This is a genomic window from Stenomitos rutilans (assembly GCF_059505485.1).
On record NZ_JCACKR010000044.1, the window covers coordinates 1 to 57671 of the forward strand.

At 49.7% G+C, this 57671-nt stretch carries 41 protein-coding genes (1 of these 41 running past the window's edge); 27 read left to right on the top strand and 14 right to left on the bottom strand.

Annotated features, from left to right (window positions below; translation table 11 throughout):
* Window positions 1–327 precede the first annotated feature (327 nt).
* From AC5JLP_RS07285 to AC5JLP_RS07300, 4 genes are all read left to right on the top strand, one after another.
* A complete protein-coding gene (locus tag AC5JLP_RS07285; protein ID WP_496067260.1) occupies window positions 328–1659 on the top strand; it encodes an ABC transporter substrate-binding protein in 1332 nt (443 codons plus the stop codon).
* A 148-nt stretch (window positions 1660–1807) separates the two neighbouring features.
* Window positions 1808–2713 carry a carbohydrate ABC transporter permease gene (locus tag AC5JLP_RS07290; RefSeq protein ID WP_496067261.1) on the top strand — a complete coding sequence of 302 codons (906 nt, stop codon included), beginning with the start codon at window positions 1808–1810 and terminating at the stop codon, window positions 2711–2713.
* A gap of 243 nt (window positions 2714–2956) precedes the next feature.
* Window positions 2957–3847, top strand: a complete 891-nt coding sequence (locus AC5JLP_RS07295; RefSeq protein WP_496067262.1) for a carbohydrate ABC transporter permease — start codon at window positions 2957–2959, stop codon at window positions 3845–3847.
* 346 nt (window positions 3848–4193) lie between these two features.
* Window positions 4194–5270 (top strand): ABC transporter ATP-binding protein, encoded by a 1077-nt coding sequence (locus tag AC5JLP_RS07300; protein ID WP_496067263.1) that lies wholly within the window; start codon window positions 4194–4196, stop codon window positions 5268–5270.
* 3 nt (window positions 5271–5273) lie between these two features.
* Here AC5JLP_RS07300 and AC5JLP_RS07305 read toward each other — a convergent pair whose 3' ends face one another.
* Together AC5JLP_RS07305 and AC5JLP_RS07310 are read right to left on the bottom strand one after the other, a co-directional pair.
* The gene (locus AC5JLP_RS07305; protein WP_496067264.1) at window positions 5274–5870 is read right to left on the bottom strand and encodes a DUF4126 domain-containing protein; all 597 of its coding nucleotides are present in this window, start codon (window positions 5868–5870) and stop codon (window positions 5274–5276) included.
* Between the two features lie 253 nt (window positions 5871–6123).
* Complete coding sequence (locus AC5JLP_RS07310; protein ID WP_496067265.1) at window positions 6124–7230, bottom strand: fatty acid desaturase family protein; 1107 nt, start codon at window positions 7228–7230, stop codon at window positions 6124–6126.
* Window positions 7231–7555: 325 nt separating this feature from the next.
* On the opposite strand from AC5JLP_RS07310, the gene AC5JLP_RS07315 reads away from it, so the two are divergent.
* Window positions 7556–8677, top strand: a complete 1122-nt coding sequence (locus AC5JLP_RS07315) for a class I SAM-dependent methyltransferase (protein ID WP_496067266.1) — start codon at window positions 7556–7558, stop codon at window positions 8675–8677.
* 167 nt (window positions 8678–8844) lie between these two features.
* Here AC5JLP_RS07315 and AC5JLP_RS07320 read toward each other — a convergent pair whose 3' ends face one another.
* A complete protein-coding gene (locus AC5JLP_RS07320) occupies window positions 8845–9075 on the bottom strand; it encodes a hypothetical protein (RefSeq protein ID WP_496067267.1) in 231 nt (76 codons plus the stop codon).
* A 221-nt stretch (window positions 9076–9296) separates the two neighbouring features.
* Window positions 9297–10487, bottom strand: a complete 1191-nt coding sequence (locus tag AC5JLP_RS07325) for an ABC transporter ATP-binding protein (RefSeq protein ID WP_496067333.1) — start codon at window positions 10485–10487, stop codon at window positions 9297–9299.
* Between the two features lie 370 nt (window positions 10488–10857).
* Between AC5JLP_RS07325 and AC5JLP_RS07330 the strand changes: the two genes are divergently transcribed.
* Window positions 10858–12996 carry a hypothetical protein gene (locus AC5JLP_RS07330; RefSeq protein ID WP_496067268.1) on the top strand — a complete coding sequence of 713 codons (2139 nt, stop codon included), beginning with the start codon at window positions 10858–10860 and terminating at the stop codon, window positions 12994–12996.
* Between the two features lie 70 nt (window positions 12997–13066).
* Here AC5JLP_RS07330 and AC5JLP_RS07335 read toward each other — a convergent pair whose 3' ends face one another.
* A complete protein-coding gene (locus AC5JLP_RS07335; protein WP_496067269.1) occupies window positions 13067–13432 on the bottom strand; it encodes a DUF7365 family protein in 366 nt (121 codons plus the stop codon).
* A 285-nt stretch (window positions 13433–13717) separates the two neighbouring features.
* On the opposite strand from AC5JLP_RS07335, the gene AC5JLP_RS07340 reads away from it, so the two are divergent.
* From AC5JLP_RS07340 to infB, 6 genes are all read left to right on the top strand, one after another.
* The gene (locus AC5JLP_RS07340; protein WP_496067270.1) at window positions 13718–16564 is read left to right on the top strand and encodes a zinc-dependent metalloprotease; all 2847 of its coding nucleotides are present in this window, start codon (window positions 13718–13720) and stop codon (window positions 16562–16564) included.
* Between the two features lie 197 nt (window positions 16565–16761).
* A complete protein-coding gene (sppA, locus tag AC5JLP_RS07345; RefSeq protein ID WP_496067271.1) occupies window positions 16762–18561 on the top strand; it encodes a signal peptide peptidase SppA in 1800 nt (599 codons plus the stop codon).
* Between the two features lie 226 nt (window positions 18562–18787).
* Window positions 18788–19249: a ribosome maturation factor RimP gene (rimP, locus tag AC5JLP_RS07350; RefSeq protein ID WP_496067272.1), complete on the top strand. Its 462-nt coding sequence runs from the start codon at window positions 18788–18790 to the stop codon at window positions 19247–19249.
* A gap of 193 nt (window positions 19250–19442) precedes the next feature.
* Window positions 19443–20813 carry a transcription termination factor NusA gene (gene nusA, locus AC5JLP_RS07355; RefSeq protein ID WP_496067273.1) on the top strand — a complete coding sequence of 457 codons (1371 nt, stop codon included), beginning with the start codon at window positions 19443–19445 and terminating at the stop codon, window positions 20811–20813.
* A gap of 10 nt (window positions 20814–20823) precedes the next feature.
* Window positions 20824–21129 (top strand): YlxR family protein, encoded by a 306-nt coding sequence (locus AC5JLP_RS07360; RefSeq protein ID WP_496067274.1) that lies wholly within the window; start codon window positions 20824–20826, stop codon window positions 21127–21129.
* Window positions 21130–21959: 830 nt separating this feature from the next.
* Window positions 21960–25073: a translation initiation factor IF-2 gene (gene infB, locus AC5JLP_RS07365; protein WP_496067275.1), complete on the top strand. Its 3114-nt coding sequence runs from the start codon at window positions 21960–21962 to the stop codon at window positions 25071–25073.
* Window positions 25074–25262: 189 nt separating this feature from the next.
* On the opposite strand, the gene AC5JLP_RS07370 is transcribed toward infB, so the two are convergent.
* From AC5JLP_RS07370 to sodB, 3 genes are all read right to left on the bottom strand, one after another.
* Window positions 25263–25601: a CPBP family glutamic-type intramembrane protease gene (locus AC5JLP_RS07370; RefSeq protein ID WP_496067276.1), complete on the bottom strand. Its 339-nt coding sequence runs from the start codon at window positions 25599–25601 to the stop codon at window positions 25263–25265.
* A gap of 31 nt (window positions 25602–25632) precedes the next feature.
* The gene (locus AC5JLP_RS07375; protein WP_496067277.1) at window positions 25633–25764 is read right to left on the bottom strand and encodes a hypothetical protein; all 132 of its coding nucleotides are present in this window, start codon (window positions 25762–25764) and stop codon (window positions 25633–25635) included.
* Between the two features lie 193 nt (window positions 25765–25957).
* A complete protein-coding gene (gene sodB, locus AC5JLP_RS07380) occupies window positions 25958–26566 on the bottom strand; it encodes a superoxide dismutase [Fe] (RefSeq protein ID WP_496067278.1) in 609 nt (202 codons plus the stop codon).
* Window positions 26567–26981: 415 nt separating this feature from the next.
* Here sodB and AC5JLP_RS07385 point away from each other — a divergent pair, with 415 nt between their 5' ends.
* The 4 genes from AC5JLP_RS07385 (at window position 26982) to ilvB (ending at window position 33494) form a co-directional block, all read left to right on the top strand.
* Window positions 26982–28289, top strand: a complete 1308-nt coding sequence (locus AC5JLP_RS07385) for a M16 family metallopeptidase (RefSeq protein ID WP_496067279.1) — start codon at window positions 26982–26984, stop codon at window positions 28287–28289.
* A gap of 136 nt (window positions 28290–28425) precedes the next feature.
* On the top strand, window positions 28426–29763 hold the full coding sequence (locus AC5JLP_RS07390) for a M16 family metallopeptidase (RefSeq protein ID WP_496067280.1): 1338 nt from the start codon (window positions 28426–28428) through the stop codon (window positions 29761–29763).
* A 350-nt stretch (window positions 29764–30113) separates the two neighbouring features.
* Complete coding sequence (locus AC5JLP_RS07395; RefSeq protein ID WP_496067281.1) at window positions 30114–31211, top strand: tetratricopeptide repeat protein; 1098 nt, start codon at window positions 30114–30116, stop codon at window positions 31209–31211.
* Window positions 31212–31658: 447 nt separating this feature from the next.
* On the top strand, window positions 31659–33494 hold the full coding sequence (gene ilvB / locus AC5JLP_RS07400) for a biosynthetic-type acetolactate synthase large subunit (RefSeq protein ID WP_496067282.1): 1836 nt from the start codon (window positions 31659–31661) through the stop codon (window positions 33492–33494).
* A gap of 141 nt (window positions 33495–33635) precedes the next feature.
* Here the strand turns inward: ilvB and AC5JLP_RS07405 are convergent, their stop codons facing one another.
* Complete coding sequence (locus AC5JLP_RS07405; RefSeq protein ID WP_496067283.1) at window positions 33636–34733, bottom strand: tetratricopeptide repeat protein; 1098 nt, start codon at window positions 34731–34733, stop codon at window positions 33636–33638.
* A 410-nt stretch (window positions 34734–35143) separates the two neighbouring features.
* On the opposite strand from AC5JLP_RS07405, the gene AC5JLP_RS07410 reads away from it, so the two are divergent.
* Window positions 35144–35842 (top strand): pirin family protein, encoded by a 699-nt coding sequence (locus tag AC5JLP_RS07410; protein WP_496067284.1) that lies wholly within the window; start codon window positions 35144–35146, stop codon window positions 35840–35842.
* A gap of 233 nt (window positions 35843–36075) precedes the next feature.
* On the opposite strand, the gene AC5JLP_RS07415 is transcribed toward AC5JLP_RS07410, so the two are convergent.
* Together AC5JLP_RS07415 and AC5JLP_RS07420 are read right to left on the bottom strand one after the other, a co-directional pair.
* The gene (locus AC5JLP_RS07415; protein WP_496067285.1) at window positions 36076–36717 is read right to left on the bottom strand and encodes an adenylate/guanylate cyclase domain-containing protein; all 642 of its coding nucleotides are present in this window, start codon (window positions 36715–36717) and stop codon (window positions 36076–36078) included.
* A 175-nt stretch (window positions 36718–36892) separates the two neighbouring features.
* Complete coding sequence (locus AC5JLP_RS07420) at window positions 36893–37561, bottom strand: nitroreductase family protein (protein ID WP_496067286.1); 669 nt, start codon at window positions 37559–37561, stop codon at window positions 36893–36895.
* Between the two features lie 211 nt (window positions 37562–37772).
* Here AC5JLP_RS07420 and AC5JLP_RS07425 point away from each other — a divergent pair, with 211 nt between their 5' ends.
* From AC5JLP_RS07425 to psb32, 9 genes are all read left to right on the top strand, one after another.
* On the top strand, window positions 37773–38564 hold the full coding sequence (locus tag AC5JLP_RS07425; RefSeq protein WP_496067287.1) for a YdcF family protein: 792 nt from the start codon (window positions 37773–37775) through the stop codon (window positions 38562–38564).
* Between the two features lie 879 nt (window positions 38565–39443).
* Complete coding sequence (locus tag AC5JLP_RS07430) at window positions 39444–40673, top strand: response regulator (RefSeq protein WP_496067288.1); 1230 nt, start codon at window positions 39444–39446, stop codon at window positions 40671–40673.
* Window positions 40674–40702: 29 nt separating this feature from the next.
* Window positions 40703–41059, top strand: a complete 357-nt coding sequence (locus AC5JLP_RS07435) for a response regulator (RefSeq protein WP_496067289.1) — start codon at window positions 40703–40705, stop codon at window positions 41057–41059.
* 21 nt (window positions 41060–41080) lie between these two features.
* Window positions 41081–41542: a chemotaxis protein CheW gene (locus tag AC5JLP_RS07440; RefSeq protein WP_496067290.1), complete on the top strand. Its 462-nt coding sequence runs from the start codon at window positions 41081–41083 to the stop codon at window positions 41540–41542.
* A 72-nt stretch (window positions 41543–41614) separates the two neighbouring features.
* Complete coding sequence (locus AC5JLP_RS07445) at window positions 41615–44476, top strand: HAMP domain-containing protein (protein WP_496067291.1); 2862 nt, start codon at window positions 41615–41617, stop codon at window positions 44474–44476.
* 108 nt (window positions 44477–44584) lie between these two features.
* Window positions 44585–47140 (top strand): methyl-accepting chemotaxis protein, encoded by a 2556-nt coding sequence (locus AC5JLP_RS07450; protein ID WP_496067292.1) that lies wholly within the window; start codon window positions 44585–44587, stop codon window positions 47138–47140.
* Window positions 47141–47294: 154 nt separating this feature from the next.
* Complete coding sequence (locus AC5JLP_RS07455) at window positions 47295–50735, top strand: response regulator (protein WP_496067293.1); 3441 nt, start codon at window positions 47295–47297, stop codon at window positions 50733–50735.
* A 328-nt stretch (window positions 50736–51063) separates the two neighbouring features.
* Window positions 51064–52356 (top strand): Glu/Leu/Phe/Val family dehydrogenase, encoded by a 1293-nt coding sequence (locus AC5JLP_RS07460; protein ID WP_496067294.1) that lies wholly within the window; start codon window positions 51064–51066, stop codon window positions 52354–52356.
* 204 nt (window positions 52357–52560) lie between these two features.
* Window positions 52561–53211: a photosystem II repair protein Psb32 gene (gene psb32 / locus AC5JLP_RS07465; RefSeq protein ID WP_496067295.1), complete on the top strand. Its 651-nt coding sequence runs from the start codon at window positions 52561–52563 to the stop codon at window positions 53209–53211.
* Between the two features lie 82 nt (window positions 53212–53293).
* On the opposite strand, the gene AC5JLP_RS07470 is transcribed toward psb32, so the two are convergent.
* The gene (locus AC5JLP_RS07470; RefSeq protein ID WP_496067296.1) at window positions 53294–53680 is read right to left on the bottom strand and encodes a DUF4346 domain-containing protein; all 387 of its coding nucleotides are present in this window, start codon (window positions 53678–53680) and stop codon (window positions 53294–53296) included.
* Between the two features lie 495 nt (window positions 53681–54175).
* Between AC5JLP_RS07470 and AC5JLP_RS07475 the strand changes: the two genes are divergently transcribed.
* Window positions 54176–54739: a hypothetical protein gene (locus AC5JLP_RS07475; RefSeq protein WP_496067297.1), complete on the top strand. Its 564-nt coding sequence runs from the start codon at window positions 54176–54178 to the stop codon at window positions 54737–54739.
* A gap of 703 nt (window positions 54740–55442) precedes the next feature.
* Here AC5JLP_RS07475 and AC5JLP_RS07480 read toward each other — a convergent pair.
* Both AC5JLP_RS07480 and AC5JLP_RS07485 read right to left on the bottom strand, forming a co-directional pair.
* Window positions 55443–57188 carry a GspE/PulE family protein gene (locus AC5JLP_RS07480; protein WP_496067298.1) on the bottom strand — a complete coding sequence of 582 codons (1746 nt, stop codon included), beginning with the start codon at window positions 57186–57188 and terminating at the stop codon, window positions 55443–55445.
* 316 nt (window positions 57189–57504) lie between these two features.
* Window positions 57505–57671 carry the final stretch of a PhoX family protein gene (locus tag AC5JLP_RS07485; protein WP_496067299.1) on the bottom strand. Its footprint extends 2218 nt past the window's final position, so only the last 167 of its 2385 coding nucleotides appear in the window; its start codon lies off the right edge, out of view; its stop codon occupies window positions 57505–57507.

Below are 57671 nucleotides of genomic sequence, written 5' to 3' on the forward strand. Positions count from 1 at the left end.
ACTATCCTAGAGTCACCACATTTCACTCTTTTTGTCAATGCGTAAGTTCTAAATTCTTGGGATAGACCTTACAATGGTCGATCGTTTGTATTCTTAAAGGAATAGCTTTATAAGCTTTGTAATAGATAAGTTTTTTAAGCTTGACCGTTTAACAAGATTCAGTCTGGGCAGACGGTACCTATTATTCCCAAACGCTTAATGATGGGAGCCTGATTGAGACTCTTTACAAAAATCTTTGTTGACGAGTCCAGGTGCTTTAAATCATTTAATGATTGCAACAATAGAAAAAATTTCGCTGCGTTACCGTCTCAAGTTGGGCTTTTTTCAATGAACTTTGTGCGATCGCTGAAACAGTTCCTCACTCGACGTTGGCACCAATCACGACGCTTCAGGATTGGCAGTTGGATTGCGTTAACGGTGCTAAGTGCCTTGTTGGTTGCCGTTCCCGTTGTGCTGTCGCAACAGCCAGTCACGCTACGACTGCTGATGTTAGCCCCTGACATTCCGCCCTACAAAGTGTTGGTTAAAGCCTTTGAAGCGCAGAATCCAGGCATTCGCATTCAACTGGATGAAGGGCCGAACTCCGCGAACACCAACGAAGACCTGTACACCACCTCTTTTCTGTTGGGCAATTCTCCCTATGACCTCATCAATATGGATGTGGTGTGGACACCCAAATTTGCGGCAGCAGGCTGGTTGTTAGATCTCACCGATCAGGTTTCGCCACAGGATCTCGCTGGTTTTTCACCACAAGCGGTAGAAAGTGGACGCTATGAAGGTCGGCTGTATCGGATGCCCGTGCGATCGGATGCGGGTGTCCTTTACTATCGCAAAGACTTGATTGAGAATGCCGGATTGCAACCGCCCAAAACGCTAGATGACCTCATGAGCATCTCGAAGACGCTGCAAGACAAGAAGGCCGCTCGTTGGGGCTACCTCTGGCAGGGTCGCCAGTATGAAGGCTTGATCACCATGTATGCGGAAGTGCTGAAAGGCTTTGGCGGTTTCTGGATCGATCCCCAATCGTTAGATGTGGGTCTCGATCGCCCAGAAGCGGTACGCGCGGCTGAATTTTTGCGGCAGACGATCGCGCAAGGCACTTCACCCCCTGGTGTCACCACTTACGTTGAAGAAGATACGCGACGGCTCTTTCAAGCGGGCGACGCGGTTTTCCTTCGTAACTGGCCCTATGCCTGGGAACTGGTCAATAAAGCGGATTCACGGATTAAAGGTAAAGTGGGCATCATGCCGATGGTTCCCGCATCCGGTCAACCCGTGGGCGGTTCTTGCCTGGGTGGTTGGGGAGTGGGCATTGCGAAAACCACTCGACACCCCAAAGAGGCGCTGAAGGCCGTCAAATTCCTCACCAGCCAAGCGCCCCAGAAGGCATACATTCTAGAGTCAGGCTACGTTCCTAGCCGTCGTAACCTGTTTAACGATCCAGAGATCGTTGCCAAATATAGCCACTACCCCCAACTGCTCAAAGTCGTCGATCAGGCTGTTTTACGTCCGTCGATCGCTCAATATGCTCAGGCATCCGATATTCTCCAACGCTACCTCAGCGCAGCCTTAACCAATCAGCAAGCACCAGAGCAAGCTATGAAAGCCGCTGCTGGTGAGACACGACGGTTGTTAGAAGCAGGGAGGAAGAGGGGATAGGAGTTAGGAGTCTTGAGTTAAGAGTTTTGAGTTGAAGAATCGCATCTTAGAACGTTCCATCTCTCCGCGTCTCTGCGGTTGCCCCCTCTGCTTCCCCTGCCTTCTGCCCTTTGTCTTTCTATCCGTCATCCTTTAGCCTTCATTCCCTATGCAAGCGACAAACGGCAAAACCATTCAGTCACGAGAACAGTTGGTGGGATTGTACTTACTCCTACCCTCGATCGCCGTTCTTTTGTTAGTGTTTGCCTACCCGATCGCGCGATCGATCTGGTTGGGGTTATTTGCTCAAAACCTGGGAACCGAGCTAAAACCAGTCTTTGCAGGCTTGAGTAATTATGGGCGCATTATTGGTGATGGTCATTTTTGGCAAACGTTGGGAGTGACCACCCGGTTTACCGTCATCTCAGTTGTGCTGGAACTGATCTTAGGCATGGGCATTGCGCTGGTGTTAAATCAGCCGTTTCGTGGTCGTAACATCCTTCGCACCGTGGCAATCATTCCCTGGGCGTTGCCGACCGCGCTCATTGGTTTGGGCTGGACGTGGATTTTTAACGACCAGTACGGTATTACCAATGACATTTTGCGCCATTTGGGGCTGATTACCACAGGTGTTAACTGGTTAGGTGAGCCGCTTACCGCCACGATCGCCGTCATTTTTGCAGACGTTTGGAAGACGACACCCTTTATCAGTCTGTTGCTGCTGGCAGGACTGCAATCCATTCCCGGTGACCTTTACGAAGCCTATTCTCTAGAAGGGGCTACACCCTGGCAAAGCTTCTGGCGCATTACGGTGCCACTGCTGCTACCACAAATCATCATTGCCATGCTCTTTCGCTTTGCCCAGGCGTTTGGCATTTTTGACTTGATTCAAGTGATGACAGGTGGCGGCCCTGGTGGTTCGACCGAAGTAGTATCGCTCTATATTTACTCCAACGCGATGCGATATCTCGATTTTGGCTACGCATCGGCTCTCATCGTCGTCACGTTTTTATTACTTGTAATTGCAGTCATTATTGGTAGCAGTTTGATTCGACGATCGCGAACAGCTACATAGAAAGGTTTTGGCTGTATAGCCCGTTGGTCATTCAAGAAAAGTTGTTAGCTTTTAGCATGATGGGGCATGAGCTATAGCTCTGAAAAAAACGTCTTAACAACCAACCAACAGCTAATCCCATTTCCCTTTAATTGAGCTACAGATGATGCACTCCAATCAGCGATGCTACGCAAGTTCAGTCACTCAAAACTTAAAACTCAAAACTCAAAACTGATATAACAACTAACCACCCTCCAAAAAAAGATGGCAACTGCACTGGATTCCAATCGATCAATGAATGCTCCTGCTCCTCACAAACGGCAGTCAGTTTCGGTGGGCAAAATTTTGTTTTGGGTTGCGGTGGTCGCGATCGCCATTTTTTGTTTGGCTCCCATGCTCTGGCAGTTGCTCACATCCTTTAAAGTGAATGAAGACATCTCAGCAGTACCCAACGTCTATTTCCCCACTCGGTTAACGCTCAATCACTACATTGAATTGTTTAGCCGTCGCCCGTTTATGCGCTACATCTTAAACAGCGCGATCGTGTCATTAATTTCGACCGTTGCATGTTTGGCGATTGGTTCTCCAAGCGCCTATGCTCTCGCTCGCTTACGCCCTCTAGGTGGCAAGATCGTTCAGGCAACCGTTTTACTCATCACCCTATTTCCTGGCATTTTGCTGCTTCAGGGATTACTTGAAATCGTGCAGTTTTTCCATTTGGGTAACAATTATCTGGCGCTGATCGTTCCCTACACCGCGATCAATTTGCCCCTCACCATTCTGGTCATGCAAAGCTTTTTTGAACAGTTACCTAAAGACCTGGAAGATGCTGCCAAAGTAGATGGTTATTCCATTTGGCAAATGTTGATTCAAATTGTCATGCCGCTCACCCTGCCAGCCCTCGTCACCACTGGCATTCTCACCTTCATCTTTGCCTGGAACGAGTACATTTTTGCCCTTACCTTCCTCACCGAAGAAAGCATGAAAACGATTCCAGTTGCCTCTGCTCAAATCGGCGGTTCCTCTGTTTTTGAGATTCCCTACGGCCCGATCGCCGCTGCTACGGTCATTGGCACCATTCCCCTCGTAGTTCTCGTTCTCTTTTTCCAGCGTCAGATTGTGCAAGGCTTAACGGCTGGAGCAGTCAAAGGGTAGTAAAAGTTCTGAGTTTTGAGTTAAAAGTTTTGAGTTTTAGATTCATGAATTTAAAGTGCAAAGCAGTATTAGAGGATGTTTTAAAAGTGGCGATTGTCTTAGGTAGAGGCAAAGCATTCGGCAAACAAGCGATCGAAAATAGCGGCAAATCGTCGCCCGAATGCTTTGCCCCTACAGATCAACGGTATCAACCGAGGCTTTTCAAACAACCTCTTAGCTCAAAACGAAGCGCCCTTGAAACTCTTTTATTCACCTTTTGACTGAAAACTCAGAACTTTCCTCTTCGTCTTTTAACTCAAAACTCAAAACTCAAAACTTTCCCATTCATCCTTTATCCTTTCCTCCCATGTCCAGACTTGAACTAAAAAACCTTAACAAAACATTCACCCCAAAAGTGATTCCCGTTAAAGACATTAGCCTTTCGGTTGAGGATGGCGATGTGTTGAGTTTGTTGGGGCCATCCGGTTGCGGAAAATCGACGATCTTACGCATGATTGCGGGTTTAGAGCAGCCGACGCGAGGGCAGGTGTTGATTGGCGATCGCGATGTCACCTTTAAGCGACCGGGCGATCGCAATATTGCTATGGTGTTCCAGAGCTACGCCCTCTACCCACACCTCAACGTGCGCGAAAACTTGCGTGCCGGGTTGAAACTCAAGAAAGTGCCCGCTGACGAAATTGAAAAACGGATCACAGAAGTATCCGGCATTCTAGGGCTGGATGATTTGATGCAGCGCAAACCAGGGCAGCTTTCGGGTGGGCAACGACAACGGGTTGCGGTAGGACGGGCACTGGTGAGGCGATCGGATGTGTTTTTGTTGGATGAACCCCTTAGCAACCTGGATGCCCTGCTGCGGGAGCACGTCCGTGCTGACCTGAAGCAGATTTTCTCAGCACAAAAAGCACCTGTGGTTTACGTCACTCACGACCAAACGGAAGCGATGACGCTCTCTACTAAAGTTGCCGTCCTCAACAATGGCTATTTGCAACAGTTAGATGCACCAGAGCGAATTTACGATCGACCCGCTAATCAGTTTGTGGCTGGCTTTGTGGGTAGCCCACAAATGAATCTGCTGACGCTTCCCTGCCAGGGCAACTACGCGCTATTAGGAGACTTCAAGATTCGACTTCCCGATTTACCAACAGTGCCGCCTCAAATCGTGCTTGGTCTGCGTCCAGAACACCTTCAACTCGCCGAAACAGAGGATGCTGCAACACTGAAAGGAACCGTTTTTCTGGTCGAAAATCTGGGGATGCATAATCTGGTCAGTATTAAAGTAGCCAACGCTCAGGGCGATCCCATTATCCTTCGGACGCTACTGCCACCGGAGCATTGGTCAAACCGAGAACTCGCGTTCACCATTCCGCCTGATGAAATTCATTGGTTTGATGTGCAGTCGGGCGATTCAATGGTGCAACGGTAAACGCTAATCTGGATCTTGCTTATAGCGTCTGGGATGTTTGCGATCGCCACCTTCTGTCTGCTCCAAAAACCAGCGTCGCCACTCTTTAGAGCTGCGAATCGCTAACCACAGCAGCAGCAGCGCAATCAACCCACCCTGCCGTGGTGCATCCAGCGCAAACAGCACCAGCACAAAACAGAGGGCATCTTGCGCGAAGACCACCCAGAGAGGAATCTGCTGCACGCGGTACGACCAACCCACCTGTACGAGTTGCAGCACAAACGCAACGAGACCGCCAATCACGCCCAACAACCAAACGAGCCAGGTTGGAATACCTGCGGCTTGTGCAACTGCCATGCCCATGATCGCGCCAACCAGGGGACTAAAGAGGAGTTGAACAAGGTGAAGCGATCGTCGCCCCAGCCGATTCTTAGAGGCAAAGATTTCTACTAGAGACCAGCTCACCAGTACACCCAACACAACTGGTGGTGAGAGTCTGGATAGGAGTGGTACACGCGACCACAAACTGCCGCCATACAGTAGGCCGATCAACAGCAGCGGAAGCGCAACTCGCATCCCCCCCGCTGCGGAGGCAGAAAGCGCAGCCAGGATTTCGATCATAGAAATGGTTACACCAGATTTCGCATCCTTTGCTGCCAGGATTCTGTGAACCAAATTCACACCAGCAGTGGAATCTTACCATTCCTAGTTTGACGCAATTTTAAAGCGGTTGCGAATCTAAGAGAATGTCTGAGCAGTGGCGATCGCCCTGCGTAGGGGCATGGCATGCTGCAAACAAGCCTATAAACCTCGAAACAGCGTTGCCCACAGCTTGCTTTCCGTAGAGTATGCCGCACCCTTACAACATTTAGGTTTAAGTCAGGGCTTTTGAGACAGCTTCTAAAGGGCACGTCATTGATGTTTTGCCAGACCAGGTTGTGAAGGTTGTTTCATCTTGATAATGACGAGGCGTTTGTAGAAGCAACCGCCAGGCTTCACTAGCATCAAGTATGTAATGACTTCGTGCCGGATAATGCTCTTTAATCAGCCTCTGCACATGAGGGTAATAGTCAGAATTAATGCCTGGGAAAATATGGTGTTCGGTGTGATACGAAAAGTTGAAATGCAATAGGTCAAATAGCTTTGGCATGCGAAGCGAAATGCTGTTCACCAACGGGTCATTCACTGCGGTCATGCGGTTTAGCATGTGATTGGTGTAAATGTAAAACATGACACCAGCATAACCAAAACTAATGGGTAAAAAGTAGCTTAGCACCAGCTTCAAAGGATGAAACTCTAGGCAACATAGAATGCTAAAGTGCAGACTGATAATGACGAGCAATTCGCCCACGATCGCAACCTTTTCTTTAGGGCTCACTGTAAAAGCAGCTGGGACATAATTCACTGCGTTGTGGTTAAAAAACAGCACAGAGGTTAGATTCCGAAAGGTATGAACGCCCCAGGCCATTCCCATTCCCAGCACCAATCCTAAAGGATGCACTTCTAATGAAGGCACGAATTGATCCTGAATCCACTTACCCCAGGTATTCGGCTGTTCATGCAAATAGTTACGATCGGGATCTGTAACTGAATTGGTGTGGTTGTGGTGTTCTCGATTGTGCACCACCTTCCATAAAGTTGGTGGCATCCATAGCATGGCTAGTCCGAGCAAGCTAACCACACGACGTAAATGTAGCGATCGGATGGCGCTACTATGCATCAGATCGTGAGTACTAAAAAGCAACACGACGACACTATTACCCATTAGCAACGCCAGGGGAAGAAACAGCGGCAATAGATACCACGTCCATCGATCCAGGTATGATGCGATCGCCCAACCCAGTACCAAAATCATAACATTGGTGATTAGAATGACGATTTTGCTTCTATCCGGCAAAAACGCTTCTTTTGGTAGCAATGGGCGTAGCTTTTTAGCGTATTCCGATTGATGAATTAACAGAGGACGTTCAAGAATATTCATGAATTTCTTTGAAGTTAGTATTGAAGAACGTCTTAACAGTCAGATGTTTTTTCTGTGGCTGACTCGCCCAATAGCATGATTCAAACGCATTACGTTACGTGCTTTTGCAGGATAACACCTAGACCACAGCAATCATGTGAGAGGCTTGCGCTTCGAGACCTTTCACTTCTCTCAACATGATAGCCCAGATAACCGCTCAGACAGCCTCTTAGAGTACAATCAATCTTCATTTAATGCCTAGAAAATGTCTCAAAGCTTCCTAGTTGAATTTTATTCTCGGTTGTAGTTTAATGGTGAGCTATAAGCCTAACTGGAGGTTTCAGCTATGACAACTCCTGCGCTACAAAACCTTGAACAATCTACCCCTTTAGATAAAGATGGCTATCAAAGCAGCAAAAGATTTCATCAGTCTCTGGGTTCCGTCATCAATGCTGTTCAGTTAGGGATGGCCGAATCTTACCTCAATGGGATAGAAGTGCCCGATTCGGTTCTGAAAGTGTTTTTTGATACTTGCATACCAATTGTTTATAAGAATTTTCCGTTCCTCCTGGTTCCCTACAATTGGCTGTTAAAAGAAAGTGAGCAAATTGCAAAGGGTTCAGAAGAGCTGATGAAAGTTCAATACAATTTACCTAGCGATTTATTCAGGCTCATGCTTGGAGAGACTGAAGTGATATACCCCAAGTACACGATGGCTTTGTGGCAGAATGGAGCGCTGAATCTTGAACAAGCGCAAACTCATATGCTTGATGATCTGATTCATAAGGCGGAAATTGAAGATGGTGATGAGATTTTAGATCTAGGATGTGGTTGGGGATCGGCAGCAAACTATATCCTTTCCAAATTTCCAAATGCTAAAGTCACTAGCCTGAACCTAAGCCATGAGCAGTGCAACTATATCCGTCAAAAAAGGCAAGAGGGCAAAGGTTACCTCGATCCAAGTCGGTTCACTCTCTACGAAGCAGACTTCAATGATGCTAGTTTCTCAACAAAGTTTGACAAAATTATTGCCATTGGACTTTTTGAGCATATTGGCAACCTAACTCAGTCATTTCAGAAGCTAGCTTCCTTTCTGAAAAATGATGGCAAGGTTTTAATCCACATTATTACAACCTCTCTATCTCAAAACATTACGGATCCTTTCATCGATAAATACATCTTTCCCAATATGCGGGTGTGGAGCTTTGATGCGATACCAGAGATTGATAGAAGCCTAAAAACTGTCAGTCGATGGTATTTGAATGGATCTAATTACTCAAAAACACTAACGAACTGGCTAGAGAATTTTGATCAAAATCAAGCACAACTCAAAAACTTAGATTATGGGATCGATTACACAAGGTTTCGCCGAATGTGGAGACTTTATTTGCTCTTGTGCATCGCCTACTTTGATGCTTGTAACGGTGAAATACTAGGAAATGGCCAATATCTCATGGTACATGCGTAACTCCCTGAAGAGCTGTACCTTCTTGGCGATAGTGCTTCCTACTTGAACCTCTGTTGATCCAGAGAAGGCGCTATATCGCCTTGATTTTCTCTTGTGGCCTTCATTGGAGCGATCGCAAATTTTGCCTGATCGCTTCTCAAATGATTAATCCCCTGATCGTCTTATCGTTATTTCGGTTGATCAGGAGACGGCTCTGGCTGCGCTTGTGGATCTAACTGTTCGCGCTCCAATCCTTTTTGATGCACATCGATCGCGGTTTGCTTTGCCTTATTGATAGGAGCGGCGATCGAGATTGGAGGGCTAGATTCAGCTTGCGGCTTTGCTTGAGGTGCTTTAGTGCAGCCAACGGCAGTACCCATTAAGGCCAGGATCAACGCCCACTGCATTCCTTTTACCATCACCATCGACCTCTAAGCACGCTACTGGCCTAGCGTACCCTAAAACTATCTCAGCACAACGCAAGCGACAGAGAAAATCCTGATAGAGGGCAGAGGGCAGAAGAAATGAGTGGAGAGTCGAGAGTGGTTTAACGGCTGATCGCTGACCGCTCTTCCAACTCAAAACTCAAAATTCACAACTTCCTCACCCATACCATCTTCACATCAAGTAAACACGATCGCTATCTGACCTCGTTTAGCACGATTGCTCGTTCGTCGTGGTCAAACAGATGGATCTTATCAGGTGCCATTGAGAGCCAGAGCGGTTCACCAAGGTGTACCGGGCGATCGGGTTCAATCCGCGCTTGCAGCAAGGGGGCATCTGGGCTAGCATCCACAAGACTAACGGCTAGATAGGTTTCGCTGCCAAGTGCTTCAACCAACTCCACTTGCACAGCCAAATTTTTGGGTGCAGCAGCGCTCACATTCAGATGCTCTGGACGAATGCCCAGCGTTAGCGTTTGCCCATCGTAGGGCTTAAGCGCAGTCGCCCAAACTTCAGGTAGAGTGAGGCGAAACTGAGAATGGGTCAGGAGCAGAGGCGCTTTGAACTGCACGGGCAGAAAATTCATCGGCGGCGAACCAATAAACTCGGCGACAAAGCGGTTGGCAGGATGGTTGTAAAGCTCCAACGGTGAGGCAATTTGCTGAATTTGCCCCGCATTCATGACGGCAATGCGATCGCCCATCGTCATGGCTTCCGTCTGGTCATGGGTGACATAAATGGTAGTTGTGCCCAACTGTCGTTGCAACTTCACGATTTGCGATCGGGTTTCTGCCCGCAGCTTGGCATCCAGGTTTGACAATGGCTCGTCCATTAAAAAGACTTGTGGATTGCGTGCCATCGCTCGACCCAACGCTACCCGTTGCTTTTGCCCACCCGACAATTGTCTCGGCAACCGATTGAGTAATGGCTCGATTTGGAGAATCTGCGCGACAGCACGTACCTGCTGATCGATTGCACGTTCCCGTGTCGATCGAAATCGCAACCCTTTCGGCAACTTGCGCGTCGTTTCAATCAGCAAATTTTCAGCCCAGATAGGAAGAGAGTTTTGAGTAGCGCGTTGCGCCGCTTCGCTAGAGAGTTTTGAGTTTTGAATTGGTGTTTGCTGGTGCTCTTCCCAACTCCCAACTCCCGACTCCCGACTCCCTAACTTTGTGCGTCTCAGCCCAAACGCCAAATTCTCGTACACCGTCATATGCGGGTACAGCGCGTAGTTTTGAAACACCATCGCAATATCGCGCTCTTTGGGTGGAAGGTCGTTGACAAGGCGATCGCCCACGTACACATTGCCTCCCGTTAACTCTTCCAAGCCTGCAATCAGGCGCAGCAGCGTACTTTTGCCGCAACCAGATGGCCCTACCAGCACCATAAATTCACCGTCTTTAATCGTGAGGTTAATGGCACGGAGCACACTGGTGGCGTGCGATCGGCGTGCCAAATCCTTCACGGCTACATCGCTTTTCCCCAGCGGCGCAACCAAAGGCTCTGCTGCTACTGTCGTCGGTGCTGGTTCACCCTTACGACCAGAAAAGCTTTTGTAAATGTTTTCAAGAACAACCTGTGCCACGACAGTCCCTATCTCTGTATTCGATTAGCTTAGCGCTGATCAGCTCATGAGCTTACTACGCTGCGGATTAAAGATACACCGTCTATAGCTCTCCGTCACGTCTGTTCTAAATCAGGTCATGCTGGGCACTTTAAACAGAGCTTTTTACCTATACCTACTCCTCCTCAAAGTCATGACAGTCTCTCAACCAAACCTTTTGGAACGTGCCAGAAAAGCTGATACAGAAGCCATTGCGGCTCTAATGAATCGCTCCCTTCAACCAAAAGGTATTACGGCTAAGGTGAGCCTCAAGGAGCACTGCTTGAACGTGATGCTAGAAGCATCTCAAGTGCCCCAGCAGCAACCCTTAGTTGAATTTGTTTGCAAAGGCATCACTGGTTTGAATGCTGAAGCCATCAAGCAATTGAAAATCTACGGTCGAGAGCAAGGGGACGATTTTCCAAGCTGGCAAGAGGAAATGGAACTTGCAGGACAAACTGCACCAAGTTTTGCTGAACTAGCTAAACAGCGGGACGTGAACGCCATTGGTGCGCTCGTTACTCAATGGCTAGAGCCTCAGCACCTGGAAGCCCAAAACGTAACGGCAAAAGTCAGTCTGAAGGATGACTGTTTACGGATTATGTTAGAAGCTGTTGGAGTGCCAAATCAACAAGCCATTGCGCCTTTGCTGCTCAAAAACGTAAAGAATTTAAGCATTCAAGGCTGCACAAAGCTAAAGCTCAGCGGACGAGAACCCGGTGATGATTTTCCGGATTGGCAACAAGATTTGGAACTTGACAATCAGGTCGTTAGTTTAACGTTGTCATCTGAATCTAACTCTGAAACACAAATTTCAGCGTTGGTTGCCTCAAAATTATCGAGTGAGATTCAAGCGCAACCAGGATGTTTAGAACTTGCGAGACAGGGTGATCTACAAGCCATTCATGATGTAGTGAATTATTTGCAACCTCAAGGTACTACGGCAACGATTGACTTGAAAAGCGACTGCCTGTTGATTACCTTGCTTGCTGATCAAACACCTGATCAGGCTCAAATGGTTGCCTATCTTCGTAAGATGTTTGACAAACTAAAGTTTAGTTTTGTCAAGCAAGTTAAAGTTCACGGACGACGTAGAGAGTCGCTCTTTCCTGCTTGGAGACAAGATCTGGATTTAAGCAAACCATTGATGGAAGAGCCTTCTTTCTGGGGTTCAATGTTTGGGACAATTGCAGGAGCCGTAGAAGCTGTTAGTGGTACAGCCACTTATGCGGGTGGAACTGTTGCAGGTACAGTAGCCGGAACGGCTGATTCCGTTAGCAGTGTAGCTACGTATGCAAGTGGAGCGATCGCGAATACGGCCGTTGGCTTTGCTGGGACTATTAGTCATACAGCGCTGCAAGCAACCGATGGCGTTGGCTATGTACTTGATATGGTCAGCAGTAGTCCGCATTTACAAGAGCTAACAAAAGTTTTGAAGATAGACTGGCTAGTTAAGATTGCTGATCAAGTAGATGTGGTAAAAGCTGAAACACAGGTCAGAAATTTACAGCGGAAGTATCCCAACGATAAACCAGATGCGATCGCACATCGTGTGATGTTAGAAAAATCGCTCTATGTCGGCGGTACAGGGTTTGCTAGCAGTTTACTACCAGGTTTTGCGACTGCTATGTTTGCCGTTGATTTAGCTGCTACAACAGCAATACAGGCAGAAATGGTATACCAAATCGCTTGCGCCTATGGATTGAACTTGCATGAACCAGCCAGGAAAGGCGAAGTAATGACGATCTTTGGTTTGGCGCTCGGTGGGGGTTCTGCACTGAAAGCGGGATTGGGGTTTGCGCGAAGTGTGCCTGGTGCTGGAGCGCTAATTGGTGCTAGCAGTAACGCAGCCATGCTTTATGCACTTGGCTATGCAGCCTGCCGATTTTACGAAGCGAAGTTGAATCCTCTAACATCTCAAACTGCGCTCCAAGCGTCTCAAGTCGAGAGTGAGAAATATCTGCAAGGCGCGATCGCTCAGGAAGTCATTATGGATCAAATCCTGGTTCACATCGTTCTCGCAGGCAATCCAGGCAAAACTTGGGAGCAGATGCTGCCAGCCTTGATGTCGTTTAACTTTAGTCCGGCTTCGCTGGAGGCGATCGCTGCTAATGCGAAAGCACCACCGTCTTTAGAGAGTTTGCTTGGTCAGATTAACAGCGATTTTGCAATACCATTGCTAGCTCAGTGTCAAAAAATTGCTCAACAAGATGGCGTGATTACGCCAGAAGAAGCTAAAGCAATTGCAACCATGACCAGTAAGCTGAACATCAACTTAACAGCTATTAAATAGCTCAAAACCTGGTGCGTAAAGCTCAGGTTAGAGTCATGATCACCTTTCACGAACAAATCACGCGATCGCGTTACGCCGTACGATCGGGAATCAACTTATCCACAATGCCAACCAAGCGATCGATGTTTCGCTCTTGCCGTTTGGATGTTTCAGATTGCTCCTGCACTAGCAGCTTAATCTCCGTCAACCCTTCTGTGAGGTGCCCAACTTGCTCAGCCAGATGATCGAGTGCTTGATTGTGCTGGTCTAGTTTCTGACTCTGCTGATCTAGCTTCTGATTCTGCTGAAGGTTTAACTGTTGCATTTCAGCGGTTGCATGCTGCATCCTAGCGGTTGCTTGCTGCATTTCAGCGGTTGCATGCTGCATTTCAGCGGTTGCTTGCAGCACAGCGGTGAGTAGCTGCTGGGTGCTGCCATTAGACTCTGCATTGCTCATAGCGCTTTTGCATCATCGCGATTTGAAGAAGAATGCCTTTAAGCTAGCGATTAGCTTACCATCAAAGGTTTAGATCAGGCTGCTATCCCGGATCAGCGTTTTGCCAGTCAGTCGTATGGCTCAAGTAGCTGCGTCCAGCGATCGAACTCTTTCCAAAGGCGGCATACAGACTGTTCTCAACTTAGGATAAAATCCTCAAGTTATTTGAATGGCAAGCTCTACCATTGGGAAGATGCGTTAATTTAAGCGTTGGGCACTTTTTCGACCTCACACACCATTAAGGGAATGAAACGAATCTCACTGATTGCCGCTTTTATGCTGGGTTTGTTCCTGGTGTTTTTGCCAGCTTACGTTCGGAGTGAGCAACGATCGCCAACCGGGTCGATCGACCAACTTCTGAAAGCGCCTACAGCTATCACTCCAGCCAATGAAGCCAGTCCGCGTGAGCCAGAGAGTCTGGAGAAAGCGCCGTTGATCAAACCAGCGCCCTTAATGGCAGAGGAGACGGAGCAAGAAGCACCCCAACCCATGACCTTTGAGCAGATTGTCAAAGGAACCCAGCAGCTTAAGGGACTTTTTACGCTGTATCGGGATGAGGCGGCGGGCAAACTTTACGCTGAGATTCAGCCTGAGCAGCTAAATGTCAACTACCTCTGTACCATCACGATGGAATCGGGAATTGGTCAGGGTGGTATTTACAGCGGTTTGCCGCTCAAAGATTTTCTGTTTAACTTTCGGCGTGTTGGCAACAAGCTTCAGTTTGTAGTGCCCAATGTGTTTTTTCGGACACGTCCAGGCGATCCACTCCAGCGATCGGTCAAGCGATCGTTTAGCGACTCTGTATTGCAAGCGCTCACTATCCGCAGCGTGCATCCCAAGCGCAAAAGCCTGCTGGTCGATCTCAGCCCACTATTTTTGAGTGATCTGCCTGGGTTAAGTCAGGTGCTGGCTGAAGAACTAGGCTCGACATACAACCTGGATGCGGGCAAGTCATCGCTCGGCCCGGTGCAAGCGTTTCCGCTCAATGTGGAATTAGAGTCAAACTATGGCTTTTCCAGCAGCACCGAGAGTCCACCCCTGCCCTATCTTTCTGTCTTACCAGATAACAAAACCTTTAATTTACGGGTGCGCTACAGTCTGTCACGCTTGCCCATGAATCATCAGTATCGGCCTCGTCTGGCTGACGATCGCGTGGGGTATTTCATCACGGCGTACCAGGATCTTTCCAACGATTCGCCCCATGATCCGTTTGTGCGCTACATCCGGCGCTGGCATTTGCAAAAGAAAGACCCTAAGCAGCCTCTCTCTCCACCTGTAACTCCGATCGTGTTTTGGATTGAAAACACCGTGCCGCTGGAGTACCGGGATGCTGTGCGAGAGGGTGTCCTGCTGTGGAACAAGGCGTTTGAGCAGGCGGGCTTTAAGGATGCGATCGAGGTGCGCCAGATGCCCGATGATGCCAAATGGGATCCTGCGGATGTCCGCTACAACACCATTCGTTGGCTCACGTCATTCGACGCTGGCTTCGTTGGCATTGGCCCTTCGCGGGTTAATCCTATGACTGGAGAAATCTTGGATGCCGATATCCTGATTGATAGTAGCTTCGCCCGGTATCTCAAGCGGATGTATACCACGCTGTCGCGATCGCAGCAAATGCCGTCAAAAACAGCGGCTTTGCAGATGGCCGACGGTTCTGAGCTTTGTGGCTATGGCAGTGCAGCCGCTTTCTTAAAACAGTCAGCTACAGCCAAACCAGCACGGAAATCTCAGCGGATGCTGCAATCAATGAGGCAGTACGACTTCTGTTACGGCCTGGAAGCGTCACGACAGCTAGCGATTGGGGCAATGTCACTCAACCTGCTGCAAAACGTTTCGCCTGATAGCGGTGCGATGAAACGCTTTGTGCAGTCCTACCTGCGAGAACTCATTGCCCATGAAGTCGGGCATACGCTAGGGCTACGCCACAATTTCCGTGGCAGCGCTATGCTCTCTCCTACAGAGCTAAACAACACTAACGTTTCGCGCCATCGGGGGTTAGCTGCCTCGGTGATGGATTATACGGCTGTAAATCTGGCTCCTCAAGGCACGAACCAGGGGGATTATTTTACCCAGGTGATCGGCCCCTACGATGAGTGGGCGATCGCTTACGGTTACACACCCACAGAGGCACTCATTCCACAAGCAGAGGCACGTCTCTTAGAGCAAATTGCTGGGCGTGCGCCTGAGCCTGCGCTAGCCTATGCAACGGACGAAGATGTTGACGCAGAACTCGACCCCCTGACACAGCGTTTCGACCTCAGTGGAGACCTGTTGACCTATGCTCCCTGGCAAATGGAGAACGCTCAAAAACTGTGGCAAAAGCTTGACCAGAGCGCTCCCACCAAGGGAGAAAGCTTTAGCGATGTGCGCCTAAAGTTTGACGATATCTTCTACTATTACCTGCGCAACGCCAACTTTTTAACCACGTATATTGGGGGGCAATCCTTCAATCGCTTTCGGGGTGGCGATGCCGCAGGACGACTACCGTTTGAGCCTGTCTCTGCGGGGCAACAACGGCAGGCAATGGCATTGCTACAAACCCATGTGTTTGATGCCAATAAGTTCCACTTTTCCCCAGCGTTCCTAAACAAGTTAGCGCCGTCCCGTTGGGAGCATTGGGGTGAAGAAGCCCAGACGTTTTCGCTCGATTACCCAATCCACGATCGCATTTTGTTCCTCCAATCGATCGTGCTGTATAACCTGCTCAGCCCTGATCGTCTGGCGCGACTGCGGGATGCCACCCTTAAAACAGATGCTGGACAGGCGTTTACCCTATCAGAGCTTTTCGACACGCTGCAAACGGCGATCTGGCGTGACGTGCTGCAACCAGAGGGGAAACTACAGCTTTCTAGCCTGCGTCGGGGCCTTCAGCGTGAATATCTCAAAGCGCTCACTGGCATGGTGCTACGTACCGTCGATGTTCCTGACGATGCCCGCACCCTTGCATGGTATGAACTGAAACAACTGGCTGAAGGGATCGATCGCGTCCTCAAGCATCGCGGTAGAGAAACGGATACCGAAACAATCGCGCACTTGGAGGAGACACGCGATCGCATCGCTAAAACCCTGGATGCCAAACTGTTCACGCAGTGAGTAGGATAAAAGCGAACTAATAGGACTTACGCAAATTCTCGCAAAACTGTCCCCCGGCCCCCAACTTTGGGGGAGCAAGCACTCAAAGTCCCCCAGAATTAGGGGCTTAAAGCCCTTCGGGCATACAAGAAAAGGGGGCAACCGCGTAAGTTTTGACTAAGACAAAATCGGCAACTGCACCTTGGGAGCCAGCTTGAATGCGCGACTTTCTTAAAAACACCCTCGCTACGGTACTGGGGCTATTAATCTTTCTGGGTTTGAGCGTTGGTGGGCTTGTCACTCTTATCATTGCGATCGCCGCACGCGATACGGGGCCTCAAGTGAAAGACAAATCCGTACTGGTGTTTGATCTGGGCACCACCATCACAGATGCAAAGCGCGCCGTTAACTTAGGAAGTGCTTTGTCCGGCGACACTAGCAACGACACGATCAGCCTCCGCTCGGTGCTCGATGCCATCAACGAAGCGGCTCGTGATCCCAAAATTGTAGGCATTTATCTTCATGGTGATGAAGACAGTGCTGGAGGCGCTGGGTTTGCCACCCTTAAAGAGGTACGCGAAGCTCTGCAACGCTTTCGAGACTCTGGCAAGAAAATTATTGCCTATGACGTTGCCTGGGGTGAACGAGAGTATTATCTGGGGTCTGTTGCCAACACGATCGTCCTGAACCCCATTGGGGCAGTAACTCTCAATGGACTGAGTTCCGAAACGATGTTTTACGCAGGCGCGTTGAAAAAATTTGGGATTGGTGTACAGGTCACTCGCGTTGGCAAGTACAAGTCTGCAGTAGAACCCTTTTTGCTGACGCAACGCAGCCCCGAAAGCCGTGTCCAAACGCAGGCATTGCTCAACGATTTGTGGGGTGAGTTTTTGACAGCGGCAGGCAAAGACCGCAAGCTCACCCCACAGCAGTTACAGGCCGTTGCTGACAGCCAGGGGATGATCATGCCAGAGGATGCGCTTAAAAGCCGTTTGGTTGATAAAATCGCGTATCTGGATGAGGTGGTCGCCGACTGGAAGCAAGTGGCTGGCAGCGATGAAAAAAGCAAATCGTTTCGGCAAATTGGCCTGAAACCCTATGCCAAAATCGCTGAAGACAAGCGAGATAAAGCAACCAACAACCAAATTGCCGTTGTCTATGCTGAAGGCGATATTGTCAGCGGGCAGGGTGGCCCAGGGGATGTGGGCGGCGATCGACTAGCCAAACAACTCCGCCAGTTGCGTCAGGATGAGGATGTGAAGGCCGTTGTGCTGCGAATTAATAGCCCTGGCGGCAGCGTGACTGCTTCTGAAGTGATTCAGCGGGAAGTTGTCCTCACTCGCAAGGCGAAACCGCTGGTTGTGTCGATGGGGTCTGTTGCGGCATCCGGTGGCTACTGGATCGCCACAGACAGCGATCGCATCTTTGCGGAACCCAATACCATTACTGGATCAATTGGGGTGTTTGGCATCCAGCCAAATTTCCAGGCGATCGCCAACACCAACGGCATTACCTGGGATGTTGTCAAAACCGGGCGCTATGCCGATAGCCAAACCACCACGCGACCTAAAACCCCGCAAGAGCTAGCCATCCTGCAAAAGTCCGTTGATCAAATCTATGACCAGTTTCTCACCAAAGTCGCTGGCTCTCGCAAGCTCACCAAAGCCAGAGTGGCCGAGATTGCTCAGGGTCGAGTCTGGTCTGGCCTCAAAGCCAAGCAGATTGGCCTGGTCGATGAGTTAGGCGGACTTGAAGCGGCCATTCAAGATGCCGCCAAACGCGCTAAATTGGGCACCAACTGGCAGGTTGAAGAATATCCGAAGACGCGCAGTTTCCCAGAACGCTTCTTCGAGCAGTTAGGCACTGATGCTGCCGCCCACGTCGGCCAGAGCGCTAAAACCCGTGACCCGCTCTCAACTCAGGTGGAGAAGCTGCAGGCAGATCTGGCCGTACTCAAGACGATGAATGACCCGTTAGGCGTCTATGTTCGCTTGCCGTTCAACTTTAGGATTGACTGAAGCCAGAGTGACTGAAGCCAGAGTGACTGAAGCCAGGTGAATAAAGCCAGAATTGACCGAAGCAATGTATCGTAACCTGTAAAGCGAAATAATTCTGCGCCGACTCCGAGAATGATGAGCTAAACTAGGCGAGAGCGTTACGAGACTTTCTCACAAGCGCTCGTTGATTTCGTGAAGTTTTAACTTCGTGGGAAGTGGGTTACGCCCACTTTTTTTATGGGTACTCATGGTTCATCCGCTTATTCCACACGTCACTGATCTCGCTCATCCACTGGCAGAGGCTCTCGGTTTACAGCTTGTTGGAGCTGTTTTTCACACTAACCAGCAGCCTCCGATTTTGCGAGTCGATATCTGTCATCCTGAACGCGACATTAGCCTGGAGGATTGTGAACAGATGAGTCGAGCTTTAGAGCCAGCGCTTGATGCAGTGGATATCTTTCCAGATGCTTACGTACTGGAGGTTTCTAGCCCAGGGATTTCGCGATCGCTCACCACCGATCGCGAATTTATTTCTTTCAAAGGCTTTCCTGTCACTGTCATAGCCGCTGAACCCTACGCCGGACAGCAAGAATGGACTGGAAAACTCATCCGTCGGGATGAAAACACCATTCAAATCAATCAAAAAGGACGCACCATCGCGATTCCGCGCGCTTTGGTCACAAAAGTACAGTTAGAAGAAGAGCGCTAGAAGACAGAAGAAGTTACTGGTTGTATAGCCCGTTGGGCATTCAAGAAAGGTTTTTGGTTGTTAGAAAGAAGCTGACTGCTGATAGCTGACTCTTGACCGCTCATTCAACTCAAAACTCCCCCTGCTTACCTGCTTCTCTTCCTCCCCTTCCCTCATTTTCCCTCATCCCCTCACACTTACGGAGATTTAGCCAATGTCAATGGTTAGCCTACCCGGTCTCAGAGACATGATTGACAGCATCAGCCGGGAGCGAAACTTACCCAAGCTATCAGTGCAGGCGGCGCTGCGAGAAGCTTTACTGAAAGGGTATGAGCGGTATCGACGTACCCAGCGCATGGATAACCCTAATTTTGACGAAGAATACTTCGCGAATTTTGAGGTGGAACTGGATGTTGAAGAAGAAGGCTTTCGAGTTCTAGCCGCAAAGACGATCGTTGAGGAAGTTGAAAATCCCGATCATCAAATAGCGCTTGAAGAAGTGCAGGAAGTGGCGGCTGAGGCCCAGTCTGGTGATACGGTTGTGCTCGATGTCACCCCCGACCAGGGCGACTTTGGTCGGATGGCAGCCATTCAAACGAAGCAAGTGCTGGCTCAAAAACTGCGTGATCAACAGCGCAAGCTTGTGCAAGAAGAGTTTCAAGATCTGGAAGGCACCGTGCTTCAGGCAAGGGTGCTTCGGTTTGAGCGGCAGTCTGTCATCTTGGCTGTGAATAGTGGCTTTGGGCAACCAGAGGTCGAAGCCGAATTGCTCAAACGCGATCAGCTTCCTAATGACAACTACCGAGCCAACGCGACGTTCAAGGTTTACTTGAAGAAAGTGTCTGAGGGCGCTCATCGGGGGCCGCAACTGTTGGTCTCAAGAGCGGATGCTGGGCTGGTGGTCTACCTCTTTGCCAACGAAGTACCAGAAATTGAAGATGAAATCGTGCGGATTGTGGCCGTAGCCCGTGAAGCCAATCCACCGTCTCGCTTTGTAGGGCCTCGCACCAAAATTGCCGTGGATACCGTTGAGCGAGATGTTGACCCCGTCGGAGCCTGCATTGGAGCGCGAGGATCACGAATTCAGGTCGTGGTCAATGAGCTACGTGGTGAAAAGATTGATGTCATTCGCTGGTCACCTGATCCCTCGACTTATATCTCAAACGCGCTAAGCCCCGCACGCGTCGATGAAGTGCGTCTGGTTGATCCTGAAGGACGGCAAACGCATGTGTTGGTGCCTGAGGATCAACTCAGTCTGGCGATCGGGAAAGAAGGACAAAACGTGCGTCTGGCAGCCCGCCTCACAGGTTGGAAAATTGATATTAAGGATTCTGCAAAATATGATTATGAGGCAGAAAACCAGAAAATCGCCGCGGCGATGGAAGCACGTCGTCGCTTTCAACCAGAAGAATCAGATGAGTATGATGATTACGATTATGAAGAGGAAACCCAAGACCCTGATAAAAACGCCTACGTCGCACCTGTAATGGCGACAGACAATGACAATGTAGAAGATGATGCTATAACAGGTGCAACCGCCGATGGAGCAGGTATCGAGTCCGATGATGCGCTCAAGCGTCCCTAGCCATTAGCCTATGAAGCCAAACGATCGGCGCTGTGTGAGCTGCCGCAAAGTCGCCTCTAAACAAGAGTTTTGGCGTGTCGTGCGAGTGCATTCTGCCCAACAATTATCGCCCCCGGTCGTGCAGTTGGATCATGGGATGGGGCGATCGGCTTACTTGTGCCCGCAAGTGCGATGTCTTCAAGCGGCACAAAAAAAAGATCGCTTAGGGCGCGTGCTCAAGGCACCGATCGCGGAGCAACTTTACAAAACGCTCTGGGAGCGACTAACCGATGCGCAACCCATACCGCCAACCAGGGCAGGCAAACAGGTATTTTGAAGCGTGCGATCGCAAACGACAGAATCACAACAAGCCCGTTAAACCCCAAGCCTTGAGACCTAGAGAGTGATTGCTAAGCTAAAAAAAGATAACTTTGCATAATGACTACGTTCAAAATGACATGGATTGGCTAAACTGATAGCTGCGGTGCCAGACATTTAGAGGATGACTGTTTGAACTGTTGCAAGCCAGCAAGACTCCGACCATCAAGGGTATTCATCACGTACAAGCACAGCACTCCGTTTAAGCAGACTGTTGTAACAGTACTTACTACCCCTCTGTATTGTGCAGTCCGACCGCTTCGATCGCAGCATGATCAGGTATTTCAGCCACCTAGTCAATGCTTGGCTCCAGCCGCGGAGGGTAGGGAAGGCGTGGGTGATTAACTCAATGGCTTGATGGAGAAAGCGATAGCGGTGATACAGGTTTCAACTCAAACTACACCTTGCAGCAGTTTTGGCCAAGGTAAGCTAGTGTGAAGATAGGGTGCCGTACTCGCTGTAAGCTTTGAAAGGAACCTGAAGCACAAACCAAGCCAGTATCATCGTATTTTGTGCAAAATTAGAGGAGGAATCCCGTTACGAAGCGTGGGCACCACCCATTAAAGTCTGGGATTGTTGTTGTTTGGGACTGTTGTTATGAAAAGCTAGAGTCACCCCCGACCGGAATCAGTAGGTCTTTAGTTCCAAGCATGGAAATAAGTTCAATTTGAATCCAATGTCGTTTTAGTCAAAGCAGCAGGCAATTATGTGAAAACAGGATAGGTAGCGAGGGCAGAGTGGATGAATAGTGGCAAAGTCAGAATTTACGAGTTATCAAGGGAATTGAATTTGGACAATAAGGATTTATTAGCCGTCTGCGAACAGTTGAACATTTCAGTCAAAAGTCACAGCAGCACTATTACTGATAATGAAGCTGAGTTAATTCGCGCGGCTGCCGAGAAGTACACTGCCAATCACCCTTCGCCCGCTAAGTCTACCCCATCTCGTAATGGGGCTAACGCTCACACGGCAGAGGTGAAAACGAAAACGGCTGCTCCTGTTCAGAAGAAGCAGCAAATTCTTGAAATTCGCAAGCCAATCATTCGCCAAGCACCCAGCCCAGAACCGCCCAACTACTCTTCAACCAGCGCTCCTCAACCAGTGGCTGGTGAGCAACCAGCGGCACCTGTTAAGCCAGCGGCACCGAGTCGGCCTGTCCCTCCAACCACTGCCACGGCACCGTCAGCGCCTGAGACCAATCTGGAAGTAGCGCCGACAACAGAACCTTTTGTGGACGATCATCAGCAAAACGCGGGTGAATCAACGCCGATTGATGAAGCAACTCCGGTAGCAGCGGCTCCAGTAGACGATCGCCCTTCTGCGAAAGGGCTTATAGAACCCAGCCAGCCAGAACTTTCGGGGCCTCCAGCCAGACCCAGCACTGCGGCAAATACGCCGCGAGTGAACTTGACAAACCGCCCACTTTTAAAACGGGCACGGCCAGACCAGTCACCTCAATCGGCGAGTGAAATAGCAACGCCTGTCAGTGGCCCAAGCACTGCGGCTGAGCGCGATGCTGCTTTCAAGCCGCAAGCAAAGCCGACCCCCGCTAATCGTGCTCCTGGTCCGGTGAAGCCCGGTGAAGCACGTCCAGCGCCCCGTCCGCAGACGATCGTTGAGCTACGCCGTCCGCCTCGGCCTGTTCGTCCTGGTGAGGGCGCACCTGCTGAAGGCGCGCGTGCAACCGAAGGCGTTGTCCTGCGAGGCAATCGTCCGGCTGCACCGTCTGCGGGCGCTACTGCAGCTCCTGGTGGAGTGGCCTCTCCTGATGTCCAACTGCAAACCAGGCCCACCCTACCGCGTGCCAAAAAAGCAAAAAGCTGGCAGGAGGAAGAAGAGGAAGGGCGCGAAGCTGAAAAGGCAGCGAAGGTTGCTGGCAAAACGAAGCGTCGTAGTCAGGTGGCGGTGGAGGAAGAGGAAGAGGACATTGATGCTCTCTTGGATAAAGATGGCGAAGCGGCGACGCCCGTTAGCCTCTCACTTGTCCGCCCTGCAAAACCCAAGTCTGCTCGTATCGCTCAGGTGAAAGCTCCCGCTGCTGCACCAAGGGCGAAGAAGTCCTCAGGCTCTCGCGATCGCCGCGATCGGCGTGAGCAAGAGGTGAAGGTTGAAAAGCCAGAGAAGATCACATTGCACGGTGGGTTAACCGTGCAAGAGTTGTCTTCCATCATGGCAATTCCCGATACAGACATCATCCGCACCTTGTTCATGAAAGGTATCGCAGCAACGGTCACCCAAACCCTTGACGTTGCCACAGCTACGATGGTGGCGCAGGAGCTAGGCGTTGAGGTTGAAACCGGGCAGCGCGAGGCTGAGGCGAAAAAGATCACCGAGATGCTGGATGCTGGAGACTTGGAAAAGCTCCAGCGTCGGCCCCCTGTTGTCACCATCATGGGGCACGTGGATCACGGGAAAACCACCCTTCTCGACTCGATCCGCAAAACCAAGGTGGCGCAAGGCGAAGCAGGCGGCATCACGCAGCATATTGGCGCGTACCACGTCGATGTCGAACACGAAGGGAAGATGCAGCAAGTTGTCTTCTTGGATACACCTGGACACGAAGCGTTTACTGCTATGCGGGCGCGCGGTGCACGGGTGACAGACATTGCCATCCTTGTGGTGGCGGCAGATGATGGAGTGCGTCCACAAACGATCGAGGCTATCAGCCATGCTAAAGCGGCAGAAGTGCCCATTGTCGTTGCCATCAACAAGGTGGACAAGGAAGAGGCTCAGCCCGATCGCGTGAAGCAAGAGTTGACCGAGTATGGCTTGGTGCCTGAAGAGTGGGGCGGCGATACCGTCATGGTTCCCGTCAGCGCGATTTCGGGTGAGAACCTGGACACTCTGCTGGAGATGATTCTCCTGGTCGCTGAAGTGGAAGACCTTTACGCCAACCCTGATCGCTCTGCGAGAGGAACCGTCATTGAGGCACACCTCGATAAAGCAAAAGGCCCTGTGGCAACCCTACTCATTCAAAACGGAACGCTGCGCGTTGGCGATACCATCGTCGCGGGTTCTGCCTTGGGTAAAGTGCGGGCAATGGTGGACGATCGCGGTCATCGCGTGAAGCAAGCCGATCCATCCTTTGCAGTTGAGGTGCTTGGTTTAGGCGATGTGCCTGCTGCTGGGGATGACTTCCAGGTCTTTGAGGATGAGAAAGAAGCCCGCTCTGTTGCATCTGACAAAACGGACGAGCAGCGTCAATCTCGCCTCTTGCAAGCCATGTCTTCTCGCCGTGTGAGTCTGAATACCCTTTCAGCTCGCGCTCAAGAAGGCGAACTCAAAGAGCTAAATCTCGTCTTAAAGGCTGACGTTCAAGGGTCTGTAGAAGCGCTCTTAGGTGCGCTCAAGCAGTTGCCTCAGAATGAAGTGCAGGTACGGGTACTCTATGCCGCCCCTGGTGAAATCAGCGAAACAGATGTTGACTTGGCTGCTGCCAGCGATGCTGTCATGATTGGGTTTAATACCACTCTGGCAACAGGTGCGCGTCAAGCTGCTGATCGCGCTGGGGTGGATGTCCGCGAATACAACATCATCTATACGCTGCTGGATGATATTCAGGCCGCGATGGAAGGGTTGTTGGAACCTGAGCTGATTGAAGAGGCGTTGGGTCAAGCTGAAGTGCGTGCGGTCTTCCCGGTTGGACGTGGAGCTGTAGCAGGCTGTTATGTGCAATCTGGCAAGCTCGTGCGCAACTGTAAGGTTCGCATTCGTCGCGGTGGCGAAGTGATCTACGAAGGCAACCTGGATTCGCTGAAGCGGATGAAGGAAGATGCGCGTGAGGTGAATTCTGGCTACGAATGCGGTATTGGCATTGATAGCTTCAGCACCTGGAAAGAAGGCGATATTGTTGAGGCATATCGCATGATCACCAAGCGCCGAACGCTCTCACCAAATAAGTAAGCTACTGACCGCAAGAGGAGAGTTCTTACACGGAAGCGGGTAACCTCAGGGTTACCCGCTTTTCTTTTTAAATCCCAGTTTGACTGGAGAATTTAAAACCTCGCAGAACAGTCGCTATTTGCTAACCAGAGACCCTATCTTCTGAATCTTCTGGCACGATCGCTGAATTCATTCAAAATGCCTTTTGGCTCAACCGTGAAATTTCTCTAAGCCGCCAAAGATCAATAACCAGGCAACAACGATCGACCAGTGAATCACAACAGGCATCCAAATAGAACCGCTTTTGAGATAAGACAGGGTGCAAATAATACCCAGCAAGCCTGCTCCTGTCAAAAAGGGAGGTGTTCTAAAAAAAGTGGGTACGAATGGATGGATGTGATAAACCACAAACAAAAGCCAACCGAGGCTGCTTAAAAGCCAGCGCGTTGTGGGTGATGCATGCTCTGTTGGATGAGGAAGCAGTAGCACCCGAAAGCCTAATTCTTCAAGCAAGGATGGCATGAAAAATGCCCCTAGCATTACATTCATGATGGCTTGCCAGGACGAGTGTATCTCTAGTTCAAGAAAATTCAAAGCCGATCGGCAGATAAACCAGAGCAAAAATCAGCAGCAACCCAATGGTCTGTAGCCAGTCGCCAGGATGTGGGATGGTAAAGAATACTGCCTTAACTCGACGGAAATAAGATTGCACTTGAGTAAAAATGGTTGAACTTCAATGGTTGTTGCGATCGCTCAATAAAAAACAACCATACACATAGCATGGCTGTCTTCAAAACGCTGAAATCGATCGGACTAGTACACCTTGTCAGAAGTAACCTATCACTCTACAAAAGCTTAGAGGCAGAAAGAACAACGTTCTACCTTCTGCCGTCTGCCTTCCTGCACTAGTAAGCCGCTAAATTCTGCTCTGCAAAATCCCAGTTCACGAGGTTATCAAGGTAGTTCTTGATAAACGCAGGACGAGCATTGCGGTAGTCAATATAGTAAGCATGTTCCCATACATCGAGAGTCAACAGTGCTTTTTGACCATGAGCCAAGGGATTTTCGGCATTAGGTGTTTTGGTCACTTTCAGCGTGCCGTTGTCGTCGATCAGCCACGCCCAACCGCTACCAAATTGAGTGGTTGCAGCGTTCGTAAACTCTTCTTTAAACTTGTCAAAGCTGCCAAACGACGCATCGATTTGCTTGGCGAGTGTACCACTGGGTGAACCACCTCCATTCGGCGATAGGCTGCTCCAGAAGAAGGTGTGATTCCACACCTGAGCTGCGTTGTTAAAGATACCAACCTTGGAAGGATCTTTGAATGACGTTGTAATGACTTCTTCTAGTGATTTATCAGCTAGTTCAGGCGCTTTTTCTGCAATTAGCTTATTCAAGTTATCGACATATGCCTTGTGATGTTTACCGTAATGGTACTCAAAGGTTTCACCTTTCATACCATGCGATTCCAGGGCGTTGAAGTCGTAAGGAAGGGGGGACTGCTCAAATGCCATGTGTTCTTCTCTCTGTTTAATTTGCGTTTAAAGTCTAAAACCTGTCTACTGACGGTCTACCGCTGTAAGTTTGACAGGAACGATCGCTCTGCCTCTAAGGACTACAAAAGCCTGAAAGACGTATAGAAACAGAACTTGACGAGTAAATTCTATCGTAAAAGCACAGATTACATCAGTCTCTAACACTCCTTCTATAGGCAGAGTTTGCCTGTCTCATCTGCTGAAAGCAAAAGCAAATGTGATGAAAAGCTAACTTTCGGCTTTTTTAAAAAGTGATGTCAAGAACTGATGACCCTGATTTACAAGGATTACAGCTAATTAGTGCTAGCGAAGCGATCGTAAGACACGTATCGGTCGGGGCAAGGTTCTCTATAATTTTGGTAAAGGCAGAGACATTTCGTCCTGAACTGAACTATTGAGTCTACTTGATTTGCCTCCGGTTCTCAGTCCAACGCCGTTTCCAGCTCACGTGGTGACGCTATCTAATGGGTTAACGGTTATCCATCAATGCACACCTGGTACGCCCGTTGCTGCTGTTGACGTTTGGGTTAAGGCAGGTGCGATCGCCGAACCGGATGAATGGTCTGGCATGGCACATTTTCTGGAGCACATGATTTTTAAGGGCACTGAGCGGCTTGCTCCAGGTTCGTTTGATTTGGCGATCGAACGCCGTGGCGGCATCACGAACGCAGCCACAAGTCATGACTATGCGCATTACTTCATTACAACGGCAGCGCAACATCTAGAAGAAACCTTGCCTTACCTGTCCGAGTTGTTGCTGCATGCAGCGATTCCAGATGGCGAATTTGACCGAGAGCGTCAGGTTGTGCTGGAAGAAATCAATCAGTCTTACGACAACCCTGATTGGCTTGCGTTTCAGGCGCTCAACGAGATGGTGTATCAGCGCCATCCTTATGGCCGTCCCATCTTGGGCACTGAGGAAACGCTGATAGCTCGATCGCCCATCGAAATGCGGCAGTTTCATCGTGCTCATTACCAACCAGAGAATATGGCGGTGGTCATGGTGGGAGATCTTTCCCAAAGCGCCGCGATCGACCTAGTGAGCCAGACCTTTCACTCCTTTCCAGCACCGCTAGATTGCCCTCGCCTTATTGTAGAAGCAGAACCCCCCCTTACCGATATTCGTCGCCAGGAACTTTACTTGCCCCGGTTGGAGCAAGCCCGATTGCTGATGGCCTGGATTGGGCCGGGGGTTGATTCGCAATCACAAGCGCTTGATCAGCAACTGCAAGCGGCCTATGGGTTAGATCTGCTTTCGGTATTGCTTGCCGAAGGTCGTACATCCCGTCTGGTGTGGGAGCTTCGCGAAGAGCGCAATCTGGTGCAGGCGATCAGCAGCAGCTTTTCGCTACAGCGCGAGTCAGGATTATTTACCATCAGTGCATGGCTCGATCCAGAAAACCTGGAGCGCGTGGAGGCTATTATTTGCGATCGGCTCTCTCAGCTTGCAACGACCCCGATTTCGGACGCAGAACTTGCTCGTTGCAAACGTCTGCTCTGCAACGACTACGCGTTTTCTACTGAAACCCCCGGACAATTGGCTGGGCTCTACGGCTATTACAGCATTCTGGCTGAGCCTCACATTGCCACCACCTATCCACAGCGTCTCCGTGCTATTCGGGCGAGTGACCTTCAACGTCTTGCCAGCCGTTACCTTTCGCCCTATCACTATGCAGCAACCGTCGTTAGACCGTTGGCCTAGCGCTCAGCGATCGATTCGTTCTCACTTGCATGAGACACAACCTGAGCCTCACCGTGCAGCGATGCACTCGACACGGTACTGTGGTTTACGCATCTGGAAAGCTCATAGCTGATCGCTCTTCGCAAAGGATGATTTTGTGAATTTAGGCTTTAAACAATCACCTCAAACCCGCGCAGTACTCTCCAACGGCATCGTTGTTTTAGTGTGGGAAAACCCATCGGCTGACATCATTGCAACACGTATTTTTATTCGGGCTGGTAGCCAGTGGGAGACACCCCAAACGGCTGGGCTATCGCACTTGTTAGCGTCTGTTTTGACGAAGGGAACCGAGCAGCGATCGTCTCTACAAATCGCCGAACAGGTCGAATCTGTGGGTGCAAGCCTTGGCACTGATTCTGCGACAGATTACTTTCTTCTGAGCCTCAAAACGGTGTCTTCAGATTTTGCTGATCTGTTGCAGTTGGCTGGAGAATTGTTGCGATCGCCCAGTTTTCCGCAACATGAAATTGATTTGGAGCGCCGCCAAACCATCCAGGCCATTCGCTCCCAGCAAGAACAGCCGTTTTCGATCGCCTATGACCAGCTTCGGCAAATTGTGTATAGAGACCATCCCTATGCCCTTTCCGGGCTAGGCACCGAAGCCAGTGTGGCACAGCTTGACCGTGCTAATCTTCAACGCTACCACCAAACGCATTTTCGCCCAGACAACGTTGTCATCAGTCTTTCTGGTCGCATTGAGCCTGATGCCGCGATCGCGCTTGTAGAACGAGTCTTTGGTGACTGGCAAGCACCTACAACGCCATTATCCGTACTCAAGCTGCCTGTCATCACGGTGCGTCCCGTCAAAGCTGCGATCGCGCAGGAAACGCAGCAGTCGATCGTGATGTTAGGTTACTTAGCGCCCGCAGTCGTGCCTGAACCTCATCCCGCGTTACAAGAAGCAGAGTCGTGCTCTATGCCTCTTTCCCCCGCCCCTCACACACATGCCATGACAGACTATACGGCACTCAAATTGCTCAATAGCTACTTGGGAAATGGCCTGTCCAGTCGCCTGTTTGTCGAGTTGCGCGAAAAGCGCGGGTTAGCCTATGACGTTTCGGCGTTTTACCCGACTCGGCTGCATCCCGCACCGTTTGTCGTTTACATGGGCACAGCACCCGAAAATACCGCGATCGCGATCGCAGGGCTGAAGGCAGAAGTCGATCGACTGCGAACGCATCCCTTTAGCTCTGACACCTTGCAGGCCGCTAAAGACAAAATCTTGGGGCAGCAAGCCCTTGGGAAACAAACCAATGCGCAAATCGCTCAAACCTTTGGTTGGTACGAAACATTGGGGTTAGGCATTGATTTTGATGCTCAGTTTCAAGAGCAGCTAAGCGCTGTAACGCTTGAAGCCGTTCAATCTGCGGCTGATCGCTACCTCGTTGAACCGTACCTGTCTCTGGTTGGCCCAGCGGCAGTTGTTAAGAAATAAAACGCATCTACGCAATTCCGCGGAGAATCTCCTTCTTGTCCCCAGGAGAAGTTAGCAGATTTACGGAATCCGTCACAGCGCTAAAGCAGTAGGCTGTGTTATGGAAGGGTGAGATGCCACTGAACGCGAGGGTGCGTCTTGGTCAAGCGTGCAAACAAGATTAACCCTAAGCTGAATCAATCAGGCCGGACGAGACGCGATCGCCTGCGAAGAGATAAATCATGGTGATTTGAGCTGAATCACATGGTTTGGTCATTGCGGCTCGTTCAGAAGATCGTGCGCACAGTCTAAGCGTTCATTCCCCGTTCAACGCTTCAACCTATAAAACTGGTCACACTAAAAAACGAATTATGAATAGCGATCTTGCAGCGATAGATACCACGCCTGCATCTTCCCGCGAAACGGTGTTTCCCTCTGGGCACGAACCGCTTAAAGCTAGCCTACTCTCGCATGACAGCGAAACGCTGGTAGCAGATGCAACGCAGGCAATGTCAGAACGTCTCCTTCATGAGGGCTGCGAACACTACCACACCGGGCAATTTGAAGCGGCGCTTAAAGCCTTTCAACAAGCGTTTCTACTCTGCCGTGATTGTGGAAATATTCAGGGTCAAGAAAAAGCGCTGAGCGGTCTCGGCTTGACTCACTACAGCCTGAGAGATTACACAAGAGCCATTAAATACTCCAGGCAGGGCTTAGAAATTGCACAAACGCTTCAGGATCGTCGGGGTATTGTCAAAATTCTCAGCAACTTAGGCAACGCCTATCGTCACCTCAAGGAACAGACGAAGGCGATCGAGTGTCAGCAGCAAAGTCTAACGATCGCGCAGGAGATTGGCGATCGTCGGGGTGAAATGGCCGCGTTGAACAACCTGGGTTTAGCTCACAAGGCACTGGGTGATTATGAGGCAGCCATTCAGTGTGAAGAACAAAGCCTGGTGATTGCACGTGAACTGCAAGACGACCAGATCGAGGAGCAGATTCTTAAGAATCTGGGTAACGCTTGTTATGCCCTGGGTAATTACACTCGCGCGATCGAGTACTATCAGCAACGTCTGGTACTGGCACGAGAATTTCACGATCGCCGCATCGAAGGCCAAATTCTACGCAATTTAGGGAATGCCTGCTATGCGCTCGGTGATTACGATCGCGCGATTGAGTACAGTAAGCAATGGCTGAATGTAACCAGGGAAACGCACGATCGACGCGGGGAAGAACAGGCGCTAGGTAGCGTTGGTGTTGGTTACGATGCGCTCGGCAATTATGCTAGAGCGATCGACTACTACGAGCAACGGTTAGCGATCGCGCGCAAAATGAACGATCACCGCATTGCCGAACAGGTGCTAGGCAGCCTTCGTGTTGCCTATTATGCGCTTGGAGATTATGCCAAAGCCGCTGAGTGCACAGAACAGCGTCAGGCACTTTTGGAAGCCACCCTGCGCCGTCCCTAAACGCATAGAAAATGCATAGTCGAATGTCACTGAAATAAACTGCTGTCAAAGGCTGAAAGCGTTGATACTCTGTAGGGTGGGCATTGCCCACCTTACTCAAGTCAGTGCCATTCTGTAAGAACGTTACATAATAGTGCCATTTCCCTTTCATTGGACTACAGATCAAAAACCTTTAAGAGTGATGGAACAGAGCTTCTGTAACTCAAAACTCAAAACTGGTATAACGTCCTGGTCTTTAAGTTTTATTGCAGTCGCATTGCATGTCAGAAGTTACTGACATCTGCAAGTCCGCCAATCAGCCTCATCCTTCGTTAGAATCGGCATTACAAGGATCGGCGTTTGAAGATGCAATGGCTCGACAGGGATCACGATCCGCACTAGACTTATGTTCTAGCAGCTAATGCATCATCTGATACAAATTTATCTACAGGTTGGCGAGGTCTTCTAGTGCAACTGCAACGTGTGGCTGTAAAACGAGTAACTGGCGCGTTCGCATTGATTGACAGTCTCAAGCGTCATGGCGTCAAACATATCTTTGGCTATCCTGGCGGTGCGATTCTGCCAATCTATGACGAAGTTTACCGGGCGCAGGCTGAGGGTGGGTTTCAGCACATTTTGGTGCGGCATGAACAGGGTGCTGCACATGCGGCTGATGGTTATGCTCGCGCCACAGGGCAGGTTGGCGTTTGCTTTGCTACGTCTGGCCCTGGTGCAACCAACCTTGTCACGGGCATTGCGACCGCTCATATGGATTCGATTCCGCTGGTTGTCATTACGGGGCAGGTGCCCAGCCACGCGATTGGTAGTGATGCGTTTCAAGAAACCGATATTTTCGGTATTACCCTGCCGATCGTCAAGCATTCCTACGTGGTACGTGACCCGCGAGACATGGCGCGGATTGTTGCCGAAGCATTCTACATCGCTACAACGGGTCGTCCTGGTCCAGTTTTGATTGATGTCCCTAAAGACATTGCACAACAAGCGTTTGACTATTTACCAGTGACGGTAGAGGACATCAAGCTACCGGGTTACCGTCCCACCGTTAAGGGAAATCCGCGTCAGATTGCTCACGCTCTGAAGCTGATTCGGCAGGCAAAGCAGCCGCTGCTCTATGTCGGGGGTGGCGCGATCGCTTCCAACGCTCATGCTGAAATTAAAACGTTAGCTGAACGCTTTAATATCCCCGTCACCACGACCCTGATGGGCATTGGTGCCTTTGATGAACACCATACTCTTTCGGTCGGTATGCTGGGGATGCACGGTACAGCCTATGCCAATTTTGCCGTTACTGAATGCGATCTGTTAATTGCCTTGGGCGCACGTTTTGACGATCGTGTCGCTGGTAAGCTGGATGAATTTGCGTCACATGCCAAGGTCATTCATATTGATATTGACCCCGCAGAAGTGGGTAAAAATCGCGCCCCTGAAGTGCCGATCGTGGGTGATGTCCGTCATGTACTGACAGAACTGTTGCGCCGTAGTGATGATGACGGCGATGTGCGCGACCCACAGCATAACCAGGCATGGCTGAACCGGGTTGCCCGTTGGCAAGAAGATTATCCCTTGGAAGTGCCTCGCTATGCCGACAGCCTTTCTCCTCAAGAAGTCATTGTTGAGCTGGGTATTCAGGCCCCAAACGCTTACTACACAACGGATGTAGGACAACATCAAATGTGGGCAGCGCAGTTCCTCAAGAATGGGCCACGTCGCTGGATTTCGAGCGCTGGATTGGGCACTATGGGCTTCGGGATGCCTGCGGCAATGGGTGCAAAGGTCGCTTTACCGGATGATGATGTCATCTGTATTAGCGGCGATGCCAGCATCCAGATGAACATTCAAGAATTAGGCACGTTGGCGCAGTATGGCATCAATGTAAAGACGGTCATCATCAACAATGGCTGGCAAGGTATGGTGCGTCAGTGGCAGCAGGCGTTCTATGACGAACGCTACTCAAACTCCAATATGGAAGTGGGCATGCCAAATTTTGTGAAGCTGGCGGAAGCGTTTGGCATCAAAGGTATGACTATCAGTACGCGCGATGAGTTGAAGAGTGCGATCGCTCAAATGCTCACCCATGACGGCCCCGTCCTGCTCGATGCCCGTGTGCGTCGCGATGAGAACTGCTACCCTATGATTCCACCTGGCAAGAGCAATGCTCAGATGGTAGGCTTGCCTGAACGCAAAACGTTAGATAAAGCGGCTGAATTGATTTACTGTAGCGGCTGTGGAGCAAAAAACATTACCAATAACAACTTTTGCCCGGAGTGTGGCACGAAGTTGTAACCAATGTTTTTTACCCATTTAATTTACAGTCTTGCGAAACCTTTTGTAGGGACGTTGCACTAACGTCCCTACTCTGCTGTGGAATTTACTGATAGCAGTTGCTGCAAAGGTATCAGACGAAAAAGCGACACGCGATCGAGCTTAGTCAATACCCACCGTTTTGGATGCTGCAAGGCGATAGGTGGCTCGCACTTTGGGACCAAAGACGATGACATCTTCTGGCTTTAACTCCCATACCCGATACTTTTGGCCGTTAATCAACAGTCCGTTTGTGCTTGCCTTGCCATCCAGATCGCCATCCGTAATCTGGTAAGTATAACTGCCATCACCTTTAAAGATTTTGGTGATCACCGCGTGTTGGCGAGACGCAAACTGAGAATGCAGGCAAATATCGCTTTTAGGATCTCGACCAAGCCGATACTGATCACGCTCTAAAATCATATCTCGCTTCCCGTGGTCATCCTCAATCACCAAAAAGGGTCTGCCTTGAGAGCGCGCAAAACTGTCTTCATCCGCATCAAGCTCTGATGCAAACATTGAATGGCTGTCGAGATCGCCTTCCACAAAGGTTTGTGGATCGCTAAACCCTGCACCGTACCAGGCCGGATTGGTGGTTGGTGGACGATAGTTCAACCCTGAGCGCTCGGAGGCAAGATGGCGTGCCTGCCAGGAGAGTTCATCATCGGGTTTAAGCGTGAGGGCACGATCGTAACTGGCGATCGCCTCGGTATAGCGGTGCAATTCAACCAGTGCATTACCACGATTGCGCCACGCTACATGGTTTTCGGGGTTGATATGCAAGACGCGATCGTAGCTGGCGATCGCATCTGTAGGAAGGCTCAAGCCATATAGCAAGGCATTCCCGCGATTATGCCAGGTAGACTCATGGCTTGCATTGATTTGCAGAACCCGTTCATAGCTATCAATAGCTTCTGTGTAGTTGCCGAGACCATACTGCAAAGCATTGCCGCGATCATGCCAGATCTGCACCGATGCATCCCCTTTGGGGCGCAAACTGATCGCACGATCGTAACTAGCAATTGCGTCGTTGTAAAGTCCACACTTTTCAAGGGCTAAGCCGCGTTCATACCAAGCCTCGTAAAAATCGGCTCGGACACCAATGACGCGATCGTAATAAGCCACAGCTCGCTCATACGTTTCAGCCGCAGCTGCAGCCAACCCCTGCCGAAACCAGACAAGAGCGTCGCCGCTGAGTTGGAGTTGACCTGTATCAAGCATGGCTCATTGTCCTGAAAATCAGTACCTATCCAAACAAGCAGGGAGCCTGACGAAATTGTGACTGTGAAGGTGCTTCTGACAGCAAACCGAACTTGATGACTGATTCTACCGTGCTAGTAATCCGTAGATCCTACTAGCCTTTTCTAACGCTAGCGTAAAACGCCAAAACTTCTCACACTTCTTTGCAAAAAAGCAAAATATCACGAAATCGAGGGATGGTAAAGCAATGATAGTTAGGTGTACTGGCGGGGTGTGGGATGAAAGATGTGGAATAGAGAGTAACTTAACTTGGGCTACTGATCGTTAACCATTCACTACTAACCCTAAAGTTTGCATATAGACTTTTAGCGTGCTATTCTATTCGTATACGAAGTGTATGATCTAGTATATTTTTACCGGAGAAGACGCAAATGCTAACAGTTCGCAAGGCCGAAGACCGAGGACATGCTAATCACGGTTGGCTGAACTCCTATCATTCCTTTTCGTTTGCTAATTACTATGATCCGCAGCATATGGGCTTTCGTAGTCTACGCGTGATTAATGAAGATACGATCGCCGCAGGTGAAGGGTTTCCGACTCACCCCCATCGAGATATGGAGATTATCACCTACGTCGTTTCGGGTGCGGTTGCCCACAAGGACAGTATTGGCAACACCGAGACGATCGGAGCAGGTGGTATCCAACGCTTTTCGGCAGGCACTGGGATTGCTCACAGCGAGTTCAACCCCTCTCACGCAGAGCCGCTGCATTTGTTACAGATCTGGATTTTGCCAGAGCAGCAAGGCATCACACCAAGCTATGAACAAAAAGAGTTTCCAGCCGAAACAAAGCGAGGTCAATGGCGATCTCTGGCAAACCGCGAGGCAACGGAGGGTGCTGCCAAACTACATCAAGATGCAGCTTTGTACGCCACCATTTTGGAACCGGGTGAACGGCTAACCTATACTCTCAAGGCCGATCGTCACGCCTGGGTGCAAGTTGTGCAAGGTACAGTAACCCTCAATGGAACGGTGCTTGACAAGGGTGATGCCGCTGCGATCAGTCAAGAAGCGGAGTTGGCGTTTGAAGCTAGCACCGATGCCGAAATCCTGCTTTTTGACTTGGCGTAGTGAATGTAGCGTTAAGACGCGACTGAAGGTAGATGTTACTCAGTCGCGTCTTTTTCTATGCAGACTGCTTCTACAACGCTCGATGATGACGCTTAAGGCCATTTCCAGAAGAATTTATACCCATAAATTGTAGGGTAATATCTTTCTCAGAAATCTCTTAAGGCCAGGATAGGGAAGGGATAGGTGGAGGCGTCAACGAGTCGTTTAGCACAGACACTCATCCACCCATTCGCTTAAAATTGACAATCTACTAGCCTTGTCGCTGCTGGTGCTTTGAGCTTGTGAGCAATGAGGTCTAACCCAGAGATCGAAAGGTCAAGACGCTCCCATATCTCTAGATGGGCTTTAAGTTGACTGAAGGCCGCTTCGGTGAGCAACACTTCGCCCCGTCGAGCGAGATCTTCGCCCAATTTGCACGCCAGGTTCATTTCGCTGCCGTAGAGGTCATTTTCACCCACGAGCAGCGTTTTACCGTAGCCGATGCCAATGCAGGCATAGAGATCTTGTTCGTCGGGTAGTCCTGTATTGACGGCAGCAAAGCTTTTCAAGATGTCAACAGCACTGCCGATCGCCGCTTCTACAGTTGGGAAGACCGCAAACAAATTGTCTGCTTCTTGCTTCACAATCCGACCGTGGTGAAACTGCACCAGTGGAGTGGCGATCGCGGCCATCCGATGCACCATAGCCAAAAAATGGATGATGCCGTAGCGCAGGGTCAACCGCGAAAACCCGGCCATATCCAGCACAAAGATGGCGCAATCTTGCTCGAAACTAGCGCGGATTTGGGCATCGATCGTGGCCGATCGCTCTGGGTATTCGTTGCGCTCTTGTAGCAGTCGGGTGAGTTCAGTGCGGGTATTTTTAGCGTCAAGCATGGGAGAAAAATAAGAGGCAGAAGGCAAAAGGCAAGAGATAGAAGGCTAGCTCCTCACTTTCTCAGTGTTGCTGGTGGCAGATTGGCAAGGAGCCTGAATGCTTGAGCGAGCATTTCGGTTCACCTGACTTCTACCTTCTCACGTTGCCTTTGTTTATCCTCCTAGCGTTCCCGTTCTATAACCGGAACAAGCCACCATAAGTTTCGCCAAAACAAACCTCTTCGATGCTAAACCGACCGCCGAAATGCTTAGTTGGCTCGTCAGCGTAGCCAAGACAGAGAATGCAGCAGACATCAATAGTCTCAGGAATGTTAAAAGCGGCTTTGACCTCTGCACTCACAAAACCTTCCATTGGGCAGCTATCGACGCCAAAGCTTTTTGCCACAATCATCAGGTGGGCAACTGCAAGCATGGTGTGTCGATTTGTCCAAGTTTCCAAAGATTCAAAGCTGGGATGATGTTCAAAGAAAGGCGGGATTTGCGATCGCATGTAGCTAGCAAACTGCTCGGTCATGGCTTTATGCGCTTCACCCAGCTTGATGACGGCTTCAATGTTCTCGGCACTGCTGGCGGCACGATCACCGCAACAAACTAAGACAACAGGAGCCTGGGCGATTTGAGCTTGATCGAACGCACAGCCTTTCAGCGTGTCTTTGCTTTGCTGCTGCCTTAAAACGATGAAGCGCCACGGCTGTAAGTTGTAGCCAGAGGGCGATCGCAACCCTAGATGCAAAATTTCTTCGAGAATGACGTCTGGAATGGGATCGCGGCGAAACGCACGGGCAGCACGACGCTGTTCGATCGAATCCTTTAAACCCGTCGTAGGCTGTAAATCAATGGTCATGTCAATCCTTTCACACTACCGTCTGTCCATTAAACCTGCAATTACGGACTTTAGATGATCAGAGCTATCTAGTTCTTGATGGCTTAGCATCTGAGCTTTCGTCCAATCGTTTATCGTCCAAATTTGCTGGCATTTTCGTCAACACTCTGAAGGCTGACATGCTATGTTCGCACCGCTACCATGAATCGACGATCAAAAGAGAGTCTGCCCGATGTTTTTATATTTATCGAAGCTACTGCCACTGTTTGTTTACCCACTGGGACTGACCTGTATGCTGCTACTCGTCTCCCTAGTGTTGCTTTGGCGGCGATCGCGGTGGACGGCATTTCCGATCGTGCTATCTCTACTGTTACTGCTGGGCGGTGGCAATGGCTGGGTTGGTGCATGGTTAGTACGCTCCTTAGAGTTGCAACAGTTGCCACCAACCATCACCCCCCAAGCAGACGCGATCGTGATCTTGGGTGGCTGTACCAAACCAGCGTTTCCCCCACGACCGTGGGTGGAGGTCAGCGAGGAGGGCGATCGCGTCCTCTATGGAGCTAAGCTGTATCGTGAAGGCAAAGCGCCCCGTGTCATTCTCAGTGGTGGTCGCATTGACTGGAAAGGTGGTGGGCCTTCTGAGTCTGACGACATGACGCAACTCATCGAAACAATGGGCGTGCCAAAAGCCGCGATTTTACAAGACCCAACCTCACTTAACACCTACGAAAATGCGGTTAACGTCAAGCAGATCATGGCGGCGCAAGGCATTCGTCGCATTTTACTGGTGACATCTGCCATGCACATGCCTCGATCACTGCTGATTTTTAAGCATTTGGGCATTAATGCGATCGCGGCTCCAACCGACTTCAACACGACCGATCGTGATTGGCAGGAGATTCAAGGCAGCACCGAAGCCGTTATATTGAATGCTTTGCCTGAAGCTGATCGCTTACAACGTACCACAAGGGCCTTGAAAGAATATTTGGGTCTAGTCGTTTATCGCTTAAAAGGGTGGCTGTAACCATTGCACGCTTGTTTCAGAACTGGGTCGGTTCGCGTTTTGAAGACGGATACAGGGTGGAGGGTGTGGTGCATTCAAATGAAACCGATTGTAAAAGCCGCTTACGTTTCAAAGCTAAATTTATGAAGCGAGCGTGCTTATTAAAGATCGTATAAAGCTAGCCCAATAGTCTGGTAGATCATTATTCTATCGTTGTAACGTAAAACGAGGGTTTGTAACACGAGTCTTACGTTAGGCAAGGCAACTACCACCATTGCTGGACGCGTGCATCACCACGAATCATGGCATGCAACACTTTGTAAGCAATACTGAAGCGTTGTTCACATGATTTGTCTTACCTGAGTGACACGGGCTTCATTCTCCACCGCCAAATTGGGAATGTGCTGTGTACCAATGGTTCAAAAGGTTTAGCATCTCAAAGTCATAGAATTTACTTTCTCACTGTGTTTTTACTTGGCACGATCGCTTGGAGCATGATGAGAAAGCTTGTTTGAGCTGAGTTTTATCACTCATTATCAAACCAAGAGACTTGCTGAGAAATAACCTCCCACTGCTCATCTGCCCATCCACTTGTTCACTCCCTTCAACCTGGGATTTTATTTGTTACCAGTTTCCCAACTACCTACTTCTCATTGATTGAGATTGACTAGCTTCGTAAAAGCCAAGCATTTTGTACCGCTTAATTTTGAGCGGCAATTCTACTATGGTCTTCTAAATACTGCTATAAAATAGCATCAGGAAACCGTAATTTATCGCTATACAAGAATCTCAATTAAGTGAATCTAAAGCATGAACGCCTTAAATGTTTAGCTTTAGCACTATTGTGCAACCTCTCTTTTCAGGTAGTCTTTAAACCACCTTGTATTGGTTTCTTTTCCGATGAAAATATCAGAGCCTTACAGTTTTCAGTTTTATGCCTACGAGCTACCTCGAAAATTTAGCCAGATCCTTCAAGAATCAAAAACAGGATATTGGCGGTTTGAGTTTTCCGAGCTGGCTGGAAGCAAAGCAGGCAGCCGATGGTATCTTGGTCTATCTCAAGGGAAAATAGTTTTTTCAGGAAATCAACCGTGCTGCTGGAGCACTCTTTTTGAAACATTGCAACGTTACATCATTCGCTTACGCGACGATGATGCTAAACAAGAAATTTTGAGAGTAGAAGAGCAGCTTACCTTTGCTCAGACAGCCAGCCAGGCAGCAGCTCTTTTGACTTTATTAACCGGATTGAATGAGTTAAATGTCCTCACAATAGAGGAAATTCGAGAATCATTACGATTGAAAGCACTCTCTGACTTTGATATGTATTTCTTCAAATACGCAGGGCGTGCGCATTTTCTACCATACTCTCAAATGGAGTCACAGTTACCCTTTTTAGGTTTTGATATAGAAGTTTTTCTATCTCAAGCAAACGAACGGCGGCTTTTATGGCAAACCCTGAAGACGGTGATTCCATCAATGGAAATGGTGCCTACACTTAATCATAGATCTGTTAAAGCATCAACTCTCAGTGGAGCACAAAGGCAACAACTAGAATCATTAGTTTCTAATGGTAGAACACTAGATGAGATTGCAGACTTCTTAGCTCAAGATGCTTTAGATATTGCTAGATTATTTGCCAAACTAATTAGCGATAACTTAGTCACTCTCCGTGCGTCGTCCATGACTGAGACCACAGAAGTCTTTGTTGTTGATGATTCAAAAATATTACTGAAGCAATTTGAAAGTCTGGTCGCAAGCTGGGGCTACTGCGTGCGATCGTTCAGTGAGCCACCACTTGCTTTACAGGCACTCGTTGATGCCAACCCTGCTGTCATTTTTCTTGATATCAATATGCCAAACGTGACGGGTTTTGACCTGGTTAAACAAATTCGTCGCCTACCCGGTCTGGAGGAGGTACCTATCATTATGTTAACAGCTGAAAAGTCACTCTCAAATAATTGGCGCGCGCGGTGGAGTGGTTGTCAGTTTATGAGCAAACCACTCGCCTCTAGTGAAATACCAACCTTTCGCTTGGAGTTGCGAGCACTCCTGAACGAGTTGGCTCCTTTACATCAACCCGCTCAACCCATGAGACAGCGAGCAAAGCTTCAAATGGAAACTAGCTATTAGCAATTCATCGACCATTTAGAGGAAAATATATGCGGTTTTTGATCATTGATGATAGTGCTGTCGATCGCCATTTTTTGACAACGCTACTAGAAACGATGGGGCATGAAGTTGAAGCATACGATACAACAGAAGGTGTTGTAGAAAAGTTGGCAACTGGCAGATACGGCTCTGTTTTTCTAGACATCGTGATGCCTGAGAAAGATGGCTATAAATTTCTACGAGAAGTCCGGCTCAATCAACGTACAGTCAATCAGCACGTTATTTTTTATTCCAGCAAGTCAACGCCTGTAGAGATTGCTTATGGTCTCAAACGTGCTGGAGCTAACGCCTACTTGGCAAAGCCAACTACACGTGAACAGCTTGAACGCACCTTGCACAAAATTTAGTGTTTATGAGTTTTCGATAGCATGGATACCAATATAACTGCAAGTACTTCTGGCAATACTGAAGCGATCGAACACTCCCTTCAATCCCTGCAGGAACGCTACATGCTGACGCAAGTGGGACAACAACAACTCGTGTTTCCCACACGCTGGGTCGGAGAAATTATGCTCGTTGAGCGATCGCAGATTTTAAAACTCCCCTTTTATGATCGGTCATTACTGGGTCTAATGCACCACGGTGGCACAATTGTGCCACTGCTTGATGCCCATCCCCTGATACTAGAAACACTAGGTCAGGATGCGCGATCAAGAACTTTGAAAGAATCTCTTACAGTTGTGCGCCTGCGTTCAACTATAGATGGCTTAGCTGGGGTTGGCATTGTGGTTGACCGGGTGATTGGCAGCGTTTCAAGCGAACAGATCACTGAATTGCGTCTCTTTCAACGTTCAGATATACCCAACCACCTTTGGCAACCACGTTGGTGAGAAGGCCGTGATTCAGCAGTAGGAAAAAATGCGATCGCACCGGAATTGATCACCGTAGAACGAAGGAATTTTATGTCATCAAATTTCATTCCATCATCAGTTCATGCGCGTACAAAAGAGGTCAACATAAACGTGAATGCTAAGGCTCAAAAGAATCGGTTAGTTTTCTGGACAGGCTTAAGCTTGCGACTCAAAGCCACGCTTCTAGCAGTTGCAATTAGCACGATTCCTATCGTTGTTGTAGGAGCCACTGCTTACATTCAGTTAAAGGAGTCAAACCGACACAGTGTCGAAAAAAATGAGCAGCGTCTTACGAGTGAAGTCCAAAACCACCTGAACCAATACATGTGGGAGCGGTATGGCGACATTCAAATCATGTCGAGTCTGGATATCTTGACGGATTCTAAACTTCGACAGGCAACGACAACAGCAGAAAAAGCCGCTACGCTCGATCGATTTATTCAAGCGTATCCAATCTACAACAGCATTGCTGCCTTTGACCTGAAGGGCGACCCGATCGCTCAAACCAAAGGGCCAACGCTACCAAATCATAGCGATCGTGCCTATATCAAAGAGGCATTGCGAACCAAAAGCCCTATTTTAAGCCAGCCTACGATATCCGCTAGTTCGGGAATCTTTAGCGTTTACGCAGCGGCTCCCCTGAGAGATAAGGACACAGGTGAAATCATAGGCACCATCCGTGCTCGCATACCCGTCGCTAAATTAAGTGATTTGATTCAGGCCTTGCAACCGCAGGAGGGCAGCGCGTATTACCTCATTAACGCCTCTGGGGAGGTGTTCTATGGTCCTGAAGGGGTTTATGTCAACAAGGTTACGTCGAGTGGCGGCGATGCCACCACGGATAATAAAGCCTTTAAAGAAAAGCGCATTGAAGAAATTTTTCCAGCAATTGTGACGCTCAGAGCGGCTCAGAAACCTGGCAGTCTCTTTACCGTTAATCCAAGCACCCACGTGGGGCAGTTTGTGACCTATATTCCTCCCACAACATTGAAAGGGTTGCCCGCTCTCAACTGGAGTGTCCTTCTATCCACTGATCCAGAGATTGTCTTTGCGGCGCAAAAGCAACAGTTACAGATTCTTTTGGTTGGGCTTGGGTTGACATTACTGATCGTGATTGCTGCATCAATTTACTTAATCAATCGAGGGCTTCGACCTGTCCTGCAATCGGCTCAAGTCGTTGCAAAAATCGGTCAGGGACATCTAGAGGCGCGCATCCCTATCAAAGGTGGGGACGAACTAGCAGTGCTGGGTTCCAATATTAATCAGATGGCGGATCAAATCCAGGACTTGCTGCACACGATGCAGCAAAATACAGAGCAACTTAAGGAGCAGAATGATGTGCTATCGGCGTTGGCTCGACATGAAGCTTTAGTGCAGGGCAATGTACAAGCAGCAACCCGTAGCTTTAGTGAGGCGATCGCCAAAACATTGAAGTTGGAACGAGCCAGTATTTGGCTTTATAGCGCCAATCGAAGCTCTCTCACCTGTCTCGATCGCTATGACCGAAGCTTGCAACAACACTCTGATGGCGATTCGATCCAAGCTCTTGAAATTCTGGCTTACTTTGAGCCTCTGGAAATTGAGCCATTCCTTACTGTGAGCAACGTTCGCACTACCTCCGCGCTTCACCAACTGCTGACCGAAGGGGTGCTGTCACCTGGCACACGAGCGCTGTTGTATGTGCCCATTCAAATTGCGAATCGAACCGTGGGATTCATTCAATGTGAACATGCAGAGGCGTCTCACACCTGGCAGGCTGACGAGAAAACCTTTGTCGCTGGTGTTGCCAACCTGGTTTCCATCGTGCTCGAAAGTGAATTTTTGCAGCAGGAAGTGAGTCATTTGTTGGATGTGGTTTCGGATGTGGAGGAAGGGGATTTAACCACTCAGGCGAAAGTCAGCGATCGAGCCACTGGCCTAGTGGCCGATACCTTCAATCGGTTGATTGAACGCTTTGCTTACGTCTTAAATCAGGTGTTAGTGGCGGCTCATCAGGTATCGGAATCTGCTAATCAACAAAAAGCACTGGTTGAAACCGTTGCAACGAATGCCGATCAGCAGGCGCAAGCTGTCAACCAGGTGTTGAACCTGACCGAACAAGTGGAACACGCAGCGCAAGGGTCGGCGGAACGGGTCAAGGTATCAAATGAATCACTGCAAACGGTGTCCAGTACGTTAGTGCTGGGGCAAGAGGCGATCGATGCGTTAACTCAGGGCATCGCGGTTCTACAAGAAGGAACTAATCGGATTGTGCAGCGGATGAAGACGCTTGGTGAATTTGTGGGCTTAGCCGATCAATTTGTGCAAAATCAGAGCCAGATTGCGTTTGTCACGCAGACTCTGTCACTCAATGCCTCGCTGGTGGCAGCAAGAGCGTCAGAACAGCGCGATCCCAGACAATTTGTGGTCGTTGCTCGTGAATTTGATTCCATTGCTGATCAGGTTAATAAACTAGCGCAGCAAACGAGTGAAGGTCTGACGAGCCTGGAGCAACGGAGTACCCAAATTCACAATGCGGTCTCGGCAGTCGATGGAGATGTGCAAAGTATGGGCGAACTGGTGCGGCAATTTACGACTGGTGTTGAACAGTCAAAGCACGTCTTTCAAACGGTGCAAAGCATCACGGGTGAGGCTGTACAGGCGGGTGAAGCCGTGAACCAATTCAGTCAACAGATTATGGAAGCGGCACAGTCAACGGCACATGTGATGCGAGACATTACTGGATTAGCCAACAAAACTGCTGCATTGACGCAGGTGGCCCGCGAACGATCGGATCACATGGATGCACTCGCCGCACAACTGCTGCAAACAGTGCAGTTCTTCCAGTTGCCTGTTGACCCCATGCAAAACGGGCAGCCTGCTATGACAGACATGGCTGTGACCGTTTCTGCCGAGACGGTTGCTTCTAATTAGTGCTTCTTCATACGGTACTTCAAGCCTGTTGCGTCTAGCCTCACTCGCTTTCTGCCCAAGGCATTGACTTCTGATACAAACCCGTGTCACTTACCTCAGAACTTTCCTATGACGACCCTTCAATCAGAATCAACGGCTGGTTCCCAATCATCTGCAACGTCTCTCCTATCAACATCAATACACGTGCCAGCGATCGTGCCGACGCCTTCTAAAGCTCCAGTTTTAGGTCTGCGAGACACCACCAGCATTCGCGTTCTGATTGTAGCTGCCTTTGTTGTGCCGATCGTCAGCGCAGTTGGCCTCACTGGCTGGCTATCAATTCGCAATGGACAACAGGCGGTTAGCGAACTAGCTGGACGGTTGCAAACCGAAGCTAGCAAGCGCGTTTCGGTTCACCTTGATTCGTATTTAAGTGTGCCGCATCAAGTCAACCAGATCAACATAGACGCGGTTGAGTTGGGCATGGTGAATTTGCAAGACTTCAACAAGCTAGGGAAATACTTCTGGAGACAAATGAAAGTCTTCAATATCGGTTACAGCAACTTTGCCAATAAAGACGGTGAATTTATTGGCGTTGAGCGGTTAGATAATGGCAATTTGCTGATTAATGAAGTTTCTCAATCCTCAACTGAGGGCAAGCTTCATGTTTACCAAACCGATCAAAAGGGCGATCGCACTAAGTTAGACTCCGTGAAAACCTATGATCCGCGAGAAGAAGCCTGGTATGCCGATGCAGCAAGGGTTGGGCATCCACTGTGGACCCAGATTTATCAGTGGGAAGACAAACCCGAAATTATGTCGATCTCATCCAGTTTTCCGGTTTATGCCACTGGCGGAAAATTTGTTGGTGTGATTGGGATTGACTTAATCCTCACGCAAATCAGCAGTTTTCTCAACACGTTGAATGTGAGTCCGTCTGCCAAAGTGTTCATTGTTGAGCAAAACGGTCTCATCGTGGCAAATTCAGGCAAAGAGCCAGCGTACAAAGTCGTACAGGGTAAACCAGAACGAGTACCCGCCGAAAAAAGCACTGATCCACTCGTCAGTGCTACCGCTCAATATCTAAGCACCTCGTTTGGCACCCCCGGAAATATTAGAAATAGCCAACTTACCAGTTTTAATTTCAACGGAGAACGGTATTTTGTGCAGGTAACGCCCTGGAAAGATCAATGGGGTTTGAACTGGCGGATTGTAGTTGTGACCGCGGAATCCGACTTTATGGCGCAGATCAATGCCAACACGCGTAACACGATCGCGCTGTGTGGTGTTGCATTAGTGCTTTCTACGCTTCTGGGTCTCATGGCCTCTCGTCGATTGACAAACCCCCTGGTGCGCTTAAGTCAGGCTTCGCAAGCGATCGCTAGCGGCGATCTTGATCAAAGCGTAGCGGTAGAGGGTTTTGGTGAGTTGCGCGTGCTGTCACGATCGTTCAATCAAATGGCGATCCAGTTGCGCGAGTCGTTTACTGAATTGGAAACGGTTAACAAAGAGCTAGAGCAACGGGTGGCAGAACGAACTGCAATGCTGCATGAGGAAAGTCAGGCGCTACAGCAGGAGGTTGGGCACCTACTCGATGTCGTTTCTGCGGTGGAAGACGGTGATTTGACCATCGAAGCTGAAGTTAGCCCACGGGTAACAGGATTGGTGGGCGATACCTTGAACCGTCTCATTATGCGATTAGGGCAGGTGATGGCGGAGGTGCTGGATGCTGCTGAACGAGTGACACATGGAACAACATACTTAGAACGGTTGGCTGTATCGGTAGCCGCTAACGTGCAACAGCAATTTCAATCAGTCGCTCAGGTGCAAACGTTGATGGAAGAGGTGAACAACCAGGCTCAAGAGGCTGCCTTGCAAGCGATCGACACCGGAGATGCTGTTCAACTCACTCAAGCTGCCATTGCCGACGGGCAATACGAAATTACAGCGATGACCCAGGGTATTCAAGGCTTACAGCAAGAGACGGAGCAAATCGTCAAACGAACTCAAACGCTGACTAACTATGTGGAGTTGGCAACACAGTTTGTGAAAGATCAGAAACGCATTGCCGCGATGACCCGTATTCTTGCGGTCAATGCATCGATGTTGTCCAACCGGGCGACCGTGCAGCAAGATCCCGAACAGATGGCAGTCATCACTCATGAATTTGAGACGATCGCCGTGCAGGTGAATCAACTCGCCGCTCAAACAAATCAGAGCTTGATTGCGCTCCAGCAACGGACGGAGCAAATTCAAACCGTTGTGTCTGGGCTTAATTATGATGTGCAAGGTATTAGTCAACAGGTGAACCATTTTACTGTTGGTGTAGAACAATCGCAGCAGGCGTTCAATACCATCCGAGTAGTGAGTGAACGTGTGGCGCAAATGGGTCAGCAAGTAACGCAATCCAGCCAAACGATCGCGGATGCCGCTCAAACCACGTTGCAATCGGTGCGTGATATTGCCAATAGTTCTGCTGAAACGTTGCAGCGAGCCGATGTCACTAAAGAACAGGCAGAGCAAATGGAGCAGTTAGCGCAGTCGTTACTCCACAGTGTGGAATTTTTTCAATTGCGTCCAGACCAGTTAGCCTCACCACCGCCTGAGTCGCTGCGGATGCTTACACCTGCTGATCCCTCGGCTCAAAATGGTGCAGCTATTTCTGTAACACCCAACGCCGTATAGTCTCTACCAAACATCTGGTTGACAGTTAAACGCTTCACTCAATGCAGCAGTTTGCCGCTCCATAACGTGCATCACTTCAAGCAAAATCGCTTTTCTTTAGTTCTTTGCACTACTGACTGCTGACGCTCTCTGAATCTTTTTTTAATGGTGCCTTATGTCGATGCCAGAGATTGATTCTTCCCAACGCTTTGACGCGATCGCTGACGAACAATTGCAGCAAGAGCTTCGCGGTCTGTTTGCTGTTGATACGCAACACTACTTGCAGAAATATAGCCAGATTGCTCAGTCTCTTCAGGCTCAGTCGTGGCGCTCAGACATCCAGGAACTCTATCGGTGTGTGCACACCATTAAAGGGGGCGCGGTGACGATCGGGGCAGATGCCGTCTTGCACATTGCAACGGCAGTGGAGGATGTGCTGGCGGATTTACGCTACCTGGAAGTGGCTCCCAACTTGGCAGGTGACCATCTCAGCCAGGTTTTAATCGAAGCAGGTGAGTTGCTGACTGGTGCTCTGGAACCCCGTCAGCAAGTTGAAGGGCAGGAACCGATTCTCAACCGTATCCAGATGATTCATCAAGAGATTCGGGAGCGCTACCTGCCCCAATGGAATGAAGCCAGCCAACTTCATCAGGCGTTTGCAGAAGAAGGCTTGGATCTCGTTGTGCTGGAACTCGATATAGCGCTAGAGCGTCTGCCCAAAACGGGAATGGTCTCTGCCAGCACGGTTCACACGGCTCAGCAGAGTTTGAAGCAACTCGCCGAAATTGGTCAAGAGTTGCACCTGGCATCCGGTTGGGCAGAGCTTCTTCAAAAAGCGCAGCTCTTGTTGGAGCATCGAGATAATGCCGTTTGGCGATCGCAATGGTCACTGTTTTTCCAGGCACTGAAGCGGTGTGCAAAGCAAAGCGGACAGCCTGTACCTTTTGCCTTTGACAGTTTTCAGTCTGCGAGTTTTCAGCCTGACAGTTCTCTGTTGAATCATTCTCTGCCTGCCGAGTCAGAGGTGGACGAAAGCAATGCCTGGATGACCGAACCCTTAACCGATCTGAGTATGGAAGCCTTTGCACCATTGGGCATTCATGACTCAGATGTGCATGAGTTAAACGCTCATGAACCTGATGCTTTGCTGGCTTATTTTGAACAGACAGATATCATTGCTGACGTTGGCACGTTTCTCGATGCGTTGCATTCTGGTGAAGCTATCTCGCAGACCGAACATGTTGATGATCTCGTCGATCCCTTTATAGACGGTGTCACGGGCCAGGTAAGCAGTGATTTAGACCCGGAGCAGAACCGTTTAGTAGAGCCAACACTTGAGGTCGTCTCTGATCCCAATTGTGAAATCGATCGCAGCGATACGTTAGATCAAGACTGGCTTGCTAGTGCATCTTTTGCGGCCCTGGCTCCAACTGAAGCAACTTCAACATCACAAATCATCGATTTTCTCAACGATGCCTTCCCTCTTGAAGACGCACCAGCTTTTGCAGATGAAAACTTCCATCCAGATGAACTCCGCTTAGCCGACGATCGCGGGATTATAACGCCCGACTCAACCTCTTCGCCAGAGATCCCCTTGAATGAGGAACCAGAGCTAGATTGGTTGGTCGAAACTAGCCCAATCGAGAATTCGGCTGAATCTCAAGCGCCCCTGCATGAACAACGAGACGCGATCGACGGGTCGCAATCTTTACATCCCCCTTCGATCGTCAACCAAACCGCACTGCCAAAGCCCGATCCTGCGATCCAAACCCTGGAGAAAGTGCAAATTCCTGTCCCTTTAGAGTCGCTTGATCAATCGGCACAACACCTGGTTGAAACGCTGCTAAGCTTGCGTACCACGCAGGGCTTTTATCAAGCGTTACAAAGCCAGATCGCGCAGATTATGACGCTTGCCCAAGAAGGCGCACAATGTATTACGCATCTTCGTCAAATTCAGGATGACTATACCCTACTGGAAGAGCTGAGCCTTAGCTCCCAGGCACCCGCTGGCCCAACCCCAGAACGCTATCGCCAGGGTTATACCGTCATCAATCGGCTACTGGAAACGAGCCTTCGCTTATCTGAAATGGGTGCAGAGACTGGCAAAACGACACAGCAAATCGCGGCCTATCTTCAAAGCGTCGATCGCAACGTACTCAAGCTACAAAGCACGATCGAAGATAGCCGCCTGGTAGCCTTCCAAAACTTGAGCTTCCGTGCCAGAGCGATTTTGCGTGACCTCACTACACGCTATAACAAGCCTGCCCAGTTGCTCGTGCAGGGAGAAAAAACAGAATTGGATGTCACGATCGCCCGTAACCTGGAACCCGCCTTGCTTCACCTCATTCGGAATGCCTACGATCATGGGTTGGAGTCCCCTGCTGAGCGGGCCGCTAAAGGGAAGCCAGAGCAAGGAACCATTACGCTATCGCTCCAACGGCAGGGCAATCGCTTTCAGTTTGAAATTCAGGATGATGGTCGTGGGATGGATGCCAGCACCATTCAAGCGAGAGCCGAAGCCTTACACCTGCCGCTGTGTAGTGCCCAAACGCCAGCAGCGCTTTTAGCTGTGATTTGCCAGCCAGGTTTTAGCGCCCAAAATCAGGTCAGTGAAATTTCTGGACGCGGGGTGGGGATGGATGTGGTTGCCGCTCAGGTGGCTCGTCTTGGTGGGCGATTGAGTCTCAGTACGGTTCCTGGCACTGGTACCACGTTTCAAATTCAATTCCCAGTGCCGCGACTATTAGTTCCTTGCGTGTTGCTGCAAGTCGGTGAGCAGACCGTTGCGATTCCAGAGGATGACATCAGGACGATTACTCTCTTAGATAGCCTAGATGCGCCCCTTCCCGCAGATCCGAGCCAAGCCTACACCTGGATCATTCGCCATGAAACTGGTTCGTTGCCAGCGCTAGATTTGCTCAGGTATTGGCAACCGCAGGCACCCGATCGTCCCTTAACGAATACTACCGTTTGTCTTTACGTGGCGTTAGCAGGCACCCAGCAAGGTGCTTGGTTACTGGCTGACGAACTTCTAGAGCAAGCGGAACTCATGATTAACCCCATTCCACGGCCACTAGCTGTACCCAATGGGTTAATCGGAGTCAGCCTACAGGCAAGTGGATCTCTCGTTCCTGTACTGGAAGCACAGGCTGTGGCAGAACAGCTTTTAACGACTCCAGCACCGACTATAGAAGCGGTTTCCATTACGCCTTCTGAGCCAGATGACTGGCACGCTGACCATCCGACTCAATCAATCCTTATTGTGGATGATGCGGCGTTGATGCGGCGACGGTTGGAGGCCAGCCTGCATAGTAATGGCTATCTCACCCATACCTGTGCCGATGGTCAAGAAGCATGGCACTGGCTCCAGACGAATCCTCAGCCTAATCTCGTCATTACAGACATCGAAATGCCAAATATGGATGGATTCACGCTAGTCGATCGCTGCCGTCAAGCAGGGATTAAGGTACCTATTCTGGTTGTTTCGTCCCGTTTATCAGAAGAATGGTTTGATGAAGCCCGACGCTTAGGTGCAAATGACTATTTAACCAAAGGATTCTCTACCGTTGATTTACTGAAAAAAGTTAACGCGCTACTGAACCTTATAGTACATTAATTGCTGAAGGGAGCCGCCGCAGAACTCACCCCTTAGAAACGCGATCGCGGCTTTATGAACTTTCTATACAGAAGAAGTATGTTCAGCAACCACCTAAAAGATCAAGGCATTCTTTATCTCTAAAATTTCTTCCCGCAAAGTGGGGATCGTTATATCAACGGCGTTTTGTGTTTGGGAACTCTATAGAAAAGCAACGAAATTCTCTATAGTGCCAAAACCATTGGCAGGATCGTTGAAGAAACAGCTAGCGTCTTTAGATGCGCCCATTATTGTTGCGGTGGCTGCAATAGAGCACAGCGATCGTGCACTTACTGAAAGGAAGAGTTTTATGATACCTGATTCGCTTTTAGCCGATGCTAATCAACGACTGGAACATGCACTGAAATATACGTCTATTTCAGAGGATGCCGTTGAAACGCTAAAATTTCCCCAAACCAGCCTGACAGTTTCGATCCCCGTTCGCATGGATAACGGCTCGCTCAAGCTTTTTCAGGGTTACCGCGTGCGCTATGACGATACGCGAGGCCCCGGTAAAGGTGGCGTGCGCTATCATCCCCACGTTTCGCTAGATGAAGTGCAGTCCCTGGCGTTTTGGATGACCTTTAAGTGCGCGGCGCTCAGCCTTCCGTTTGGGGGGGCAAAAGGCGGCATCACTGTGAATCCAAAAGAATTGTCCCGTATGGAATTGGAGCGTCTGAGCCGGGGGTATATTGATGCGATCGCCGATTTCATTGGGCCTGATGTAGACATCCTGGCTCCTGACGTTTATACCAACGCCATGATCATGGGCTGGATGATGGATCAATACAGCATCATCAAGCGCCAGATCTGTCCTGCTGTTGTCACCGGAAAACCTGTCAGCATGGGCGGCAGCCTGGGCCGCGAAACCGCAACGGCAATGGGTGCCTTTTTTGTCATTGAATCAACGCTGCCCAAGTTCGATCGTCACCCCAGCACCACAACCGTAGCCGTTCAGGGCTTTGGCAACGCTGGGGGCATCCTCGCAGAATTGCTCTTTCGAGCAGGCTATAAAGTTGTTGCGGTCAGCGATTCGCAGGGTGGCATCTATGCCAAAAATGGGCTGGACATTCCCAGCATTCGCCAGTTCAAGGACTCTCACCGAGGGGTTAAAGCGCTGTACTGCGACAGTACTGTTTGCCACACAGCCGCTGACGACGTACTCACCAATGCTGAGCTGCTTGCTCTGGATGTGGATATTCTGGTACCTGCTGCCCTTGAGAATCAAATCACTGAGGCCAATGCCGACATGATTCGGGCAAAACTCATCTATGAAGTCGCCAATGGCCCCATTACCTCTGCCGCCGATCGCATCCTAAGCGATCAAGGCATCTACGTCTTTCCAGACATTCTCGTCAACGCGGGCGGGGTTACAGTGAGCTACTTTGAGTGGGTGCAAAACCGCAGCGGCCTGTACTGGACGTTGGATGAGATCAACCAACGACTCAAATACCGCATCGTCGAGGAATCGGAATCCATCTGGTTGATCGCCCGTGATTTGTCGATCGACTTACGCACCGCTGCCTACGTCCATGCTTTAACCCGCCTCGGTGAAGCCATTAGCGCTAAGGGCACAAGAGATTATTACTTGAACGGTCATTAGTGGTGAAGAGGGAGTCGGAGCAGAGGAAGCAGGGGAAGCAGAGGAAGCTGCCTCCCCTCCCTTGCCTCTATCCATCTTTTGTATAAGCGTAGTATTTTGGAGTAATAAGTTTTTTAGAACGGTCTTATGCAACGCCTCTTCAAATCACTCTGCTATTGGAAGCACTTTACTCAGCACTTGCTTGTTTCTCTTGCAGTTTTCGTCTTGGCAACACAGCTTTTTGCCTTGCCTGCCAGCGCTACAGGCGTAAGTGAAGTGCCAAAACCAAAGGTCGGCACCTGGATTGTTGATCAGGCAGAAGTTTTGAGTCGCTCTAACGAGGGCAAAATTGCGACGACGTTGAGGGATCTGGCAAAGCAAACGGGGAATGAGGTTCACTTTGTGACGATTCACCGCTTGGATTATGGCGAGACGATCGAAACCTTTACCGACAAGCTCTTTGATCGTTGGTTCCCGACTTCAGAGGCGAAGGCAAACCAGACCTTATTGGTGTTAGATAGTCTCACTAACAACGTTGCCTTGAGTGCGGGTGAAGCGGTGAAAACAAAGCTAACAGATGATCTTGCTGAGAGCGTGACGCAAGAAACTGTCTTGATTCCGCTCAAAGAAGGAAACAAGTACAATCAAGCGCTCTTGGGTGCGGGCGATCGCCTCAGCGCCGTACTCTCCGGTCGCCCCGATCCAGGACCGCCGACGCTGACTGATAACGTTCAAGTCGAAGGTACCTTTGCAACGCCAGAGCAAACGAAAGAAAGTAATGCAACGGTTTGGGTCATTGGCTTCCTTGTGGTTGCAACGGTTGTACCGATGGCAACGTACTATTTTTACCTGTATCTCCAAGCGCGAGAAGGCTAGTGATCAGTTTTGAGTTTTAAGTTTCGAGTTTTGAATGCAGATATACAACTCAGAACTTAAAACTCAAAACTTTTAACTCTTTTTAGTCCTGTACGTACTCTTGCCCACTCAGTAGTGCTGCTTCTGCCCGTTGAAACTCGCGTCCGAGGTAGGAGGCATGGTCGAGCATAATGATAGGGCATGGGTTTGTTTGCTCAAAAAGCTGCACGCAGATTTCTTTGGCGGTTCTGCCACTGAAAATATGAGCGGGCAGTCGTTCGATTTTGCCGCGTGTGGGAATGGGTTTGCCAGTTGCGGGATCGCAGGCTAGGCCCCGATCGTCAATAACGTTGGTGAAATGCTTGGCGCAAATCAGCCTTTGCTCCCGATCGAGGTAGATGATGACGTATCCACCGGGATCAAGATCAATATGACGTTTGGATAACTTTTGATCAATTGCAGTGATATCTGCAATAGTTTGATTCATCATGCGTCGCGTTCAAAGAACAAGTTGAAGTAGTCAAGACTTATGCCAAACGGTTCGTCTCCGTCTAGCCTCAAGTGATCCTTAAAGAGGTACCAAAGAGGGGTTGAGGTATCAATGTGTTTGTTCGATGCACAACCCGGCTTTGTAATCTGGATGACTCTTCTACCATCTTAAGGCGTCTTGCAGCGCTGACCAATCTCATTTGTTAGAGACGAATGAAGGCGGTGAAAAGGGACGATGTGAAGACAGATTTCATCCTTGCTTCACCCTTTTTTTATCGTTTCAGTACAAAAGAGTCTCTAGCAGGAGCCATCTTAGGAAGGTCAGTACGTGGTGGTTTACCAGCGGAAGCAAGCGCAAACAGTGCAAAAGGCGCAGTCCAAAAGGCACAACTCAATCTGCCTGGTAAGGGGCTAAAGCCACTTGCAAACCGCCTGCAACCTATGTCAACTTGCTATATCACTAACCCATTGAGTTTACTGAAGGAACTGTACGCTCATGCTTGACTCCTTCATTCCAGTTGCACTTGCGGTCGCCCCCAATCCCTTAGGGCTGCCGTCTCACCTCAAGCTAACGACCGTCCCTATTGACGCGCATACCTGCTTTGAACTTTGGACGCCCAAAACAGACGACATCCTCTTGCCAGAAGAAGCAATGTTGCTGAGGGGCGATTGTTCTCGTCTTGAAGAAATCTGCGCTAAATTGACAAGCCTGTTGGGCGCTAGGCTGATGAGTAACGGCGCACGGATGCAACCGACTACCGATTGCTGGCAAGAGATCCGGCGAGTGCTTTACGAATCTGGGGCTGACTTTGACGCGATCGCCGTAACTTATCTACCTCAAATGATCTACCCTACTGCAACGAGAGAAGGTGGCGTATCGGCCTGGACACTACAGCAAGCAGGGTGGAGCGTTTCTTTTCTAGCACTACAACCAACCAAAGAGGGCTTCCGCTCAACGGTCTTGCCAATCAAAGCAGTGATTATGTCTGGGCAATCCATTACCGCCAGCGCTCGGCCAGCACCTGTCGTACCTGCTTATGCTCAAGGCGTAAGAAAATAATAGAACTTACGCAGTCGCCCCCTTTTCTTGTACGCTCAAAATTTTACTTAGGTAGCTGTGTGTAAAACTATGTCAACAGCGAATAGTAATTAGGACTACGCATTTGCCCCCAAACCCCCAATGCTGGGGGCTTTAATTGGCTCGGTTCCCCCAGCATTGGGGGCTAGGGGGCGAAAGATGATCGCTTTTGCGTAAGTCCTAGTAATGTGCAAACATAATTAGGAAAGTTGCCCATTTAAGGCATGTTACTTTTGGGAGGCGCAACTCATCTAAGCTTTTGAGAGTCTCGGCACGACTTAAAGTAATGTACTGCATTGAATAGCATCGGTCGTAGCTCTCTAGCTCGTCTAATAGTTCACTAGCTGTGTAGAATTCATCTGCTGGTTTGGGTAGTAATCCCTATACAGTCACGATTATTGTTAAAGCAAGGGTACTACTTATACCTATCTTAAATGACGAGTTCAACGCTTTGTTCCTTTTCGGTTGCTAAATTATTCTTATCTTCCATGTCTGAGCCAGAAGATAAATTCTCTGAACAGTCTAGCCAAAACTCAAAGAATCCAAACCAACCTAATTCGGATAGTTCTAGCAAATTTCAGAAGCCAGAACGATCGCAGCCTAAGCGAGGTAGTAGAACCTACAATTTCAGTGAACATCGTGATTTGGATTGTTTTTAATGAGTAGTTTTGCCTTGGTATAAAACTTAGTTCAGCGCGTTCTTTTCCTTCAAGCTGTTAGGAGCGATCGGATTTCGGCTTGGGTCTGGTGGCTTGGGCGCGATCAGATTGGGGGCGATTGAATTTGAAGCGATCGGCGATCGTCTGCGATAGAGGGCACTGTGGGGCAGTACGCGCAGTACTTCCTCCACTGTGGTTCTACCTGTCGTGACTTTTTCGATCGCGGCAAGTTGAAAGGATTGAAACCCGCTGTCATTCAAGTATTTATGCAGGTCGGTCATGCTGCCTTCATAGATAATTTGCCGCACGGTTGTATCAATATTTAGCATTTCGATCAACGCTTCTCTGCCCAAATAGCCAGAGTTAAAGCAGCGTCCGCAGCCTTTTCCACATCGCCATGCGGTTGAGTTTGCCTGCTTCAACTCCAGTCCAAGCACGTTTAAATCTTTCTCAGTGGGTGTGTAGGGTTCGGCGCAGTGTGTACACACTTTGCGTGCCAACCGTTGAGCCACAATGCCCAGCAGCGCATCGCTAATCAACCCTGGGTCGGGGCCAATATCTTTTAAGCGGGGAATGGCGCTGGTGGCATCGTTGGTATGCAGCGTCGTAAGAACGAGGTGCCCCGTCAGTGCTGCCCGAACGGCGGTTTCAGCCGTCTCGTGATCGCGAATTTCCCCCAGCATGATGATATCGGGGTCTTGCCGCAAAATGGCGCGGAGTCCTGCCGCAAACGTCATGCCTGCGGGTTCATGCACCTGAGTTTGAGTAATACACGGCAGCACGTACTCAACGGGATCTTCGACCGTGACGACGTTGACGTGCTCGGTGGCGATCGCCTGCAAACTGGTGTACAGCGTACTGGTTTTGCCCGACCCTGTTGGGCCAGTAAAAATGACCATCCCCTGCGGCTGTGCCAACCATCCTTTGTAAATCGCTAGCGCCTTGTCAGAAAATCCCAGTTCGTTAATGCTGGAGAATGGATTTTGGCGGGGGAGGAGGCGAATGACAGCCTTCTCGCCGCCCACGCACGGCAATGTGCTGACTCGCATATCCAGCCCAACTTCCGCTTCGGTTTCCGAAACGTATTTCTCACTGATGCGGGCATCTTGCGGGCGACGGCTCTCGGAAATATCCATATCTGCCATCACTTTAAGGGCAACGACGGCTCGCCGACTAACCTCCAAAGGTAGGGTTGTAATGTTGCGCAGAATGCCGTCAATGCGGTAGCGCACTCGCAAACCATCGATCGTTGGTTCTAAATGAATGTCACTGGCACGGTTCCGTAAAGCCCCAGAAATCAGCGCTTTGATGCGCCCAATCTGATCCGTCGCTTTTGACAGATGGAGTTCTGTCACAATGCCAATATTTTCTTGCTCGACTTCCCCAGTAAGCGGGTTGGTCAGCGCATCGGCACTGATGCGAGTTTGGTCAAACGTTTGGCTTTGGAACCAGGCACGGTAGCTCTGTTCGGCGATCGCAATCATTTGAATGGTTGTGCCAGTCTGCTCTCTCAGGCTGGCGACCGCCGCTTCACTGAGCGCAATGGGGCTACCCAGGTAATAGCAGTTGCGCCACAGCAGCAGCGGCATCACAGGCGGCAGCGATCGGCGATCAGTCGATGATTTGAGAAAACGGTAGGTGACCTCGCGATCGAGCAACGGAAGATTAACAATGCCCTGCTCATCTACTAGAAGATGGATGGCTTCTTCGCAGGTGATATCGCGATTTTTAAGTTGCTGCCAAGCTGAAGGTGACGCGTTTGAAGCCTGCATAATGTCCCAATACGATGAAAGTCTGAAGCCAACTTAAACGTCTGAAGCCAACTTAAGCGAATGCGATGATTTGACACGCAACTTGCAAAGTTACATGCCTCCATGCCCTGATTGAGTGTGTGCTGACTTACTTTAAACCCTCTGTGAATGGTTGGATACCGCTCAAGACTTTTTGACCAGATTGAGCAGAGGAAACGACTTTGATAGAAAAAGGAGAGTGGGGAAACAGCGTGACGTTTAACCGGTTCCCCTTACGCCCTTCCTACTCGTTGGCTGTGCAGAGAGATGCGATCGCCTCCTTCAATACAGCGTTGCTTCAAACAAACTGACCGTTCGATCGCTTGCGACGAATGCCAACGACCGAGGGCTTTGGTGGCCCGTCTGCCTGCCCTTGAATGTTGCTGGGCCAGTTGCTACCACGTGAGACAGTCCGCGTTTGATTAAACAAGGTGCCGCTCAAGGCTAAAAGCTCGATCGTGCGGC

Bases quoted from the DNA above. Each gene is read 5' to 3' on its own strand.
- AC5JLP_RS07285 (WP_496067260.1), top strand. From the start codon at position 328: ATGAACTTTGTGCGATCGCTGAAACAGTTCCTCACTCGACGTTGGCAC.
- AC5JLP_RS07290 (WP_496067261.1), top strand. From the start codon at position 1,808: ATGCAAGCGACAAACGGCAAAACCATTCAGTCACGAGAACAGTTGGTG.
- AC5JLP_RS07295 (WP_496067262.1), top strand. From the start codon at position 2,957: ATGGCAACTGCACTGGATTCCAATCGATCAATGAATGCTCCTGCTCCT.
- AC5JLP_RS07300 (WP_496067263.1), top strand. From the start codon at position 4,194: ATGTCCAGACTTGAACTAAAAAACCTTAACAAAACATTCACCCCAAAA.
- AC5JLP_RS07305 (WP_496067264.1), bottom strand. From the start codon at position 5,870: ATGATCGAAATCCTGGCTGCGCTTTCTGCCTCCGCAGCGGGGGGGATG.
- AC5JLP_RS07310 (WP_496067265.1), bottom strand. From the start codon at position 7,230: ATGAATATTCTTGAACGTCCTCTGTTAATTCATCAATCGGAATACGCT.
- AC5JLP_RS07315 (WP_496067266.1), top strand. From the start codon at position 7,556: ATGACAACTCCTGCGCTACAAAACCTTGAACAATCTACCCCTTTAGAT.
- AC5JLP_RS07320 (WP_496067267.1), bottom strand. From the start codon at position 9,075: ATGGTAAAAGGAATGCAGTGGGCGTTGATCCTGGCCTTAATGGGTACT.
- AC5JLP_RS07325 (WP_496067333.1), bottom strand. From the start codon at position 10,487: ATGGTGCTGGTAGGGCCATCTGGTTGCGGCAAAAGTACGCTGCTGCGC.
- AC5JLP_RS07330 (WP_496067268.1), top strand. From the start codon at position 10,858: ATGACAGTCTCTCAACCAAACCTTTTGGAACGTGCCAGAAAAGCTGAT.
- AC5JLP_RS07335 (WP_496067269.1), bottom strand. From the start codon at position 13,432: ATGAGCAATGCAGAGTCTAATGGCAGCACCCAGCAGCTACTCACCGCT.
- AC5JLP_RS07340 (WP_496067270.1), top strand. From the start codon at position 13,718: ATGAAACGAATCTCACTGATTGCCGCTTTTATGCTGGGTTTGTTCCTG.
- sppA (WP_496067271.1), top strand. From the start codon at position 16,762: ATGCGCGACTTTCTTAAAAACACCCTCGCTACGGTACTGGGGCTATTA.
- rimP (WP_496067272.1), top strand. From the start codon at position 18,788: ATGGTTCATCCGCTTATTCCACACGTCACTGATCTCGCTCATCCACTG.
- nusA (WP_496067273.1), top strand. From the start codon at position 19,443: ATGTCAATGGTTAGCCTACCCGGTCTCAGAGACATGATTGACAGCATC.
- AC5JLP_RS07360 (WP_496067274.1), top strand. From the start codon at position 20,824: ATGAAGCCAAACGATCGGCGCTGTGTGAGCTGCCGCAAAGTCGCCTCT.
- AC5JLP_RS07370 (WP_496067276.1), bottom strand. From the start codon at position 25,601: ATGAATGTAATGCTAGGGGCATTTTTCATGCCATCCTTGCTTGAAGAA.
- sodB (WP_496067278.1), bottom strand. From the start codon at position 26,566: ATGGCATTTGAGCAGTCCCCCCTTCCTTACGACTTCAACGCCCTGGAA.
- AC5JLP_RS07395 (WP_496067281.1), top strand. From the start codon at position 30,114: ATGAATAGCGATCTTGCAGCGATAGATACCACGCCTGCATCTTCCCGC.
- AC5JLP_RS07405 (WP_496067283.1), bottom strand. From the start codon at position 34,733: ATGCTTGATACAGGTCAACTCCAACTCAGCGGCGACGCTCTTGTCTGG.
- AC5JLP_RS07410 (WP_496067284.1), top strand. From the start codon at position 35,144: ATGCTAACAGTTCGCAAGGCCGAAGACCGAGGACATGCTAATCACGGT.
- AC5JLP_RS07415 (WP_496067285.1), bottom strand. From the start codon at position 36,717: ATGCTTGACGCTAAAAATACCCGCACTGAACTCACCCGACTGCTACAA.
- AC5JLP_RS07420 (WP_496067286.1), bottom strand. From the start codon at position 37,561: ATGACCATTGATTTACAGCCTACGACGGGTTTAAAGGATTCGATCGAA.
- AC5JLP_RS07425 (WP_496067287.1), top strand. From the start codon at position 37,773: ATGTTTTTATATTTATCGAAGCTACTGCCACTGTTTGTTTACCCACTG.
- AC5JLP_RS07430 (WP_496067288.1), top strand. From the start codon at position 39,444: ATGAAAATATCAGAGCCTTACAGTTTTCAGTTTTATGCCTACGAGCTA.
- AC5JLP_RS07435 (WP_496067289.1), top strand. From the start codon at position 40,703: ATGCGGTTTTTGATCATTGATGATAGTGCTGTCGATCGCCATTTTTTG.
- AC5JLP_RS07440 (WP_496067290.1), top strand. From the start codon at position 41,081: ATGGATACCAATATAACTGCAAGTACTTCTGGCAATACTGAAGCGATC.
- AC5JLP_RS07445 (WP_496067291.1), top strand. From the start codon at position 41,615: ATGTCATCAAATTTCATTCCATCATCAGTTCATGCGCGTACAAAAGAG.
- AC5JLP_RS07450 (WP_496067292.1), top strand. From the start codon at position 44,585: ATGACGACCCTTCAATCAGAATCAACGGCTGGTTCCCAATCATCTGCA.
- AC5JLP_RS07455 (WP_496067293.1), top strand. From the start codon at position 47,295: ATGTCGATGCCAGAGATTGATTCTTCCCAACGCTTTGACGCGATCGCT.
- AC5JLP_RS07460 (WP_496067294.1), top strand. From the start codon at position 51,064: ATGATACCTGATTCGCTTTTAGCCGATGCTAATCAACGACTGGAACAT.
- AC5JLP_RS07470 (WP_496067296.1), bottom strand. From the start codon at position 53,680: ATGATGAATCAAACTATTGCAGATATCACTGCAATTGATCAAAAGTTA.
- AC5JLP_RS07475 (WP_496067297.1), top strand. From the start codon at position 54,176: ATGCTTGACTCCTTCATTCCAGTTGCACTTGCGGTCGCCCCCAATCCC.
- AC5JLP_RS07480 (WP_496067298.1), bottom strand. From the start codon at position 57,188: ATGCAGGCTTCAAACGCGTCACCTTCAGCTTGGCAGCAACTTAAAAAT.